This is a genomic window from Corynebacterium sp. HMSC05H05, from assembly GCF_001807265.1.
Lineage (GTDB): Bacteria > Actinomycetota > Actinomycetes > Mycobacteriales > Mycobacteriaceae > Corynebacterium.
In genome coordinates this window covers 57,097-113,795 of sequence record NZ_KV788407.1, presented here as the reverse complement: position 1 = coordinate 113,795, position 56,699 = coordinate 57,097, and the positions used below count along the sequence as shown (strand labels likewise).

The 56,699-nt window shown below is 66.6% G+C and carries 53 protein-coding genes (2 of these 53 only partly in view); 19 read left to right on the top strand and 34 right to left on the bottom strand.

The genetic code is table 11. The annotated features are described in order from the left end of the window. The 10 genes from smc to gdhA all read right to left on the bottom strand — a co-directional run. Positions 1-2,060, bottom strand: partial view of a chromosome segregation protein SMC gene (gene smc, locus HMPREF3151_RS09120; protein ID WP_070475215.1) — the 5' portion only. 1,399 nt of this gene lie to the left of the window's left edge; 2,060 of the gene's 3,459 nt are visible here — the first part of the coding sequence; it begins with the start codon at positions 2,058-2,060; its stop codon lies off the left edge, out of view. A gap of 24 nt (positions 2,061-2,084) precedes the next feature. Continuing rightward, complete coding sequence (locus tag HMPREF3151_RS09115; protein ID WP_070475214.1) at positions 2,085-2,570, bottom strand: CAP domain-containing protein; 486 nt, start codon at positions 2,568-2,570, stop codon at positions 2,085-2,087. Next, positions 2,567-2,851: an acylphosphatase gene (locus tag HMPREF3151_RS09110; RefSeq protein WP_070475213.1), complete on the bottom strand. Its 285-nt coding sequence runs from the start codon at positions 2,849-2,851 to the stop codon at positions 2,567-2,569. Before HMPREF3151_RS09110 ends, HMPREF3151_RS09115 begins: the two co-directional genes overlap by 4 nt. A 21-nt stretch (positions 2,852-2,872) precedes the next feature. Continuing rightward, positions 2,873-4,381: an alanine/glycine:cation symporter family protein gene (locus HMPREF3151_RS09105; RefSeq protein WP_070475212.1), complete on the bottom strand. Its 1,509-nt coding sequence runs from the start codon at positions 4,379-4,381 to the stop codon at positions 2,873-2,875. Between the two features lie 185 nt (positions 4,382-4,566). Then, positions 4,567-5,073, bottom strand: a complete 507-nt coding sequence (locus tag HMPREF3151_RS09100) for a flavin reductase family protein (RefSeq protein ID WP_070475211.1) — start codon at positions 5,071-5,073, stop codon at positions 4,567-4,569. A gap of 22 nt (positions 5,074-5,095) precedes the next feature. After that, entirely contained in the window at positions 5,096-5,917 is an 822-nt protein-coding gene (gene mutM / locus HMPREF3151_RS09095; RefSeq protein WP_070475210.1) for a bifunctional DNA-formamidopyrimidine glycosylase/DNA-(apurinic or apyrimidinic site) lyase, read from the bottom strand. Then, positions 5,910-6,677: a ribonuclease III gene (rnc, locus tag HMPREF3151_RS09090; protein ID WP_070475209.1), complete on the bottom strand. Its 768-nt coding sequence runs from the start codon at positions 6,675-6,677 to the stop codon at positions 5,910-5,912. Before rnc ends, mutM begins: the two co-directional genes overlap by 8 nt. Then, positions 6,674-7,210 (bottom strand): YceD family protein, encoded by a 537-nt coding sequence (locus HMPREF3151_RS09085; RefSeq protein ID WP_070475208.1) that lies wholly within the window; start codon positions 7,208-7,210, stop codon positions 6,674-6,676. Before HMPREF3151_RS09085 ends, rnc begins: the two co-directional genes overlap by 4 nt. Positions 7,211-7,229: 19 nt before the next feature. Further along, complete coding sequence (locus tag HMPREF3151_RS09080; RefSeq protein ID WP_070475207.1) at positions 7,230-7,952, bottom strand: DivIVA domain-containing protein; 723 nt, start codon at positions 7,950-7,952, stop codon at positions 7,230-7,232. A 26-nt stretch (positions 7,953-7,978) separates the two neighbouring features. Further along, the gene (gene gdhA / locus HMPREF3151_RS09075; RefSeq protein WP_070475206.1) at positions 7,979-9,325 is read right to left on the bottom strand and encodes an NADP-specific glutamate dehydrogenase; all 1,347 of its coding nucleotides are present in this window, start codon (positions 9,323-9,325) and stop codon (positions 7,979-7,981) included. Between the two features lie 100 nt (positions 9,326-9,425). On the opposite strand from gdhA, the gene HMPREF3151_RS09070 reads away from it, so the two are divergent. Further along, positions 9,426-10,565, top strand: coding sequence for a glycerate kinase family protein (locus HMPREF3151_RS09070; RefSeq protein WP_070475205.1), 1,140 nt, complete (start codon positions 9,426-9,428; stop codon positions 10,563-10,565). On the opposite strand, the gene HMPREF3151_RS09065 is transcribed toward HMPREF3151_RS09070, so the two are convergent. After that, positions 10,535-10,924 (bottom strand): hypothetical protein, encoded by a 390-nt coding sequence (locus tag HMPREF3151_RS09065; RefSeq protein ID WP_070475204.1) that lies wholly within the window; start codon positions 10,922-10,924, stop codon positions 10,535-10,537. The genes HMPREF3151_RS09070 and HMPREF3151_RS09065 overlap by 31 nt on opposite strands. Before the next feature lie 31 nt (positions 10,925-10,955). On the opposite strand from HMPREF3151_RS09065, the gene HMPREF3151_RS09060 reads away from it, so the two are divergent. Genes HMPREF3151_RS09060 through HMPREF3151_RS09050 form a run of 3 tightly spaced genes read left to right on the top strand, consistent with a single transcriptional unit; the run spans position 10,956 to position 15,980 of the window. Further along, positions 10,956-12,296 (top strand): DUF4921 family protein, encoded by a 1,341-nt coding sequence (locus tag HMPREF3151_RS09060; protein WP_246815247.1) that lies wholly within the window; start codon positions 10,956-10,958, stop codon positions 12,294-12,296. A gap of 3 nt (positions 12,297-12,299) precedes the next feature. Next, the gene (locus tag HMPREF3151_RS09055) at positions 12,300-13,553 is read left to right on the top strand and encodes an amidohydrolase (RefSeq protein WP_070475203.1); all 1,254 of its coding nucleotides are present in this window, start codon (positions 12,300-12,302) and stop codon (positions 13,551-13,553) included. Between the two features lie 42 nt (positions 13,554-13,595). Continuing rightward, positions 13,596-15,980: a glycogen/starch/alpha-glucan phosphorylase gene (locus HMPREF3151_RS09050; RefSeq protein WP_070475202.1), complete on the top strand. Its 2,385-nt coding sequence runs from the start codon at positions 13,596-13,598 to the stop codon at positions 15,978-15,980. Here HMPREF3151_RS09050 and HMPREF3151_RS12235 read toward each other — a convergent pair whose 3' ends face one another. Beyond that, the gene (locus HMPREF3151_RS12235; RefSeq protein ID WP_256365533.1) at positions 15,981-16,106 is read right to left on the bottom strand and encodes an N-acetyltransferase; all 126 of its coding nucleotides are present in this window, start codon (positions 16,104-16,106) and stop codon (positions 15,981-15,983) included. 268 nt (positions 16,107-16,374) lie between these two features. Here HMPREF3151_RS12235 and HMPREF3151_RS09045 point away from each other — a divergent pair, with 268 nt between their 5' ends. Genes HMPREF3151_RS09045 through HMPREF3151_RS09030 form a run of 4 tightly spaced genes read left to right on the top strand, consistent with a single transcriptional unit; the run spans position 16,375 to position 20,058 of the window. Further along, positions 16,375-18,216, top strand: a complete 1,842-nt coding sequence (locus HMPREF3151_RS09045) for a chorismate-binding protein (RefSeq protein ID WP_070475201.1) — start codon at positions 16,375-16,377, stop codon at positions 18,214-18,216. Further along, entirely contained in the window at positions 18,209-18,958 is a 750-nt protein-coding gene (locus HMPREF3151_RS09040; protein ID WP_070475200.1) for an aminotransferase class IV, read from the top strand. The genes HMPREF3151_RS09045 and HMPREF3151_RS09040 overlap by 8 nt, the downstream gene beginning before the upstream one ends. 47 nt (positions 18,959-19,005) lie before the next feature. After that, the gene (locus tag HMPREF3151_RS09035; RefSeq protein WP_083290274.1) at positions 19,006-19,644 is read left to right on the top strand and encodes a suppressor of fused domain protein; all 639 of its coding nucleotides are present in this window, start codon (positions 19,006-19,008) and stop codon (positions 19,642-19,644) included. Positions 19,645-19,677: 33 nt separating this feature from the next. Beyond that, a complete protein-coding gene (locus HMPREF3151_RS09030; RefSeq protein WP_070475198.1) occupies positions 19,678-20,058 on the top strand; it encodes a hypothetical protein in 381 nt (126 codons plus the stop codon). Positions 20,059-20,658: 600 nt separating this feature from the next. Here HMPREF3151_RS09030 and HMPREF3151_RS09025 read toward each other — a convergent pair. The 9 genes from HMPREF3151_RS09025 to HMPREF3151_RS08985 are packed head-to-tail and all read right to left on the bottom strand — an operon-like array spanning position 20,659 to position 29,987. After that, positions 20,659-23,070, bottom strand: a complete 2,412-nt coding sequence (locus HMPREF3151_RS09025; protein WP_070475197.1) for an excinuclease ABC subunit UvrA — start codon at positions 23,068-23,070, stop codon at positions 20,659-20,661. A gap of 18 nt (positions 23,071-23,088) precedes the next feature. Further along, positions 23,089-24,513, bottom strand: a complete 1,425-nt coding sequence (gene pyk / locus HMPREF3151_RS09020; RefSeq protein WP_070475196.1) for a pyruvate kinase — start codon at positions 24,511-24,513, stop codon at positions 23,089-23,091. After that, positions 24,506-25,477, bottom strand: coding sequence for a prolipoprotein diacylglyceryl transferase (lgt, locus tag HMPREF3151_RS09015; RefSeq protein WP_083290273.1), 972 nt, complete (start codon positions 25,475-25,477; stop codon positions 24,506-24,508). Before lgt ends, pyk begins: the two co-directional genes overlap by 8 nt. A gap of 17 nt (positions 25,478-25,494) precedes the next feature. Continuing rightward, entirely contained in the window at positions 25,495-26,313 is an 819-nt protein-coding gene (locus HMPREF3151_RS09010) for an indole-3-glycerol phosphate synthase TrpC (RefSeq protein ID WP_070475195.1), read from the bottom strand. Between the two features lie 44 nt (positions 26,314-26,357). Beyond that, positions 26,358-27,038 (bottom strand): TIGR02234 family membrane protein, encoded by a 681-nt coding sequence (locus HMPREF3151_RS09005; RefSeq protein ID WP_083290272.1) that lies wholly within the window; start codon positions 27,036-27,038, stop codon positions 26,358-26,360. A gap of 3 nt (positions 27,039-27,041) precedes the next feature. Beyond that, positions 27,042-27,845, bottom strand: coding sequence for an inositol monophosphatase family protein (locus HMPREF3151_RS09000; protein WP_070475194.1), 804 nt, complete (start codon positions 27,843-27,845; stop codon positions 27,042-27,044). A 5-nt stretch (positions 27,846-27,850) separates the two neighbouring features. After that, positions 27,851-28,480 carry a type 1 glutamine amidotransferase family protein gene (locus tag HMPREF3151_RS08995; RefSeq protein WP_070475193.1) on the bottom strand — a complete coding sequence of 210 codons (630 nt, stop codon included), beginning with the start codon at positions 28,478-28,480 and terminating at the stop codon, positions 27,851-27,853. Between the two features lie 27 nt (positions 28,481-28,507). Next, complete coding sequence (locus HMPREF3151_RS08990) at positions 28,508-29,806, bottom strand: MFS transporter (protein ID WP_070475192.1); 1,299 nt, start codon at positions 29,804-29,806, stop codon at positions 28,508-28,510. A 1-nt stretch (position 29,807) separates the two neighbouring features. Further along, positions 29,808-29,987 carry a hypothetical protein gene (locus HMPREF3151_RS08985; RefSeq protein ID WP_141741387.1) on the bottom strand — a complete coding sequence of 60 codons (180 nt, stop codon included), beginning with the start codon at positions 29,985-29,987 and terminating at the stop codon, positions 29,808-29,810. A gap of 101 nt (positions 29,988-30,088) precedes the next feature. Here HMPREF3151_RS08985 and HMPREF3151_RS08980 point away from each other — a divergent pair, with 101 nt between their 5' ends. Then, on the top strand, positions 30,089-31,135 hold the full coding sequence (locus tag HMPREF3151_RS08980) for a YbjN domain-containing protein (protein WP_070475190.1): 1,047 nt from the start codon (positions 30,089-30,091) through the stop codon (positions 31,133-31,135). On the opposite strand, the gene HMPREF3151_RS08975 is transcribed toward HMPREF3151_RS08980, so the two are convergent. Continuing rightward, complete coding sequence (locus tag HMPREF3151_RS08975; RefSeq protein ID WP_141741386.1) at positions 31,136-31,654, bottom strand: hypothetical protein; 519 nt, start codon at positions 31,652-31,654, stop codon at positions 31,136-31,138. Next, on the bottom strand, positions 31,645-32,343 hold the full coding sequence (locus HMPREF3151_RS08970; RefSeq protein WP_141741385.1) for a nuclear transport factor 2 family protein: 699 nt from the start codon (positions 32,341-32,343) through the stop codon (positions 31,645-31,647). The genes HMPREF3151_RS08975 and HMPREF3151_RS08970 overlap by 10 nt, the downstream gene beginning before the upstream one ends. Positions 32,344-32,614: 271 nt before the next feature. On the opposite strand from HMPREF3151_RS08970, the gene HMPREF3151_RS08965 reads away from it, so the two are divergent. The 6 genes from HMPREF3151_RS08965 to HMPREF3151_RS08940 are packed head-to-tail and all read left to right on the top strand — an operon-like array spanning position 32,615 to position 40,815. Next, entirely contained in the window at positions 32,615-33,163 is a 549-nt protein-coding gene (locus HMPREF3151_RS08965; protein ID WP_070475187.1) for a TetR family transcriptional regulator, read from the top strand. Between the two features lie 22 nt (positions 33,164-33,185). Next, positions 33,186-35,354, top strand: coding sequence for a glycogen debranching protein GlgX (gene glgX / locus HMPREF3151_RS08960; RefSeq protein ID WP_070475186.1), 2,169 nt, complete (start codon positions 33,186-33,188; stop codon positions 35,352-35,354). After that, entirely contained in the window at positions 35,354-36,742 is a 1,389-nt protein-coding gene (locus tag HMPREF3151_RS08955) for an exonuclease domain-containing protein (protein ID WP_070475185.1), read from the top strand. The genes glgX and HMPREF3151_RS08955 overlap by 1 nt, the downstream gene beginning before the upstream one ends. A gap of 53 nt (positions 36,743-36,795) precedes the next feature. Beyond that, positions 36,796-37,377: a hypothetical protein gene (locus tag HMPREF3151_RS08950; protein WP_141741384.1), complete on the top strand. Its 582-nt coding sequence runs from the start codon at positions 36,796-36,798 to the stop codon at positions 37,375-37,377. A 10-nt stretch (positions 37,378-37,387) separates the two neighbouring features. Beyond that, the gene (gene treY, locus HMPREF3151_RS08945; RefSeq protein ID WP_070475228.1) at positions 37,388-39,763 is read left to right on the top strand and encodes a malto-oligosyltrehalose synthase; all 2,376 of its coding nucleotides are present in this window, start codon (positions 37,388-37,390) and stop codon (positions 39,761-39,763) included. A gap of 14 nt (positions 39,764-39,777) precedes the next feature. Continuing rightward, positions 39,778-40,815: a GTP pyrophosphokinase gene (locus HMPREF3151_RS08940; RefSeq protein ID WP_070475183.1), complete on the top strand. Its 1,038-nt coding sequence runs from the start codon at positions 39,778-39,780 to the stop codon at positions 40,813-40,815. A gap of 1 nt (position 40,816) precedes the next feature. Here the strand turns inward: HMPREF3151_RS08940 and HMPREF3151_RS08935 are convergent, their stop codons facing one another. From HMPREF3151_RS08935 to ilvA, 4 genes are read right to left on the bottom strand one after another with little or no spacing between them, the layout of a single operon-like run. After that, positions 40,817-41,185 carry an RNA-binding S4 domain-containing protein gene (locus tag HMPREF3151_RS08935; protein ID WP_070475227.1) on the bottom strand — a complete coding sequence of 123 codons (369 nt, stop codon included), beginning with the start codon at positions 41,183-41,185 and terminating at the stop codon, positions 40,817-40,819. A 16-nt stretch (positions 41,186-41,201) separates the two neighbouring features. After that, positions 41,202-41,435 carry a hypothetical protein gene (locus HMPREF3151_RS08930; RefSeq protein WP_070475182.1) on the bottom strand — a complete coding sequence of 78 codons (234 nt, stop codon included), beginning with the start codon at positions 41,433-41,435 and terminating at the stop codon, positions 41,202-41,204. Between the two features lie 19 nt (positions 41,436-41,454). Continuing rightward, positions 41,455-42,096, bottom strand: a complete 642-nt coding sequence (locus HMPREF3151_RS08925; RefSeq protein ID WP_070475181.1) for a YigZ family protein — start codon at positions 42,094-42,096, stop codon at positions 41,455-41,457. A gap of 4 nt (positions 42,097-42,100) precedes the next feature. Further along, on the bottom strand, positions 42,101-43,402 hold the full coding sequence (gene ilvA / locus HMPREF3151_RS08920; RefSeq protein WP_070475180.1) for a threonine ammonia-lyase IlvA: 1,302 nt from the start codon (positions 43,400-43,402) through the stop codon (positions 42,101-42,103). A gap of 126 nt (positions 43,403-43,528) precedes the next feature. Here ilvA and HMPREF3151_RS08915 point away from each other — a divergent pair, with 126 nt between their 5' ends. From HMPREF3151_RS08915 to HMPREF3151_RS08905, 3 genes are all read left to right on the top strand, one after another. Next, positions 43,529-45,403: a choice-of-anchor I family protein gene (locus HMPREF3151_RS08915; RefSeq protein ID WP_210383730.1), complete on the top strand. Its 1,875-nt coding sequence runs from the start codon at positions 43,529-43,531 to the stop codon at positions 45,401-45,403. A 154-nt stretch (positions 45,404-45,557) separates the two neighbouring features. Then, a complete protein-coding gene (locus HMPREF3151_RS12120) occupies positions 45,558-46,094 on the top strand; it encodes a hypothetical protein (protein ID WP_070475179.1) in 537 nt (178 codons plus the stop codon). A gap of 36 nt (positions 46,095-46,130) precedes the next feature. Continuing rightward, complete coding sequence (locus tag HMPREF3151_RS08905) at positions 46,131-46,640, top strand: hypothetical protein (RefSeq protein WP_070475178.1); 510 nt, start codon at positions 46,131-46,133, stop codon at positions 46,638-46,640. Between the two features lie 73 nt (positions 46,641-46,713). Here the strand turns inward: HMPREF3151_RS08905 and dnaE are convergent, their stop codons facing one another. Genes dnaE through lspA form a run of 7 tightly spaced genes read right to left on the bottom strand, consistent with a single transcriptional unit; the run spans position 46,714 to position 56,020 of the window. Next, positions 46,714-50,274 carry a DNA polymerase III subunit alpha gene (gene dnaE, locus HMPREF3151_RS08900; protein ID WP_070475225.1) on the bottom strand — a complete coding sequence of 1,187 codons (3,561 nt, stop codon included), beginning with the start codon at positions 50,272-50,274 and terminating at the stop codon, positions 46,714-46,716. A gap of 57 nt (positions 50,275-50,331) precedes the next feature. Next, a complete protein-coding gene (locus tag HMPREF3151_RS08895) occupies positions 50,332-51,600 on the bottom strand; it encodes an ABC transporter permease (protein WP_070475177.1) in 1,269 nt (422 codons plus the stop codon). Then, positions 51,601-52,338 carry an ABC transporter ATP-binding protein gene (locus HMPREF3151_RS08890; RefSeq protein ID WP_371441213.1) on the bottom strand — a complete coding sequence of 246 codons (738 nt, stop codon included), beginning with the start codon at positions 52,336-52,338 and terminating at the stop codon, positions 51,601-51,603. It lies immediately after the preceding gene. Next, positions 52,339-54,045, bottom strand: a complete 1,707-nt coding sequence (locus tag HMPREF3151_RS08885) for an efflux RND transporter periplasmic adaptor subunit (protein ID WP_070475176.1) — start codon at positions 54,043-54,045, stop codon at positions 52,339-52,341. Between the two features lie 51 nt (positions 54,046-54,096). Next, positions 54,097-54,591, bottom strand: coding sequence for a hypothetical protein (locus HMPREF3151_RS08880; RefSeq protein WP_070475175.1), 495 nt, complete (start codon positions 54,589-54,591; stop codon positions 54,097-54,099). Then, a complete protein-coding gene (locus HMPREF3151_RS08875) occupies positions 54,592-55,521 on the bottom strand; it encodes an RluA family pseudouridine synthase (RefSeq protein ID WP_070475174.1) in 930 nt (309 codons plus the stop codon). It lies immediately after the preceding gene. Then, a complete protein-coding gene (gene lspA, locus HMPREF3151_RS08870; protein WP_070475173.1) occupies positions 55,511-56,020 on the bottom strand; it encodes a signal peptidase II in 510 nt (169 codons plus the stop codon). Before lspA ends, HMPREF3151_RS08875 begins: the two co-directional genes overlap by 11 nt. A 72-nt stretch (positions 56,021-56,092) precedes the next feature. Here lspA and HMPREF3151_RS08865 point away from each other — a divergent pair, with 72 nt between their 5' ends. Continuing rightward, positions 56,093-56,699: the 5' portion of a DUF6263 family protein gene (locus HMPREF3151_RS08865; RefSeq protein ID WP_070475172.1), read on the top strand. 332 nt of this gene lie beyond the right edge of the window; 607 of the gene's 939 nt are visible here — the first part of the coding sequence; its start codon is at positions 56,093-56,095; the stop codon falls past the right edge of the window.

Genomic DNA, 56,699 nt, shown 5'->3' with positions numbered 1-56,699 from the left:
CGCAACGCTGCTTTGGCGGAGGCGGCGCTCACGCGAGCCTCGTCGGCGGCGACGGTCGCGCCTTCGAGCGTGCCGGCAAGCTCCTCGAGCAACTGCTGTGCTTCGGCGAGCTCGGTCTTCGCCGCCTCGATGCGGGCGGAGACCTCCACCGTGGACGTCTGCCCCGTGCCGGCGGCGACCCACCCCTCTCCCACCAGCACGCCGGCAGGTGTGACAGCGCGCAGGCGCGGGTCCTGCTCCACCACGCCGCGGGCGGCGGCAAGGTCGTCCGCCACCACCACGTCCGCGAGCAGGCGCGTGACCGGGCCAACCACCGTTGGATCCAGCTCCACGTGGTCGAGCAGCCAGTCCACCTCGCCGTCGGTGTCCAAGCGCCAGGTCGACCCGCCGCGCGCATCCACCACCACCGTGCGGGCGGCGGACTCCAGCGCACCGACCGCGTCGTCGGAGACCTCGCCCGCCAGAGCCTCGGCGTGCTCGCCGAGCGCCGCCGCGAGCGCGCGGTCCAGCCCAGCCTCCACAGTGACCAGGCCAGCAAGCGCAGAAAAGCCTTCCAGCACGTCCTCCGCCGAACGCTTCGGCGCCTGCTCCGCCAGGGTGTCGATGCGCGACTGCAGGGTCGCCACGGCCCGTTCGTGTTCGCGCTGCTTCGCCCGCAGCTGGTCCAGGCGCTTGTCCGCGGCATCGGATTCTGTGTGGGCACGGGCGAATGCGTCGTCGAGAGGCGAGCGCTCCGTCGCAAAGCCAGAAATGCGCTCCTCGACGGACGCGACCTCCGCATCGGCCTCGCGGGCGCGCTGCTTGGTTTCCGCGAGCGTCTCCTCCAGGCGGCGGACCTCGTCCTCGGCCGCCTCGACCGCCGCTGCCTGGGACTCCTCCTGCGCGATCAGGCGCACCACGCCCTCGCGGCGGTCCGCGATCGCGCGCACCTGCGCCATGTGCTCGCGCTCAGCGGCGTCGAAGGCCTCCTGCCGCTCGGCAACTTCCTCGCGGATGGTCTCGAGCTTCTCGGCGGCCTCCTCGGCAGCTTCAAGGGCCTCGGCGTAGCGCTCGTCCGCAAGCGAAGCCCTCGCCTCCAGGTCCTCCGGATCCTGGCCGGCGTAGGGCGCGAACGAGTTGGAGCTGCGGGCGCGTTCCGACGCGATGCGCTGGGTGGCGCTCACCCGCTCGGCCAGCGTGGACAGCGCGAACCACAACTGCTGGGCCTCCTGGGCCTGTGGTTGCAACTCCTGCTGGCGAGCCTCAACGGCCTCCTGCTCCTCCACAGCGGTCTCCAGCGTCGCGGTGACGGTCTCCACCTGCTCCGCCAGCATCTCGGCGGCGCGTTCGGCGTCGGCGTACTTCGCGCGCAGGCGCACCACCTGGTCGCCGGCGAGCTTGAGCTTCGCGTCGCGCAGCTCCGCCTGCACCGCAGCGCCACGCTTGGCGGCCTCCGCCTGGCGGGCCAAGGGTTTGAGCTGCTTGCCCAGCTCATCGGTGAGGTCGGTCAGGCGGTCCAGGTTCGCCTGCATGCCCGTGAGCTTGCGCTGCGCCTTCTCCTTGCGACGGCGGTGCTTGAGCACACCCGCAGCTTCCTCGATGAACGCGCGGCGCTCCTCGGGGCGCGAATCCAGGATCTCGGAGAGCTTGCCCTGGCCGACAATGATGTGCATCTCGCGGCCGATGCCGGAATCGGACAACAGTTCCTGGATGTCCATCAGGCGCGCCTTGGAGCCGTTGATCTCGTACTCCGAGGCGCCGTCGCGGAACATGCGGCGGGTAATGGCCACATCGGTGTAGTCGATGGGCAGGCGCTTGTCGGTGTTGTCGAAGGTGAGCGTGACCTCCGCGCGCCCCAGCGGCTTGCGGCCGCCCGCGCCGGCAAAGATGACGTCTTCCATCTTCCCGCCGCGCAGATTCTTCGCGCCCTGCTCGCCCATCACCCACGCGAGCGCATCCACCACGTTGGACTTGCCGGAGCCGTTCGGCCCCACCACGGCGCAGATGCCGGGCTCGAATTTCATCGTCGTCGCCGACGCGAAGGACTTGAATCCTTTGAGCGTCAGCGATTTCAGGTGCATTTTGTGGATGTTACCGCGCGTGAGCTAGCGCGCCTGCATGACCACGATGTAGCCCCAGCCGTGCCCGGCCACGTAGCCGTGCGCCGCACCGATGCCCACCGCGTGCGCGCGAGAAAGCATGTTGCGGTTGTGCCCCGGCGAGGTTCGCCACTGCTCAAACGCCGCCTCCGGGCTGTGCGAGCTGAAGGCGATGTTCTCGTACACGTTCGCCCCCGAATGCCGGAAACTGTTGGTGCGGCTGAGCTCTTCGGCCCACGCCTGCGCTTGGGCATCCAACTGTCCAGTTCGCAACCACGGCAACCTGCCGTTTTGCATGCGGTAGAAGTTGATGTTGCGGTACGTCTTCGCGCGCGAAGCTTCCGCCACGTCCCACGGCAGCCCGGGGTCGTACTGCCGGGCGGGCAGGCTGCTCATGGACGCGAAGCTGGAAGACAAGTCCTGCGCCTGCGCGGGTGCCGGGACCAGCGTGATTGCGAGTGCGGCCGCTACCACCGCGGTGCGTTTCCTCATCGCTCCTCAAACCCTTCAGCGCCTTTCGGCTCCCCGAACTGCGCCTGGACGTGCTCCACATTCCCCGGGCGCTTCGCAGTCGAAGGCTGCTCTTCAAGAAGGGCCTTGAGCTTCTCGACGTCACCTTCGGCCCCCTCCGCAACCACCTCTACCCTGCCATCAGCAAGGTTCTTCGCGTAGCCAGCCAAGCCCAGCTCTAGCGCGCGGGAGCGGGTCCACCAGCGAAACCCCACCCCTTGGACGTTGCCGCGGACGTGGGCGGTCATGCGTGTCGTTGCCATGCCGCCCAAGCGTAGCGGGGACTAGCGCTCGCCGTTGCCCTCGCTGATGGTGATGCGGTCCTCTTCGCTGCGGCGGGTCACCGGGTCGGAGCCGTCCCAGTACTCCACGTTCTTCAGCTCCGGCAGCATCTCGCGGTGGAACACCGGGTCGATGCCCTTGCGGCGCTGGTCGTTGAAGTTCTTCAGCAGCTTCAGCGCCACGCCGCCGAGCGGGACGATGGCGACGATGTTGAAGATGGCCAGCAGGCCGGCCATGGTGTCGCCGAGTGCCCACACCAGCGGGACGGAACCGAATGCGCCGAAGATGACGAAGCCGATGACCACCAGGCGGAACACCGTCATGGCAGTCTTCGAGTCGGTGAGGTACTGCAGGTTCGCCTGTGCGAGGTAGTAGTTGCCGATCACGGAGGAGAACGCCAGGAAGAACAGGATGAACGTGATGGCGTGCGCGCCCCAAGCGCCGACGGAGTCAGCCAGCGCGGACTGGGTCAACGACGCGCCCTGGATGTCATCGCGGCCGTAGGTCACGGCAGGGCCGAGCAGCACCACGAACGCGGTGATGGAGCAGACCAGCAGGGTGTCAAAGTACACGCCGAGGGTCTGCACGAGGCCCTGCTTGACGGGGTGGGACACCGTGGCGGTGGCGGCGGCGTTCGGGGCGGAGCCCATACCGGCCTCGTTGGAGAACAGGCCGCGGCGCATGCCCTGCATGAACGCGGCACCGATGCCGGCGCCGACAACCTGTTGGAGGCCGAGTGCGTGGCCGACGATCATTTCGATCATGCCAGGGATCTCGCGCCAGTTGATCACCAGCACGGCCAGGCCGATGAGGATGTAGGCGCCAGCCATGAACGGCACGATGACCTGGGTCCAGGAGGCGATGCGGGTCACGCCGCCGAAGATGACCAGGGCAGTCAGGGTAGCGATCACTGCAGCGACGACGGCCTTGAGCACGACGGAGTCGGTGCCCAGCGAGCCGCCGACCGCCTCGACGATGGAGTTGGTCTGGATTGCGTTGTAGACAAAGCCGTAGGTGACGGCCAAAAACGCGGAGAAGATCACGGCCAGCGGCTTCCAGCCCAGGCCGCGGGTCATGTAGTAGGCCGGGCCGCCGTGGTAGTTGCCGTCGGCGTCCTTGGTCTTCCACAGCTGCGCCAGGGTGGATTCCACAAATGCGGTCGCGCCGCCGAGCAGCGCCAGCATCCACATCCAGAACACCGAGCCCGGCCCGCCGATGGAGATCGCCAGCGCCACGCCGGCGATGTTGCCGGTGCCCACGCGCGAGGCGGCGGAGATGGTGAAGGCCTTGAAAGCGGACAGGCCGCCGTACTCTTCATCGAGGTCGCGCCCCTCGCGGTCCTTGCCTTTCGGGGTCTCGGCGACCGCCTTGAGCATCTCCGGAAACAGGCGGATTTGAACGAACAGGGTGCGTACGCCGAAGTAGACGCCGGCGAGGATGAGGAACACCGGGACGACGTTCCAGATCGCGCCGTTGAGGGTGTCCTCGACAAATGAGGTAGCGGTTTCCATGGCGGGCAGTGTATCGCCAGGTTGCCCACATCACACAACGACGGGGCTTTGAGCTCCCCCTCCACCGCACCCGCTCTCACAAACCCAGAGGAAGCACCCCCTACTACGGCCCAAAATTGGGCAAACTCACCCTTTGCTCCTCAGGGTTTGCGCAGAAAAGGGGCGCAAACGGGACGCAAAAAGCCCTACCCCTCCACCGCCGGGGTGCACACCTCGCCGGGCTGAATCGCGCCGTGGGTGCCAAACTCGCGCTGCCAGTACAGCAGCGGGCAGTTGGTGTTCACGTCGGTTGCGGTGACGTCGACAAGCACGAGCACATGGTCGCCCGCCTCGATCATTTGCGAGACCTGCCCGGCCACCCACGTGTGGTTGCCGGTCAGCTGCGGCGCGCCGTCGGCCATCGCCCACTCCACCCCCGCGAAGCGGTCCACGCCCTTGCTAGCAAAGCGCCGCGCGAGCAGGTTCTGCTCGGTGGAGAGCACATTAATGCCTATCGACGCCCCTTCGGCCAACAACGCCAACAGCGACGACCTCTTGTCCAGCGACACCAGCACCATCGGCGGATCCAGCGACAGGGACATAAACGCGCTGACGGTGGTGCCGTGCGGGTCTGTCGCGGAACCGGTGGTCACGATCGCCACCGCGGCAGCCAGCTGGCTCATTGCGTCTTTGAATGCTGACTGATCAACCATGTCGCACCACCGTACTCGCGCGCTACAGCACCTGGCAGACCGGGCAGTAGTAGCTGGAGCGCCCGCCGACCGTCACGCGCTCGATCGGGGTGCCGCAGCGCGCGCAGGGTTTGTCCGCCTGCCCGTAGGCGTTGAGCGAGCGGGAGAAGTACCCGGACGCGCCGTTGACGTTGACGTACAGCGAGTCGAAGCTGGTGCCGCCCTGCTCCAGCGAACGGGCCATCACCTCGCGCGAGGCGTCCAGCACGGCCTCCGCGTCGCGCTGCCGCATGGTCTTGGCGCTGCGCCAAGGCTTCAGGCGCGCGGCCCACATCGCTTCGTCGGCGTAGATGGAGCCGATGCCGCTGACCACCTCCTGGTTTAGCAGCACGTTCTTCAGCGGTGACTTTCTGCGCCGCATCGCGCGGGCGGTCTCGCGCAGGTCGAAGTCGTCCTCGAACGGGTCGGGGGCGACGTGGAGCGCAGGCTGCGGGATACCGCCCTCAAGCTGCGTGTACTGCCAGAACCCGAAGGTGCGCTGGTCCACAAAATCCAGCTCCACCTCCCCCATGTCCGCACGGATGCGCAGGTGCGGCGAGGTGACGGTGCCATGCTTTGCGACGAGCATCTGCCCGCTCATGCGCAAATGCACGAGGAGTGCTGCGCCGTCGCTGAGCGTGAACCACATGTATTTGCCGCGGCGGCCGGTGCCGGTGATAGTCAGGCCGGGCAGGGTTTGCTCCAGGTCCACGGTGTTGCCGCGGGCGGCGCGGGGGTGCAGCACCTCCACGCGCTGGAAGGTGCGGCCGACCACGTGCTGGTCCAGCCCGCGGCGCACCACCTCAACTTCGGGCAGCTCAGGCATTGCCGCGAACGGCCTCCGCAGCGTGGTCGCGCAGGTACAGCACCGCCTGGTGGGCCGCCTCCTGCTCCGCCAGTTTCTTGTTCGGGCCGGTGCCGATGCCGCGGGAAACGCCGCCCACCAGCGCCTGCGCGGTGAACGTCTGGTTGTGCTCGGGGCCGGACGCTTCGGAGACGTACTCGGCCACCGGCAGCTTCAGCTCGGCCAGGCGCACCTGCAGGTCGGTCTTCCAGTCGTGGTGCTTCTTGTTCACGGTGGCGGTGCGGAGCTTCTCGTCGAAAAGCTTGAGAATCACGTCGCGCGCCGGCTCGAAGCCGTGCTGCAAGTAGATCGCACCGAAGATGGCCTCGGTGGTGTCCGCGAGGATCGACTCCTTCTCGCGGCCGCCGGTGAGCTCCTCACCCTTGCCGATGAGCACGTGGGCGCCCAGGTCGATCTCGCGGGCGATGTCCGCCAGACCGTAGCGAGAGACGATGGCCGCGCGCATCGGCGACAGGTCGGATTCCGGGCGCGACGGGTACAGCTCGAACAGCTTGGTTGCCACGGACAGGCCCAACACGGCGTCGCCGACGAACTCCAGGCGTTCGTTATTGGGCAGGTGCCCGTGCTCGTTGGCGAACGAGCGGTGGGTCAGCGCGAGCTTCAGGCTCTCGCGTTCGATCTCCACGCCGAGGTGCGCGATGAGCGGGGTGTGGTCGACGGCGTCAAACGCCTGCTCCCACAGCTCGTCCGCGTTGCCCTTGTTCTTCTTCGAGCGGCTCACAGGAACTTCTCCAGGCCGGCCCAGCGCGGGTCGACCAGGTTGTTCTCCTCGCCCTCGACCGCGTCGGGGGCCGGCACGTCGGTGTCGCCCTCGCACTCCGGCTCGCAGGTGGGGTTGAACGGCCAGTTCATGCCGGCCTCGTCCACGAACGCCTGCTCTAAGTCCACGGTGCCGTCGACAACCTTGCGGATCTCGTCGCCGGAGCCCTGGTCCTCGTCTTCCTCGCTGTCGCCGGTGATGAAGTCGTCGGAGGCGGAAAACACCTCCGAGATGCGCAGCGTCTCGGTCGGGGTGAGCTTCTTCAAGCAGCGCACGCACTGCCCCTCGAGCTGCGCGGTCGCGGTGGCATCCACCATCACGCCGGAGCCCAGCGGGATCAGGGTCGCCTCAACCTCAACCTCGCGCCCTTCAGGGATCGCGATCATTTGCGGGCCGATGCGCGACGGGGACGGGCCCGTCTGCGTCACTGTCTCTGGCGTGCCGTCGCTGCCAAGGACGTCGCTGACGTCGAATACGAAAGGGTTGGTAGACATAACGGCAACAGACTACCCGTTAATACTCGTCGCGGCGGCCGCGAGCCGCAGCGCCAGCGGCACCCGCGCCGCGGCGCAGCGCTGAGCGGTCGGAGGAGACGGTCTGCAGCACATTACGCAGCCCCTCCTCAAACTCGGCGAGCTTGGAGTCGACGTAGTCGTCGCACTCGGAGCGCAGACGGTTGGACTCGGCCGTCGCCTCGTCCACCAAGCGGTGCGCCTCCTCGTCGGCGCGGCGCATGACCTCGGACTCCGAGATGAGGCGCTCCTGCTCCGCCAGGCCCTTGTCCACGGTGCGCTGGTACTCGGCGTTGCCGGACTCGACGATGTTGTCGGCCTCGCGCTGGGCGTTGGTCACGGTCATCTCCGCCACGTTCTGCGCCTGGGTGACCATCATGTTGGATTCTTCCTCCGCGTCGGTGACCAGGTTGGTCGCGCGCGCCTGCGCGTCGGAGAGCATGGACTCGGATTCGGAGTGGGCGTCGGAGACAATGCGGCGGGCATCCTCCTCCGCGTCGCCGACGAGCATGTCGGCGCGGTCCTGCGCCCCGCGCAGGATCTCGTCCTGCTTGTCCAGCACGTCCTGCGCGTCGTCCAAGTCGACGGGCAGGGCGTTGCGGAGGTCGTCGAGAAGCCCAAGCATCTCGTTGCGGGGAACCATGCAATTGGAGGTCATGGGCACGCCATAGGCCTGCTCCAGGGTCTGAACTAGCTCATCCAGGGCTTCAAAAACGCGGTACATGGTGCCTAAGCGTACCCGCTAGAGCGCTAAATCACGCCCTGTGCAAGCATCGCGTCGGCAACCTTTTTAAAACCGGCGATATTCGCGCCGACGACGTAGTCGCCCGCGTGGTCGTATTCCTCGGCAGTGTCCTTGGCCACCTTGAAGATGTTGGACATGATCTGGTGCAGGCGGTCGTCCGTGTAATCGAAGGACCAGGAGTCACGCGAGGCGTTCTGCTGCATCTCCAGCGCGGAGGTGGCCACGCCGCCGGCGTTGGCGGCCTTACCTGGCCCGAAGCACACGCCGCGCTCGCGGAAGACCTCGACCGCCTCTGCAGTGGACGGCATGTTCGCGCCCTCCGCGACGTAGCGCACGCCATTGTCCACGAGCGTGCGGGCGTGGTCGCCGTTCAGCTCGTTCTGCGTCGCGCACGGCAGCGCCACGTCGGCCTTGAGGTCCCAGATGGAGCCGTCCTTGTGGAAGGTTGCGCCGGTGGCCTCCTCCACGTACTCGGACACGCGCCCGCGGCGGTTTTCCTTGATTTCGCGGACCAGCTCGATGTCCACACCGTTCGGGGTCTCCACCCAGCCGGAGGAATCGGAGAAGCCGACCACTGTCGCGCCGAGCTCCTGCGCCTTCTGCATGGCGTAGATGGCCACGTTGCCGGAGCCGGAGACGATGACCTTCGCGCCGTCGATGGAGTCTCCGTTGGCCTTCATCATCTCGTTGGTGAAGTACACGCTGCCGTAGCCGGTGGCCTCTTTGCGCACCAGGGAGCCGCCCCAGGTCAGGCCCTTGCCGGTGAGTACGCCGGACTCGTGCTGGTCCACCAGGCGGCGGTACTGGCCGAACAGGTAGCCGATCTCGCGGCCGCTGACGCCGATGTCGCCGGCGGGCACGTCGCGGTACTCGCCGATGTGGCGCCACAGCTCCGTCATAAACGACTGGCAAAAACGCATGATCTCCCCGTCGGAGCGGCCCTTCGGGTCGAAGTCGGAGCCGCCCTTGCCGCCGCCGATGGGCAGGCCGGTCAGGGAGTTTTTGAAGATCTGCTCGAAGCCGAGGAATTTGATGATGCCCAGGTTCACGCTCGGGTGGAAGCGCAGCCCGCCCTTGTAAGGACCGAGCGCGGAGTTGAACTGGACACGGAAGCCGCGGTTGACGCGCACGTTGTTGTCGTCGTCCAGCCAGGGCACGCGGAAGATGATCTGGCGCTCCGGCTCACAGAGGCGCTCGATCAGGCCGTAGTCCGCGTAGTGCGGGTCCTTGCCCAGCACGATCTTCAGCGAATCCAGCACCTCGGCCACCGCCTGGTGGAACTCCGGCTCGCCCGCGTTGCGCTCCAAAAGCTTCTGGTAGTAGCCGGCAACTTCCTGATCAATCGCGCTCATTGGGCGTGGCCTCCGATATCTATAGCTATGCAGAATTGTGTACCGGACAAACTTTACAACACCATTCGGCCGCGCGTGGGCGGCAGCTAGACTCTCCCCCATGGTTTCTCCCCTCGACGCAGTTCCGTCGCCCAAAATCGTTGTCGCGCCGGACTCCTTCAAGTCCACCGCCACCGCCGCCGAGGCAGCGGAATGGCTCGCCGAAGGCGTGCGCTCCGTCATCCGCGACGCGCAGATCGTGCTCACCCCCATGGCGGACGGCGGCGAAGGCACCTCGTCGCTGTTCGAGGGCGAGCGCATTTGCTTGCCGACGACTACCGCGGCCGGCCGCCTCACCGAAGCGGAGTACACCTTCCACGCCCCGAGCAAGACCGCCTACATCGACGTCGCCGCGGCCTCCGGCCTGCCCGCGGTGGACGAACCGGTGCCGCTGACGGGCGACACGTACGGCACCGGCGTGCTCATCGCGGACGCCGAGACGCGCGGCGCCGAGCGGATCGTGCTGGGGCTTGGCGGCACCGCAACTATCGACGGCGGCACCGGCATCCTCGTCGCCCTGGGCGTGAACCCCCTGGACCAGGCGGGCTACCAGCTGAAACCCGGCGGCGGGGCGCTGGAGCAGTTGGCAAACTTCGACACCGCGAAGGTCAACGTCCCCGCCGGCGCGGTGGAGTGGGTGCTGTTGACCGACACCACCGCGCCCGCCACCGGGCCCGAGGGCGCGGCGCACGTGTTCGGCCCGCAGAAGGGCGCGACGGAAGAAGACATCGAGGTGCTCGACCGAGGCCTGGCGCGTCTGTGCGAGGTCGCGGACGTGGACCCGGCCACCCCGGGCATGGGCGCCGCGGGCGGCGTGGGCATCGGCATCACCTGGCTGTCCACCATGCTCCACGGAGACGCCTCCCACGTGCACATCCTGCCCGGCGCGCGCGTGGTGGCGGATTCCAACGGGCTGGCGGAGCAGGTCGAGGGTGCGGCTCTTGTGATCACCGGCGAGGGCCGCTTCGACGGGCAGACAGGCACCGGCAAGGTCGCCTCCGTCGTCGGCGAGTTGGCGCGCGGGTCCGGAGCGGCGTTCGCGGTGGCCGCAGGAAGCTTCGACGAGCAGCCGGAGGAGGGCACCATCGCGGTCACGCTGCCGGAGATCGACCCGGAGACTGACAACGTACGCGAGCAGCTCACCCAGGCCGGCGCTGAGATCGCCGTGGCCTACCTCAACACTTCCACGGTCCAGGGGTAGATCGAGGGCGATTCGAACCGGTCCTGGTCTTCCAGCATCACCGGGTCGCGCGGCAGGTCCGCCTTCGGGGTGAGGATGCGCGACAGGCCCATGGCCAGGCGGTTGAGGCTGTCCGCCCCCTCGGGCGTGATGCTGTAGCGGAACACCTCCGCTTCCGCGGGGTCTTCACCCCGGTCCCGCTCGTAGGTTTCGGCCAGCTGCGTGCGCACGGAGTCGTCGATACGCACCTGCTCCATCTCCACCGTGCCCGCGGTGAGCATCTCCCGGTGCACGAGGATGTCGAGTGCGCGCTGGAAGACCTCTTTGACCTCGCCGGCGACGGTGGGTGGGACGAGGACGTCGAATTGGATCACAGACATGCGTGTAAGGCTAACCGGTATGGTTGCGGGCATGTCCAACCCCGCCGTGAACCCAGCGCACTCGTACCACGTTGCGCTTCGGACCATGGCGGACGGGACTTTAAAGCAGGTCAATCCGTTCTCCGGCACGGAGGTGTGGACGGTGCCGGGGCGCGGCAACAGGCCCCTGGCCGCAGCTGGCGCCCCGCCCGAGCCGCTTGCACCCGGCGCGCACACGGACACCTGCAATTTCTGCGAAGCGCGCAAGCTGCGCACCCCGCCGGAGAAATCGCGGCTCATCGCCGACGGCGACGGGTTTGCCATCCTGCGCGACGCCATGCCCGACGAGTTGGACAACACGGTCGCGCAGTTTCGGCGGGTGCCTAACCTGTTCGAGATTGTCTCCTACGACTACTGGCAGAAAAACTACGGCTACGAAATGCCGGCCGCGCGCCGCAGCCACATGGAGCGCTACCTGGCGGACCCCGCCGGGCGCGAGCATGTTTTGGAGATCGTGCGCACACGCCTGGCCGCGGCGGGACAGGACCCGGATCGGCCCGAGGAGGAGCTGCTTGAGCTTGCCCCGGCGTACTTCGGCGGCGGCCACGACGTGATCATCGGCCAGCGCCACTTCGTGGACGGGGCGGAGAACTCGGCGCAGCTCGCCGGCTCCGGGTCGCTGACCCCGGAGGAGCACTACCGCTTCATCGCGTTCACCGTTGATTCGCTGCGCGACTTGGTGGAGCAGCACACCTACGCCCGCTACGTGGTGGTGTTTCAAAACTGGCTCTCGCCCGCCGGCGCGTCGTTCGAGCACCTGCACAAGCAGCTGGTGGCCATCGACGAGCGCGGAGTCAACGCCGAGACCGAGACGGCGAAACTGCGCCAGAATTTGAACCTGTACAACGACTGGGGCGTCAACCACGCGTTCTACCAAAACCTGGTGATCGCGGAGAACGACCACGCCATCCTCACCGCCGGCGTGGGCCACCGCTACCCCACCATGACGGTGTACTCGAAGTCCCGCGCCAGCGAGCCGTGGGAGCACACGGACGAAGAGGTCCGCGCGGTGTCCGACCTGTTGCACGCGGCGCACGCCGCCACCGGCGGGCAGGTGGCCACCAACGAGGAATGGCACTACCGCCCCGTGGACCTGGACGTGCCCATGCCGTGGCGCATCAACCTGAAATGGCGCATCTCCACCCTCGCCGGCTTCGAGGGCGGCACGCAGATTTACGTGAACACGCTCTCGCCGTTTGACATGCGCGACCGCGCCACCGCGGCACTTCGCACATTGCGTAGCGACGGCCACGTGTCCGCGTCCTTGCGCATCGCCGAGGAATGCACCCCGGCGCCCAACCTATTGCGATATAACCCAAATTTGGAGAGATGAGTTTTGAGTAATATTTCCGAGATTTTGCGCTCCTACTCCGTGGACGAGGTGTGGCAGCGCCGCCTCTACGAGCTGCTGCACGCCAACCCGGAGCTGTCCTTGCAGGAGGAGGAGACCTACAGCCGCCTGATGATGGAGCTGTCACGCTTCGACTGCGAAGTCATCGCCCCGATCGGCAAGTTCGGCATCTGCGCCGTCTTCGAAAACGGCGAGGGCCCGACCGTGATGCACCGCGCGGACTTCGACGGCCTGCCGGTGACCGAGCAGACCGGCGCGCCGTACGCCTCCCACAAGGTGGCCAAGACCGCGGACGGGCAGACCGTGGGCACCATGCACGCCTGCGGCCACGACATCCACACCACCGCGCTTTTGAGCATGTGCGACTTTATGGACAACACCCGCGAGCACTGGTCCGGCACGTTCATCGCCCTGTTCCAGCCGGGCGAGGAGATCGGCGCCGGCGCCCAGGACATGGCCGACGGCGGCCTGACCGAGAAGGTGCCCGCACCGGACGTGGTCTTCGGTCAGCACGTCATGCCGGGCCGCGCCGGCGAGGTGATGTCCAAGCCGGGCCCCCAGTTCGCCGCCTGCGACTCCATCCGCATCAAGATCCCGGGCCGCGCCGCCCACGGCTCCATGCCGCACAACGCCATCGACCCCACCTACACCGCCGCGATGATCATCGCCCGCCTGCAGGCCATCGTGGGCCGCGAGGTGGACCCCGCGGACTTTGCCGTGGTCACCGTGGCCAGCATGCACGCCGGCACCACCAACAACATCATCCCGGGCGAGGCCGAGCTGGTGCTGAACTGCCGCTTCTACTCCGACCGGGTCAAGGCGAAGGTGTACTCCGCCATCAAGCGCGTGGTCCACGCCGAGGTGCTGGCGTCCGGCTCGTTGGACCAGGCCATGATCTCCTTTTTCGCCCACGGCGAGCTGCTGGACAACGACGAGGAAGTCTTCACCCGCGTGCGCGAGCAGTTCGACGGCGTCTTCGGCGACGCCTCCGTCACCGCCGACCCGAAGACCGTCTCGGAGGACTTCCCCGTCATCGGCCAGGCCTACGGCGCGCCGTATTTCTTCTGGCTTATCGGCTGCACGCCCCACGACGTGTGGGACAAGGCCGTGGAGGAAGACCGTGTCGGCGAGGACGTGCCGGTCAACCACATGTCCACCTTCCTGCCGGAGTACGAGCCCACCATCGACGCCTCCACCCGCGCGGGCCTGACCGCCGCGCTGACTTACCTGGCTAAGTAGCTCACCTGCACGTTCCCGATCGCGCCGGTACGCTCGGGACCCATGACTGCATCTCAGCCAGCATTCGAGCAGACCGTCGAGGGCCACGTCCGCAGCTTCTCCGGCCGCGCACCGCAAGATTCCACGGTGAAGAAGTTCTGGACTGGCCTGTCCGCCGCCACCGTCGAGCAGATCGCCGACGACTGGGATAAAACCCGCAACACCTACAAGAACACCCGCCGTGCGGCCTACTTCTCGGCAGAGTTCCTGGAGGGTCGGGCGTTGCTGAATAACCTGACTAACCTTGGGCTCGTCGATAAGGCGAAGGCTATCGCCGAAGAGAATGGCTTCGAGCTTTCGGACGTGCTGGAGGCCGAGCACGACGCCGCACTCGGCAACGGCGGCCTGGGGCGCCTCGCCGCGTGCTTCCTCGATTCCGCCGCCGAGCAGAATTTCCCGCTGACCGGCTACGGGCTGCTGTACCGCTACGGGCTGTTCCGCCAGGAGTTCGAGGACGGCTTCCAGCGCGAGCACCCCGACGCGTGGAAGGAGTCCTTCTACCCCTTCATCATCCGCCGCGGCTCCGAGCAGCGCATTGTGCGCTTCGACGACATGCACGTGCGCGCCATCCCCTACGACATGCCGATCACCGGCTACGGCACAGACAACGTGGGCACGCTGCGCCTGTGGGACGCCTCCCCGATCGCCGAGTTCGACTACGACGCGTTCAACTCCCAGCGCTTCGCCGACGCGATCCTGGAGCGCGAGGCCGTCCACGACATCACCCGCGTGCTCTACCCCAACGACTCCACCTACGCCGGCAAGCTTCTGCGCGTGCGCCAGCAGTACTTCTTCTGCTCCGCCTCACTGCAGGAGCTTATCGACGACTTCCGCACCGCCCACGGCGACGACCTGCGCGACTTCCACAAGTACAACTCCATCCAGCTCAACGACACCCACCCGGTGCTAGGCATCCCCGAGCTGATGCGCCTGCTCATGGACGAGCACGGCCTCGGCTGGGACGAGGCCTGGGAGGTGACCACCCACACGTTCGCCTACACCAACCACACGGTGCTGCAGGAGGCGCTGGAGACGTGGGAAGAGTCCATCTTCAAGCAGCTGTTCTGGCGCATCTGGGAGATCGTGGAAGAGATCGACCGCCGCTACCGCCTGGACATGGAGGCCCGCGGCGTGGACGCGGAGACGGCCCACCACTACTCCCCGGTGCACGACGGTCGCGTGCACATGGCGTGGATCGCCTGCTACGCCTCCTACTCCGTCAACGGCGTGGCGGCACTGCACACCGAGATCATCAAACGCGACACCCTCGGCTTCTGGCACGGCCTGTACCCGGAGCGCTTCAACAACAAGACCAACGGTGTCACCCCGCGCCGCTGGCTGCGCATGTGCAACCCGCGCCTGTCCGAACTCCTTGACCGTCTCTCCGGCTCCGACGCCTGGGTCACCGACCTAGACAAGCTCAAGGAGCTGCGCCCGCTTGTCGACGACCCAAAGGTCCTGAACGAACTCCGCGACATCAAGGCGGCGAACAAGCGCGACTTCGCCGAGTGGATCGCCGCGCGCCAGGGCGTGGAGATCGACCCGGACTCCATCTACGACACCCAGATCAAGCGCCTGCACGAGTACAAGCGCCAGCTGATGAACGCGCTGTACATCCTGGACCTGTACTTCCGTATCACGGTCGACGGGGAGCGCGACGTGCCGAAGCGCACCTTCATCTTCGGCGCGAAGGCCGCCCCCGGCTACGTCACCGCCAAGGGCATCATCAAGCTCATCAACACCATCGCGGAGCTGGTGAACAACGACCCGGATGCCTCGAAGTACATCCACGTGGTGTTTGTGGAGAACTACAACGTCTCCCCGGCCGAGCAGATCATCCCGGCCACGGACGTCTCCGAGCAGATCTCCACCGCCGGCAAGGAGGCCTCGGGCACGTCGAACATGAAGTTCATGATGAACGGCGCGCTCACCCTGGGCACCATGGACGGCGCGAACGTGGAAATCGTCGACGCGGTCGGCGAGGACAACGCCTACATCTTCGGCGCCCGCGAGGAGGCGCTGCCGGAGCTGAAGTCGCACTACAACCCGCGCCAGGTGGCCGAGCAGACCCCGGGCCTCATGCGCGCGCTCGACGCGCTCGTCGACGGCACCCTGGACGACCGCGGCACCGGCGCCTTCCACGATATCCGCGCCTCGCTGCTGGAGGACAACGGCTACGGCGAGCAGGACGTCTACTACGTGCTCGGCGATTTCGCTGCCTACCGCGAGGCCCGCGACCGCATGGCAGCCGACTACTACGCAGACCCGGACGAGTGGGCCCGCAAGTGCTGGATCAACATCTGCGAGTCTGGCCGCTTCTCCTCCGACCGCACGATTCGCGACTACGCCGAGGACGTGTGGAAGATCGAGCCCACCCCGATCAACTAGCTAGCCGCGCACCATGCGCTTCAAGGTGATGCCGTCGCCCGCGTGGTGCGTTTCCTCGCCGTCGAAGGCGAAGCCCTGCTTGGCGTAGAACACCTGGGCGCGCTCGTTGAACTCCGCGACCCACAAAACGCGGGCTCACCGGGCACCCCGTAAGCCATGCCCACCGCCTCGCCGTCCACTTCCGCGAGGTGGACGCGGCCGTCCGGCGCGTCGAAGTACTCGGCCCACTTGCGCTCGAGCGACGCATAGTCGTTTAGCACCTCGTCGGCGATATGCCCGCGGAACGCTTGGGCGCGGGAACGGTTGTGCACGGCGGCGACAGTGGCGGCGTCTTCGGCGCGAGCTGGCCGGATTGTGGCGTCCATGCAGCTAAACGCTATACGATCTCGGCACAATGATTCTGCTCGTTGACAATTACGACTCATATACATTCAACCTCGCCCACCTCATTACCGAGGCCGCCGGCCGCGAGCCCCTCGTGGTCCCCGCGGGCGAGGCCGGCGACCTTCCACCGCGGGTGCGCGCCGGCGAGTTCAGCCACGTGGTCATCTCCCCCGGCCCCGGCACCCCGGAGCGCGAGGAGGACTTCGGCCCTGCCCGGCGCGTCATCGAGGCAGCCGCGAATACCGGCATCCCGCTGCTCGGCGTGTGCCTCGGCCACCAGGGTTTGGCCATGCTCGCCGGGTCCAGCGTCACCCGCGCGCCCGAGCCGCGCCACGGGTTCGTCTCCACCGTCGCCCATTCCGGCGAGGGTATCTTCGCCGGCATCCCGCAGGACTTCGAGGTGGTGCGCTACCACTCGCTGCACATCGAGGAGGTTCCCGGCATCACCGTGCACGCCCGCAGCGAGGACGGCGTGATCCAGGCGCTCAAGGTCGACGGGCTGAACCACTGGGGCGTGCAATTCCACCCGGAATCCGTGCTCACCCAGCACGGCGTGGCGATCATGCGCAACTTCCTCGGCGGCTGGCGCGTCATCCACCACGAGGTGCCGGGCGCGCTCGACTGCCAGCGCGTCTTCAACGCGATCTCGCGAGACGGCAACGACGCGTTCTTCCTCGACTCCGCCGATGCGCGCGGGCGCTACTCCATCCTCGGCGACACCGCCGGCGTGCTCTCGCGCTCCATTCGCTATTCGCTTGGCGACGGCAACGTGCTCGACACCCTCGACACCGAGCTATCCACCCCGGTTTTCGACGCGCCCGACCTGCCATTTACCGGCGGCTGGATCGGCTACCTGGGCTACGAGTGCGCCGAGCTGACCATGCCGATCACGCTGCGCCACCGCTCGCCCTACCCGGACGCGTACTTCGTGCGCCCGCAGTCGTTCATCGTCTACGACCACGAGGCCGAAGCCGCGCACCTCTGCGCCCTGGCCGGCGACGGCGCCGACGGCTTGCTCGACCGGCTTGCACAGGCGCTTGAGGAGGCGGGCACGGCCGGAGGGGCGTCGATAGGCGAAGGCTCCTGGAGCAACCCGGACTACCTCGCCAGCATCAAAGAGGCACAGGAGCTGCTGCGCGCGGGCGAGAGTTACGAGGTGTGCCTGACCGACACTTTCACCACGCGCGCAACCGGCGATATCTATGCTGCGCTGCGCGAACACAACCCGGCGCCGTACGCCGCGCACCTGCTTTTCGACGGCGTCGAAGTCGCCAGCGCCTCACCCGAACGCTTCCTCACCGTGCGCGGCCGCGACGTGGAGGCGAAGCCGATCAAGGGCACCATCGCCGCCGATGAGGACCCCGCGCTGCTGAATGATGCGAAAACCCGCGCCGAGAACCTCATGATCGTGGATCTGCTCCGCAACGACCTCTCCCGCGTCTGCGAGCCCGGCACCGTACGCGTGCCTGGGCTGATGCAGGTGGAGAGCTACGCCACCGTCCACCAGCTGGTCTCCACCATCACTGGCCGCCTGCGCGAGGGCCACACCGCCGTCGACGCCGTGCGCGCGACGTTCCCGCCCGGCTCCATGACCGGCGCGCCGAAGCTGCGCACCTGCGAGATCATCGACCGGCTGGAGACTTCCCCGCGCGGCGTCTACTCCGGCGCTCTGGGCTACTTCGGCTTCGATGGTCAGGCCGATCTGTCGGTGGTGATCCGCACCGCCGTGCGCTCAGACGACACTGTGACCGTGGGCGCCGGCGGAGCGATCGTGCTCGCCTCCGACCCAGAGGCCGAGCTCGCCGAGCGCAACTTGAAGGCACAGTCCGTGCTGGGGGCGTGGGATGCGTAGGTACGCCTGGCACGGCTCGTTCGTCGAGCGCGATGTCCCCGACGTGCCCCTCGACGTCGCCGATTCCTGGCGCCACTCTTCCGGCCACACCAACGGCCTCGACCTGCACCTTCAGCGGTTTTCGCGCGCTGCTGGCCCGCTGCCTGCCGGGTTCGTCGATAAGCTCATGCCACTGCTGTCCGAGGGCGAACTGTTCCCCCGCATCGCCCTGTCGCAGGGGCTTTTGCTTCTCGACGTCCGCTCCGCCCCTCCCCCGCGCCCCATCACTGCACTGACATTTGCGCAGGCCCCCGACCCGCGCACACGTCCCGAGGTGAAGGGCCCCGACTTCGCCGCGTTTCGCGCGTACCGTTCGCGGTACCAGGTGGCGGGGACCGACGACACGGTGATCGTCGATAGGCACGGCGCAATGTTGGAGACCTCCACCGGCGCGCTGGTGATGTGGGACGGCGACACCCTGTGCGTCCCCGACGGCGTGTGGCTGCCGAGCGTGACGTTGCACCAGGTTGTTTCGCGGGCTGAGCGGCTGGGCATGCGTGTTGAGCGGCGCCGGCTGTACCCCGACGCCGCCGCCGAGCGCCCGCTGTGGTTCCTCAACTCCCTGCACGGCATCAGCCCGGTCAGCGAACTGCACGCCGGTGGCGCCGTGATCACTCCCCCGGTGCACCCCTCCTTTGTTGAGTGGTGCGACTGGTGGTGGGGCGGGTTCAGCCGGGAGCTTAAACACATCACAGGAAACTGACAACCCGCTATCAGTCACGAACGCGTGATTTGCGTACTTTAGGTCACATGACTAACCCGCAAATTCCACAAGACATTGTGCACTCCCGACTTGCCCCGCTGTTGGGCGAGGACTATTCGGTGTTTCACGAGCTCATCTCGGACGAGCTGCACATCGACGTCTATTGCTGGGCCCCCACCGAGCAGCGTCAATTCTGGACGCTGTGCACTTCGGGGATGAATGACTACCGGATGCAGATGCCACCCGGGAAGGAAGAATTCAACCGCACAGAGCTGGTGATGACGCTTCCGGACGATTGGCCACTTGCGGAGATTGGCTCGCAAAACGGCCCCGAAGGCGACGCGATCAGCTGGCCAATAACCCTGCTCAAGTCCACCGCACGCCTCCCCAAAGACATGGATACGTGGCTGTCTTACGGAACCTCGGGCCAGGCAGGGCTCGACCCGAGCGAGACTTATCCGGGCAGCGAATTCTCCGGCTTCATCATCGGCAGCGCATTCACGGTTGACGCCGACGGAGATTTTCTGCGCACGCCTGTGGGCGACGACACCGTCCACTTCTTCGGCGTCTACCCCATCTACACCGACGAACTGCGGGCGTACCTCGCCGGTGACGACATTTTGGGCAAGCTCTACGATCTTGGCGTTGCCGAAGGCGTATACCCCGGCCGCCCATCCGCGGTTTAGCCCAGGCAGGCAAGCAAAACCAAGGAGAGAACGGTGCTTTGCCACAAAATCGAGCACAAGATCGGCACGGCGGAGGCGGAAGCGCCGTCGCATAGCGACGAGCTTCTCGCCATGCACCACTGGGCCACCGCGATGCTGTTCCATGAAGCACCACTCGAAGATCCGAATAAGGCGCTCGCAGCTTGTCGCACCTTTTTGGAGATAAGCGACGGGCGCAATTGGACGCGGCCCGACGTCGAAATTGCCGGCATCGTGCTTGACGCCGCCGTGGAGAACCCGGACGGCCCGATCGGCCCTCTTGGTGCGGAAATCATGCAGCGGTGGGAAGAGCGCCTCACCCGCGCGATCGCGGCAGTCGACCCCGACTACGCCTACACCGAAAACCAGCTGCTTCGCATCTGGCAAGAACGGTAACCCGGAATCCAGCACGTGAAGTGATCCGATCCCCCTCGTTCGACTATGCAGCTGCATAGTGGATGACCGTGCCGAGACTATGCCGCTGCATAGCGGGACCGGTCAGCAAGACTATGCCGCTGCATAGCCAACGAGGCTGAACCAACCTCCCCCGAGGCGGACCAGGCATCGCGAAAAACTATGCAGCTGCATAGCAATCCCGGCCGACGAGACTATGCCGCTGCATAGTCAACGAAGCTGAGCCAATCTCCTCTGAGACGGACCGACTATCGCAGAAAACTATGCAGCTGCATAGTTGGTTCGGCTTGAAGAACTATGTCGTCGCATAGTGAAATCAGCCAACAAGACTATGCCGCTGCATAGTGATTCAAGCCCTTTGCCTGCTCGTGTTTTGTATGAATTTACATGCGGCAACACTTATAAGCGTCTGACCTGCACCGTTAAACCTGGACGGCCGTCCAAATTGTCAACTTTTGCACGTTTCGTTTAGGAGGGCATTCCAACGAACCACGCGAACGGAGGCTCCGCGACTATGCAGCTGCATAGCGAAGGACTACCCCCACAGCACTATGCAGCTGCATAGCCCCCACCGACAGCGACCTACGCCGACCGCTCGGCCAACACCTTCCCGGTTGCGGTGTCGCGCTCGACCAGCTCGGCGGGGGCTCCGGTGGCCACCACCTGACCACCCTCTGCACCGGCGCCGGGGCCCATCTCGATCACGCGGTCGGCTTGCGCGATGACGGACAGGTCGTGTTCGACCACGATCACGGTTTGGCCAGCGTCGACAAGGCTGTTGAGCTCCTTGACCAAAAGCGCCACGTCAGCCGGGTGGAGGCCGGTGGTCGGCTCGTCGAGCAGGTACACGGTGTGGCCGCGGCGCGAGTTGCGGGATCGCTGCAGCTCGGTGGCCAGCTTGATGCGCTGCGCCTCGCCGCCGGAAAGCTCCGGTGCGCCCTGGCCCAGGCGCAGGTAGCCCAGCCCCACGGCCTGCAGGGTTTCCACGGCGCGCAGGATCTTCGGTTCGTCGGCGAAGACGTCGGCGGCTTCGTCGACAGTCAGTTCCAGCACCTGCGCGATGGTGAGTCCCTCCCAGGTCACCTCGAGGGTTTCGTCGTTGTAGCGCGCGCCGCCGCAGTCCGGGCAGGTGGTGTACGAGCCGGGCAGGAACACCAGCTCGACCTCGATCTTGCCGGCGCCGCCGCAGGTCGGGCACTGCCCCTGCTTCACGTTGTAGGAAAAGCGCGACACGGTCCACTTGCGCCGCTTCGCTTCGTCGGTGCCGGCGAACAGTTTCCGCACGCCGTCGAACAGCCCAGTGTAGGTCGCCAGCGTCGAGCGCGGCGTGCGCCCGATGGGCTTCTGGGTAATCTGCACGACTCGGCTCACCGCGTCGAAGCCTTCTTGCCTATCGACGGTCCATCCGGCCTCCCCCGCCACCTCGTCCTCTTCCTCGACCACGGTGGACGCGGCGTCGCGGAGCACGCCCGCGAGAACCGTGCTGACCAACGTGGACTTGCCGGAGCCGGACACGCCGGCCACCGCGGTGAACTGGCCCATGCCGAAGGAGACCTCCAGCCCCTCAATCGAGCGGGCCGACACGCCGGAAAGGCGCAGTTTTCCGGTGGCGGGGCGTGGGTCGTCGTTAGGCGAAAGTGCCCGGTTCGCCAGCGCCTTCGCGGTGGGTGCGTCGCCGGTGTAGTCGCTGGTGGGGCCGGAGTAGACAACCTCACCGCCGCGCTCGCCGGCGAGCGGGCCGACGTCCACGAGCCAGTCGGTTTGGGCGACGAGTTCCATGTCGTGCTCGACCAGCAGGACTGAGTTGCCGGCGTCGATGAAGCGGCGGCAGATGTCCAGCACGGCTCCGCGTTCGGCGGGGTGCAGGCCGGCGGACGGCTCGTCTAGCACGTACGCCACGCCGAACAGGCCCGAGCGCAGCTGGGCGGACAGGCGGATGCGCTGCAGCTCGCCGGCGGACAGGGTCGGCGCGGGGCGGTCCAAGCTTAAGTGAGCAAGGCCCAGGTCGAGCGCGGACTGCAGCGCGGGCAGGATCTGCTTGAGCAGCAGGTCCTCGGCCGAACCCTCGGACGGATCCTGCGCTGCCAGCACCTCATAGACTTGGTCGAGCGGCAGGGCGCCGAGCTCGTCGATAGGCATTCCCGCGTAGGTGACTTTGAGGGCCTCCGGATTGAGGCGGCGGCCCTGGCAAGTCTCGCACACGCGCGACTCCATGTAGGACAGCACGCGTTTGCGCAGGGTGTCGGACTGGGTCTCGGCGAGCGTGTTGGTCAAATACGACGCCACGGAGCGCCACGTGCCCTTGTAGTTGCGCTGGATCTGATCCTCGCCGCGCAGGGGCTTGACGGTGACCACGGGGCGCTCCTCGGTGAACAGGATCCACTCGCGGTCTTCCTGCGGCAGCTCCTGCCAGGGCGAGTCCAGGTCGTAGCCCAGCGTGGCCAGGATGTCGTGGAAGTTCTTGCCGGCCCACGCGCCCGGCCAGGCCTGGATCGCACCGTCCTCGATGGACAGCGTCGGGTCCGGCACCATCGATGCTTCCGTGGGCTCGTGCACCACGCCGGTGCCCTGGCACGTCGGGCACATGCCCTCCGGCGTGTTCGGGGAGAACGAGTCGGAGTACAGCCCCGTCGGATTGTCGCCGGCGCGCGAGTACAGCAGGCGGATGCTGTTGGACAGCGCAGAGACAGTGCCCACCGTCGAGCGTGCGCCGCCGCCGGAGGTGGACTGCTCCAGCGCCACCGTCGGCGGCAGGCCCTCCACGGAGCCGACCTGCGGGTCCACAGCAGAACCGATCAGGCGGCGGGCAAAGGGTGCCACCGACTCGAGGTAGCGGCGCTGGCCCTCGCCGTGGATGGTGCCGAAGGCGAGCGAGGACTTGCCGGAGCCGGACACCCCGGTCACCGCTACGAGCGTGCCGCGCGGGATGTCCACATCCACGTTGCAGAGGTTGTGCAGGTGGGCGTCGCGAACTTCAATTCCGGTTTCAGGCATGCCCACCAGCGTAACCAGTTATTGCCGGCGCGTGTCCTCGCCGAGCTGGTGGACGTGGATGGTGTTCGTCGTGCCCGCAATTCCCGGCGGGGTGCCTGCGACAACAACCATGGTGTCGCCCTCGTTGTACTGCTCCATGGCCAGAAGCTGGCGGTCCACCACCTTGATCATGTCGTCGGTGCTGTGGACCTCCTCGCACAGGAACGTCTCCGCGCCCCACGTCATGGCCAGCTGCGAGCGCACCTGCTGCACCGGCGTGAACACCAGAAGCGGCAGGTCCGGGTGCAGGCGCGCCACGCGGCGGGCGGTATCGCCGGAGGTGGTGAAGGTGACAATCGCGCGCGCGTTGAGGCGATCGGCGATGTCGTTGGCTGAGTAGGACACCACGCCGCGCTTCGTGCGCGGGATGTGGTTCAGCGGCGGCACGGTACCCATGGTCTCCGCGGAGCGCACAATGCGGCTCATCGTGCGCACCACGTTATGCGGGTCCACGCCCACGGACGTCTCGCCGGAGAGCATCACGCCGTCCGCGCCGTCGAGCACCGCGTTGGCCACGTCGGAGGCCTCCGCGCGGGTCGGGCGCGAGTTCTCGATCATGGAGTCGAGCATCTGCGTAGCCACGATCACCGGCTTCGCATTTTCACGCGCAATCTGGATCACGCGCTTCTGCACCGCCGGCACCTGCTCGAGCGGGATCTCCACGCCCAGGTCGCCGCGGGCGACCATCACGGCGTCGAATGCGAGGATGATGGACTCCAGCGCGTCGACCGCCTCGGGCTTTTCAAGCTTTGCGACGACAGGCACACGCCGGCCGACCTCATCCATGATCTCGTGGACCAGCTCCACGTCCGCCGGGGAACGCACGAACGACAGGGCGATGATGTCCACGCCAAGCTCGAGTGCGAAGCGCAGGTCGGCTTTGTCCTTCTCGCTCAGCGCCGGCACGGAGATGTCCATGCCCGGAAGCGACACACCCTTGTTGTTGGACACCGGGCCGCCCTCGGTGACGCGGCAGACCACGTCGTTGCCGTCGACCTCGGTGCAGACCAGGCCGACCTTGCCGTCGTCCACGAGCAGGCGGTCGCCCGGCTTCGCGTCCTGGGCGAGCTGCTTATAGGTGGTGGACACGCGGTCGTGCGTGCCCTCGACGTCGTCCACGGTGATGCGGACGGTCTCGCCGGTTTCCCAGTAGGTTTTGCCGTCGCCCTCGAAGCGGCCGAGGCGGATCTTCGGTCCCTGCAGGTCAGCCAGGATGCCCACGGCGTGGCCGGTCTCGTCGGTGGCTTCGCGGACCCAGCGGTAGTTCTGCTCGTGGTCCGGGTAGTCGCCGTGCGAGAAGTTCAGGCGCGCCACGTCCATGCCGTCGCGCACCAGGCCCAAAATCGCATCCTTGCTGGCCACGGCCGGGCCGAGGGTGCAGACGATCTTTGTCCTTCTATCCACGTGTACCAACCTCGTTATCTTCGGTGTTGTCGTCGGTGTTATTCGTGTTCTTCAGCGCCCCACGGTACTCCCGATCCTGTGAGTCTGCCGTGGGCCTGCGGTTGTACTCCGGGTCAACCTCCTCCGGGGTCTCCCTCCCCTTTTGCAGCATGAAGAAGATCGCCACGGCGACGATGAACAAGATGGCGGAGACCCACGTGTTCACGCGCAGGCCGAGGATCAGGTTCGCCTCGTCGCGGCGCATGAACTCGATGAAGAAGCGGCCCAGCGTGTAGCCGGCCACGTAGAGCCAGAACACACGCCCATGGCCGAGGCGGAAGCGACGGTCCGCCCAGATAAGCACGAAAAACACCGCGACGTTCCAGATCAGCTCGTAGAGGAACGTCGGGTGCACGCTCGCGATCACCTCACCGGTGGAGCGGCCCGTCAGCGGCGCGTACTGGCCGGCTTCGTTGACGCGGTAGTAGATGTCCAGCGCCCATGGCACGTCCGTCTCGGCACCGTAGAGCTCCTGGTTGAAGTAGTTGCCCAGCCGGCCGATGCCCTGGGCGAGGATCACCGACGGCGCAATCGCGTCCGCAAGCGGGGCAATCGGCAGCCCCTTGCGCCGCATCATCACCCACACCGCGAGCGCGCCGAGCGCGACCGCGCCGATAATGCCCAAGCCCCCGGCGGTGATGTTGAACGCCTGCCAAGGGTTTTTGCCCTCGCCGAAGTACTTCTGGTGGTCCGTGATCACGTGGTACAGGCGCCCGCCGATGATGCCGGCGGGGATAATCACAATCGCCGCGTCCCACACCGTCTCCGGGTTGCCGCCGCGCGCTTTGTAGCGGCGCAGCGAGATCGCCATCGCGACGACGATGCCGGTGATGATGCACAGCGCGTAGGCGCGGATGGGTATGGGACCGAGGTGCCACACGCCCTGCGGCGGCGACGGAATGTTGGCCAAATTCAGCGTTTGCACGCCAAACAGTGTGCCATTTAGTTTCGCGACGGGCACGCGGGGTGCTGGCCCGCGGTAGCCAGCGAGCGCGTCGCGGAGAGCACGTCCCCGGCCGCCATGACGGCCTCCGCCGCGAGCACCGCGTCCGCGCCGCAGGAGGCGGCGTTAATCAGATCGCGCGGAGTGGCCACGCCACCAAGGCTGATCTTGATCACTTCGCTGGGAAGCCCGGGCGCGATTTCGGCGAACGCGTTGCGGTTCAGGTCGTTGGTGTCGAAGGTCCAGGAGTTCACCGCCACCACGGAGACGCCCGCGCGCAGCGCGCGGTCCGCCTCCTCCGGGGTGCGCACCTCCGCCACAGCAGCCATGCCGAGAGATTCGGCGCGGTCCAACAGCGCCTCGAAACGGGCCTGGTCCAAGATGCCCACCTGCAGCGGGATGGCGTCGGCGCCGTAGCAGCGCGCCTCGTGGATCTGGTACGGGTCCACGATCACGTCGCGGCACATCATCGGCAGCTCCACCGCCGCCCTGGCCTGGGCCATGTCCGCCAGCGAGCCGTCGAAACGCAAGCGCTCCGTCTGGCACGCGATGAGGTGGGCGCCGCCCGCTTCGATGTTCTGGGCCAGCGCCTCGATGCTGGCAAGCCCGGCGCCGGTGGGGCCGAAGACCGGGGAGTTGCGCTTGATCTCCACAATCACGCTGCAGCCATGACGCAAAAGCGCCGCCCGGGCATCCCGGGTCGGCGCCATATCGCGCGAGCGCGCTTTGATCTCTTTGAAGGAAACGGCGGCCTCACGCTTAGCAACATCGCGAAGCACACCAGCGACGACGTCGTCGAGTGTGCTCGGTGCCGGCATGGCTACCTCCCAGTTGCAAGGGGCCTGGCCTGTCACGCATAAGGCTAGCGGGTGGGCTTGGAGGATCGGAAATCCGGATCCGTCGGATCGATGTCTGCGCTGATCGCGTCCCACAGCACGCGGCCCGACTGCGGATCCTCCTCCAAGTCCTCGCGCACTTTCTCCCGGCGCACGGTTTCCTTCTCGTACTTGTGCTGCCGCGGCGAATCCTCACCCGGCCGCGCGACCAGCAGCACCCCGCCGGCCAGGCCGAGCACCGCGGCCGCGAGCGCCAGCCCGGGGCCGGCCACCTCCGTGGTGGCGGAGGTGATCTCAGCCCACTGCGCGATCGCCGGCGCGGAATTGCCCTGCTGCGCCTCGTCCGCGCCAGCGGTCAGCAGCGCGTGCACCCGCTCCGGGTCTGCCCCGCCGGTGAGCAGACGCACAGTCGGCACCGCCAGCCCCACGGACGCCGCCGCGCAGATGACGCCGATGACGCGGCGGCCGAGGCGCCGCAAAGCAAATGCTGCGACCATGCCGGCAAGCAGCAGCACCGCAATCGCGCCGGTCTCCGTGGACCAGTCCGCGCCGTTGACGCTGGCCTCGCCGCCGCCGGAGATGTCGTCGACGAACTCGGCGCGCACCCAGTCCATCCGCGAGCTTATCCAAGTCAGCGCGCCCGCGACACCGAGCGTGATCGCCCCTTCACGGGCAGCCTTCTTGTCTGGTTTTGCAGCCGTAGTCATGCGTTAATCCTCCTCGCCCGCATCAACCCGTACCCTCCGAATCGCCTCCATCACCGCGGCGTGGGCTTTGGCCGTGCCCACCACCGCCCCGACTTTGCCGGGCTCCCACGGTGTGCCGTCGCCAGCGGTGGCCACCGCACCTGCGCTGCGCGCCAGCAAGATACCGGCTGAGTTGTCCCACACGTGCGGGGAGAAGCTCACCGCAGCCTGGTAGATACCCTGCGCGGCGAACGCCAAGTCGATGCCCACCGAGCCGCTAATCCGCGGACGCAGGTGCGCCCGGGTCAGCTCGCCCGCCAGATCCAGGCGCTGGTTCGACGGCATGCGCCTGCGGTCGCGGGAAAACAGGGAGCCGACGCCGACGTGCGGCGCCGACGACGCCTCACTCACCGGCGGCAGCGCGGCCCCGTTGAGGTGGGCCGGCTCGCCGTCCACGGCTGTCATGCGCATATCCAGCAGCGGCGCGTCCACCACCGCCACCACCGGCTGCCGCTCCACCAGCAGGGAGACCAGGATCGCGCAGTTGGGGTTGCCGGTGGAATAGTTCGACGTCCCGTCGATGGGGTCCACCACCCAGCACGCGTGTGCGTCCAGCTCGCCGCCCTGCTCCTCGCCGTACACGCCGATGCCGGTGGCACCGGTGAGCTTGTCGCGCAGCAGCTCTTCGACCGCCAGGTCCGCGGCGGTGGCGAAGTCTCCCGAGCCCTTGTGCAGGGCGGGCGCGGCGCCGAGTTCGTTGACGAAGATCTCGCGGGCAGCATCAACCGCCGCCTCCGCGGCCTCGAGGTTCCCCGTCACATCCGTCATCGTGCTTACCCCAGCTGCGCGATCCAGTTGCGAAGCACACCGGTACCAGCCTCGCCGGAGGCCTCGGGGTGGAAACGCGTCGCCCACAGCGGGCCGTTTTCCACCGCGGCCAGCACCTCGCCCGCCCAGCTCAGCTTCGGGTAGGCGATGAACTCGTCCTCTTTCAGCTCGAAATCGCGGGCGCCGGTGGCGGCGTTGAACTCGAACTCGTGGGCACCGTCGAGCATCTGCGAACCGTCCGCGGCAGCAACCTCCGCCCGCTCGACGGGGGCATCAAGCTTCTCGACGCCTCCCGGCCACTCCCCGAACCCAGCCGCACCGTCCGCGCCGTGCTCGAACAGCGCGTCCATGGCGGCGCCGACCACAAGCACCGGGCGCGATCCGGCGAGACGCTGCCCCACAACGCGATCAGCCTGAGCGGTGCGCAGTGCCCGCAGCGCTTCGGCGGCGTCACCGGAGGCGGCCACGACCAGTCCGTCCGCGGCGACGGCACTCGCCGGGTCCGAGGTGACCTCCGCGTTTACCCCCTCAGCCCGCAATGCGTCGCGCAACGCCTCCACTGCCGGGTCTGTCCCCGAAAACGTGTCGAACACTGCCACAGCGGGGGCCGTCGGGCTGGGGGTTGTCTCGCTCATAGGTGCGTAGTGTAGCTTCCGCGCAGACTACTGGCGCTTGCGCGGGTAGGGCCGCGGGACCTGCACGGACTTCAGGCGCGCGGACAGGTTGTTCACTTCCACCACGCGGTGGCGGCCCAGCTGGCGGTCCAGAAGCGTGATGGCAAGGCCGATGGTGATCACCGCAGAGGCGATGCCGAACACCGGGGCAAACGCCATCTGCGCCACCAGCATCCCGTAGAACGTGGAGCCTAAGCCGGTACCGCCGTCGAAGCCGATGTTCCAGATCGCCGAGGCCTCCGAGGTCTTGTGGCGCGGCAGGCGGTAGAACAGCATCGTCAGCGCCTCGTTCTGCACCCCGCCGAAACCTGCGCCGTAGAACAGCGCGGCGATAAGCATGGTCCACGCTGGCAGCTCCATGGACAGGATCATCGCCATCAGCGCCACACCGAGGGCGGCGATGATCTGGCACGGGATGATGACGCTGCCCGGGTAGCCGCGGCGGTCCATGATCCGCCCGGCGACGTAGCGCGCCACCATCGCGGCGAAGTTGAGCACCGCCAGCATCACACCCGCCAGCGCTGCGCCGGAGACGGGGTCGAGCTCACGCATGGACACCGGGAGGAAGTTCGTGATCGCGCCGTAGGCGGTGGTGACAAACATCAAGGCGAGCGCCGGCACGAGCGCGAGGTGCCACATGGGCACGCGCACGCTCTGCTGCGTCTCCGCGTCCGGGTCCGCCGGCGGAATGGGCGGGATGGCCAGGCAGGCCACCAGCGAGATTGCGCCGATGGAGGCGGCGATCATGTACACGGCGTCGTAGCCGATCTTGTCCACCAGCGCCAGGCCTGACGGCAGCGCCACCATCTGTGCGAGGCCGACGACCATGCCGAAGATGCCGGTGGCACTGCCCAACAGTCGCAGCGGCACAAGCTCGGCGATGATGGCGGCTTCCGCCACGGACAGTGCGCCGAAGCCGATACCGCGGATGGCGCTGACGGTCAGCAGCGGTGCGGCGTCCATGCCGAGCATGTAGCCGAACGCCGGGATGCCCAGCAGCAGCGAGGAGATGGCCAGCACCCAGCCGAAGCCGAACGTCTTCAGCGCTTTCGGGGTGAATATCTGCGTGATCACGGTGGCGAACATGAACACGCCGGTGGACAGCCCTGCCAGGGAGGCTGGCTGGCCCGCGTCGATCACCGCGGTGGGCACCACCGGCAGCAGCAGCGCCCACGCCGCGAACGCCGAAGCCACCGCAACGAGCACGGGGATCAACCCGCGGGCGCGCCACACGTTGGTCAACGATTCAACTTCCCCGCGGGTCAGCGGCTGTTTGGACCATGCCATCTCACATCACCTCCAGAAGCATCAGCGCCGCGAAGAGCAGGGCCATGACAGCCAAAAGCGCGAGCACGGCGGTGACCGCACGCGGAGCGCCGCGTTGGTAGCTGGACCACACTCCGCCGACGAGAAGCCCCGCCACAAGGCTGAGCACCACCACCAAAATCGGATTCCCGACAGCGGACACCGCAATGACCTCCTTCGCAACCAAGTCGATTCCGCCGACATTGTAGACGTTGCGGCGGAATCCAAGGGCGCTGGCTTCGCATCGGGCGTTATGCTCGCTGTATGGGAAAGCACGCTGCACCGGTGGGCCGACAGCGCCCCGGCGAGGTCACTCTCGAGCGCGTCGCTGCCGTATTGGAGGGCCTCGGCTTCGAGCCGATGGTGCGTCCGGACCGCCTGGTCATCGGGGCTCACGCTTTTACTGTGGCGATTTGGGTGGACTACTCCCGCCCGATGGCGCTGGTCATCGACACCGCAGAGCGCATCCCCACAGACTTCGAGCACTCAGGCGCTCTCGCCCGCTTCATCAACACGTGGAACCACGACCGGGTCGGGCCATGGGCGAGCTTCCGCCTGCTGGAATCCGGGGATTTGTGCGCGCGGATGCGCCGCGGGGTGCACATCAAGCATGGGCTTAGCGACGATCAACTGGCCGCCGAATTGGTCGACACCCTCGAGCACGCCGCCGCGTTCTACCGGAAGCTGCGCGAGCGTTTCGTAGACGCGGGCCTGGACCAGCCGCTACCGCCGCAGCTCCTGCGCACCCAGGACACCGACGTGTTGCTGGGCAGGCACCCTTCGCTGCGGCACTTGCCGCGCGGCGGCAGGCAGGAGGTGTCCACGGCACCGGAGCTCTACCGCGAAGTGGGCGGCCCGGCAGGTGACATCGCGCCGGTGGGCATCGACGATCTCACCGACGCCTTGGAGCAACTGGATTTCCGTTACGGCGTGGGCGACGACGACGTGATTGCCACCGGCGTCAACGGCGTGGCCTTTGCCCTGACTATCGACGGCGAACCGGGCACGCGCTATGCCCGAGTGACAGGTATGTGGGACACCGGCCGCGACGCCTTGGATGCGTTCTTGCCGCTATGGCTGGTGTGCAACGATGTCAACGAGCGCACCTGCGCTACCTCCGCCTACCTGCACGAGTTCGACGGTGCCGCGCACATGCACGCCGAGTCCACCATGCTCGTCTCCGAGGGCGCCGCACCTGAGCAGGTCGGCGAATTTGTCATCTCGGCCATGGCGGCGTGTCTGGCGGCCATCGACCACGTGAGCCAGCAGACGGCCGGCCACTCGGTGGTGGATTGGCCCGGTAGGCGCTGACTACTCGTCTTGCCCGGTGCAGGCCAGCAGGTTGGCGGTCCAGTAGACCAGCACCGCCGCGAACGGGCCCGCCGCCCACGCGGCACCGGGTCGCACGGGCGGGACCATCGTCAACGTGTCCCCGTCCGCAAGCTCGTCCGGCGACGGGAGGGGGTGCACAACCCCCACGAACCAGCCGCCGAAAATGTACAGCGCTACCGCAGCTACCGCGCTGACGGTGCCAGCCCAGAGCAGCCACGCCACCGAACCGCGGACCCTTCCGCGGTTCGCAGAGATCAGGGCGACCACGGCCACCACGACACCGGCCAAGACGGTAAGCAGGGCAAACGATCCGAAGCCCGCAAACTCGGCGTTGACGGGACTTTCCGCCTGATCCACCCGCAGGCCGCCGCCTTCAACCACGCCTATGTATGCAGGCCTCACCAGCGCCCACACCCCGCCGCCGAGGATGCCCAAAACGCAACCGAGCGCCAGGAGCCCAGCTCCGGCGCTCAGTGTGGACTTGCGGATTAGTTGCACAGCTTCCAGCGGCCGTCTTCCTTCTGGAAGATCATGGTCGAGGTTTCTTCGCCCTGGTCGCTCTTCGCGGTCAAGCTTGCGGACGCGCGGTCGCCGTCGATGCGCACATCGGTCAGGCTGACCTCCGTCTCTGGAAGTTCGATGCCCTGGCCCTGTTCCTCAGCCAGACGGCTGGCCTCCTGGACCTGTTCCAGGCTCATGCCCTGGCGCTCAAGCTCCTCAAGCATCGGCTCGGTCACCGCCTTGCAGGAGTTCTCCAGGATGGTCGGGGTCCAGTCCGCGAACGAGCCCGGGTTCAACACGGCGCGGGCGGTATCTTCCATCTCCCGGCGGTCGTCCTCGCTGCCTTCCTTACCGTTGGCCAGCGGCTCGTTGGTGTTTTCCGGCATGCCGTTTTCAAACGGGTTCACCAGTGTCGGCGGCTGCTCCTCGCCGCCCTGCGCCTGGTTGGACTTCTGCTTGCCGTCCTTGTTCTCTTCCTTCTTCTCCTTCTCGGAGGTCTTCGAAGTCTTTTCCGTCTTCTCCTCAGACTTTCCAGACTTCTCAGCAGAGGCCTCCGTGGAAGAGTTCGCGGCGGATGCTTCAGGAGCCTCAGCGGCGGTAGACAGACCGCCGGAGGTGCCTTCGTCGTCGGATCCGCACGCGGTGAGCGGTAGCACGAGGGCGAGTGCCGCCGTCGTGACTGCCAAGCTCTGCTTCGTTTGCAACTTCACGGTATACCTGTACCTCTCGTTGTCGGACCCGCCCGGAAATACGGCGCGGGCTGGCACCAGCGACTGTTTCTTCCGTGTCTTTTCGGTATCAGTAAATGCAGTCGCGGTGAAGACCTGTCAGAAATAGTACCAACTACTCACTGTTTCCCCCGTTGGACATCTATACAAGCATTCTGGAGGGTTTCTGTGAGGTCGCGTAAAGGTATTTTCCGCGCCGACGGCCCACGCGCGCGTCTATGTTGGAGGAATGCAGTTAACCCGTGAGCGCATCACCGAAGCGGCGCTGGCAATCCTCGCCGAGTACGGTCTCGCGGACGTGTCCATGCGCCGGGTGGCCAACTCGCTGTCCGTCGCGCCCGGCGCGTTGTACTGGCACATCGCCAACAAGCAGGAACTCATCGCCTCCATGGCGGAGGAGATTGTGCAGGAGCTTTTCGACGGCCCACTGTCTGATCCCGCACGCTTAAGCGGCGAGCTGCGCGAGGCGCTGCTGGCCACCCGCGACGGCGCAGAGGTCGTAGTCGCGGCGGTGAGCCAGCCGGGCTCGCAGGTGCAAAAAGAGTTGGAGACCAGGTTCGCGGCCTCGGTGAGGGCGTGGCTGGGCGAAGCTGCGTCGATAAGCAATGTGCGCATCGCGGCCCTCGGTTTGCTGCGGCTGACCTTAGGCGATGCGGCGGTGCAGCAATCCGCCGCGCAGCTGGCGCAGGCCACCGGCGCGGACGAGGAGACGGACGGCGCGGACGAGCACGCAGCGGCAGTGGCCTTCCTGCTCGACGGCCTGAAGCGAAGTGTCTGAGGGGGCACTAGGCTGTGGCCCCATGAGTGAGACCATTGTCTGGCCCGGTTCCTCCTACCCCCTGGGCTCCACGTTCGACGGCGCAGGCACGAACTTTGCGCTGTTCTCCGGTGTCGCGGAGAAAGTGGAGCTGTGCCTCATCGACGACGGCGGGGCGGAGACCCGCATCCCGCTGGAGGAAGTGGACAACCACGTCTGGCACGCCTACCTGCCCGGCGTGAGCCCCGGCCAGCGTTACGGCTACCGCGTGCACGGACCGTGGGACCCGCACAACGGCAAACGCTGCGACCCGAACAAGCTGCTGGTGGACCCGTACGCGCGCGCCTTCGACGGCGAATTCGACCAACACTCCTCCCTGTTTTCCTACGACGTGCACGCCGACGAGCCGGGCACGGGCCGCAACGAAGAGGACTCGCTTGGCCACACGATGCTGTCCGTGGTGATCAACCCGTTCTTCGACTGGGGCGACGACCGCGCGCCGAAGATTCCTGAGGGCGAATCCGTCATCTACGAGTGCCACGTCAAAGGCATGACGCAGACGCACCCCGGCATCCCGGAGGACCTGCGCGGCACGTACGCCGGCATGGCGCATCCGGTGATGGTGGACTACCTCAAGGATCTGGGCGTGACCGCGATTGAGCTGTTGCCGGTGCACCAGTTCCTGCAAGACGACCGCTTGCGGGATCTGGGCCTGCGCAACTACTGGGGCTACAACACGTTCGGATTTTTCGCCCCGGAGAACAACTACGCCTCATCCACCGCCCCGGGCGACGCGGTGGCCGAGTTCAAACAGATGGTGCGCACGTACCACGAGGCGGGCATCGAGGTCATCCTGGACGTGGTGTACAACCACACCGCCGAGGGCAACCACATGGGTCCCACCATCGCGTTCCGAGGCATCGACAACGAGGCGTATTACCGGCTGGTGGACGACGACAAGTTCCATTACATGGACTACACCGGCACCGGAAATTCCTTCAACGTGCGCTACCCGCACTCGCTGCAGCTGATCATGGATTCGCTGCGCTACTGGGTCACGGACATGCACGTGGACGGCTTCCGCTTCGACCTCGCCTCCACCTTGGCCCGCGAGTTTTCGGACGTGGACCGCCTAGCCACCTTCTTCGACCTGGTGCAGCAGGACCCGGTGGTCAGCCAGGTCAAGCTCATTGCCGAGCCGTGGGACGTGGGCGAAGGCGGCTACCAGGTGGGCAACTTCCCTGCTCTGTGGAGCGAGTGGAACGGCAAGTACCGCGACACCATGCGCGATTTCTGGCGCGGCGAGGATTCCACCCTCGGCGAGTTCGCCTCGCGGCTGACCGGCTCGTCTGATCTGTACCAGCACAATGGCCGCCGGCCTACCGCGTCGATCAACTTCATCACCGCCCACGACGGGTTTACCCTCAACGACCTGGTCAGCTACAACGACAAGCACAACGAGGCCAACGGCGAGGACAACCGGGACGGCGAGAGCCACAACCGTTCCTGGAACTGCGGCGTCGAGGGTGAATCGGACGACCCGGAGGTGCTGGACCTGCGGGCGCGCCAGCGCCGCAACTTCCTCACCACCTTGTTGCTTTCCCAGGGCACCCCGATGCTTGCCCACGGCGACGAGGTCGCGCGCACCCAGGGCGGCAACAACAACGTCTACTGCCAGGACAACGAGATCGCCTGGATGGACTGGTCCAAGCTGGAGGAGGCAGCCGACCTGCACGACTTCACCCGGCGGCTGATCGAGCTGCGTCGCGACCACCCGGTGTTCCGCCGCCGCCGCTTCCTCGCGGGCGGCGCGTTGGGCGATGAAGAGCACGACCGCGAGATCGCGTGGCTCACCCCCGAGTGCACGCTGATGACGCAGGACGATTGGAATACCCCGTTCGGTCGTGCTCTGATGGTGTTCTTGGACGGCGAAGCCATCGCCGAACCGGATGCGCGCGGACAGCGCATGGTGGACGATTCCTTCCTGCTGATGTTCAACGCCCACTACGAGGACATCGATTTCACGGTGCCGGACGCTGAGTTCGGCGACGAGTGGGAGGTTGTCGTGGACACCACCGAGGCGCTCGGCGTACGCGAGGACGCGGAGCCGGTCCAGCCCGGCGCGGCTGTGACCGTGGGCCAACGTTCCACCGTGGTGCTGCGCCGCACCCAACCACCCGCAGGCGAAGGAAAGTCGGAGGCCAGCCAGTAATGATCACCGCGCACGGCGCAACGTTGACCGTGACCAACGAGGCACTCACCCTCACCCCCACCGCGCTCGCGGCGTCGCTGCGCGGCGGCAGCGAGTCCCGCGAGGTGGCCATCGCCGACATCGCCGGCGCCACCTCCGTTATGGGTGACGCGTGGACCCGCTCGCGCGTGGACATCGACACCGGCGGCGACACCTTAGCCATCTGGTTCGCCCCCGGCGACGAGAAGGGCCCCGCTGAGCTTTGCAAGCTTCTCGACGACGCACGGCACGGCAACGCCCCCGCCACCGGCACCGTGGCCGGCGGCGCCGGCATCCCGGGCTTTTCCTTCGTCGGTTTCGACGTGGAGACCGCGAACCGCCGCTGGGGTTCCATCTGCCAGATCGGGCTGGTGAAGATCGTCGACGGCGAAGAGGTGGACCGTGCGTCCTGGCTGTGCAAGCCGCCGGCGTCGCTGTCCCAGTTCGAAGAGGGCAACGTGGCCATCCACGGCATCACTGAACAGGACGTCGCCGACGCACCGGACGTGTGCGACTGCATCCCGAAGATGGCCGGGTTCGTCGGCGACCTGCCGCTAGTGGCGCACAACGCCCAGTTCGACGCGTCCGCGTTGCGCGACGCATGCCAGGCCTCCGAGGTGGAGGTGCCCCAGATGCTGTTCGCCTGCACGCTCGCCCAAGCCCGCGCCACCAAGCTGGATGTGGCCAACCACCGCCTGCCCACCCTGGCGGAGCACTTCGGCATCACGCTGGACAACCACCACGACGCCTGCGAGGACGCCGCGGCCTGCGCCGGCGTGATGGTGGGCCTGGCGCGCCAGGCCGGCCACACCGGCAGCCTGATGAGCTTCGTGCACGACTCCGGGTTCACGCTCGGCTCCATCGACGCCGCGCGCGTGACCCCGGTGTTGCGCGACCGCTCCGGGGCGGGCCGCGCGGTGCAGGCGGAGAAGGCAGCCCAGGGCGGAGTGTCCGCGGCGGTCGCGGCCTCTGCGGCGCCGCAGGGGTCGAATCAGGCGGGCCCGGCGAAGCCGTCGCAAAGCAAAGGCCCCCAGCGGCCCTGGCAGTCCGTGGCCACCCCGGACACCGTGCCGGAGCCGAACGCCGACGCGGACCCGAACTCCCCGCTTTACGGCGAGAACGTCACGCTGACCGGCGAGTTCGAACCGCACGACAAGGGCGAGCTCTGGCAAAAGATTGCCGAGCAGGGCGCGCAGGTGGGCAAGAACGTGACCAAGAAGACCACCGTGCTGGTGGTGGGCGAATGGGCGACGGTGACCTCGAAGGAAAAGCGCGCCCGCGAGCTGCAGGACAAGGGCCAGGACATCCAGATCTGGCAGGCCGACCAGCTGCTTGAGGCGCTGGGGCTTAACGAACAGCCGCCGTTTTAAAAAAGTTTCGGGTTCCAGGGAACCGGGGCGGGTGAGGCTGCGTCTAAGTAGCCATGCAGCTTCTCCAACCAGCACCCGTATCCGCCCCGGCGATCACGTTGCGGCTCGCGCGTATGGATAGCGCGGAAACCCGCGCTTGCATCGCCGCAGGCTTCGGCGCCTCCACCGCGTTTATCAGCCTGTCGCCCGGCCTGGTGTGCGTGTTCGACTCGCCCACCGCCACCGGGCTGACGCACCAGGAGGTCGGCGCCGTGGGTGTGAGCGCCCACCAGCTGTGGAACGCCGCGGCCGAGCAGCTGGTCGCCCGCGCGCAGCGCGAGAGCGGCGTGGAGTTTCTAGTGCGCGGCCCCAGCGCCGCGCTGGACGTTGAGGCGCTGCCGCGCGGCTTCGAGGTGGACGGCCACGGGTGCCCCGCCGCCTGGTGGCTTGCCCACCCGCAGCCGTTCACCCTGCTGCACCGCCACTTCAAGGCCGTGCTGCGCCCGGAGACCGGGCTTGTCTACGCCACCCGTGACGGGCGCGAACTGTTCGTCTTCGACGCTCACGCCGACGAGGTGGCACGGTGCCTGCCCGGCGCGGACGTGCTGACCTACTCCGTGGGCTTTCCCCTGCTGTACGACGACCAATCCCGCTAGGGTGTGGGGCGTGAAGCGCCCGATCACCTCCACGTACCGCCTGCAGCTGCGCGGCCCGCACGCCGATCCGCACGGCCGCGAGTTCGGCTTCGCCCAGGCCGCCGAGCTCGTGCCCTACCTGGCCGAACTCGGGGTCTCGCACCTCTACCTCTCCCCGATCTTCGCCTCCGCGCCGGAGTCCAACCACAACTACGACGTGATCGACCCGACCGTGGTCAACCCGGAGCTCGGCGGCATTGACGGGCTGCGCCTGCTCGCCCGCGCGGCGCATTCGGCCGGGCTGGGTCTGGTGGTGGACATCGTGCCCAACCACCTCGGCGTGGAGGTGCCGCGGCGCAACCGCTGGTGGTGGGACGTGCTGAAGCACGGCCAGGAATCGGACTTCGCGCACTTCTTCGACATCGACTGGGCCACCGACAACGGCGCGGGCGGCAAGATCGCGCTGCCGGTCCTCGGCGCACCAGGCGGCACCGACGCGCTGAAGCTGGAACACATCGACGGCGAGGACGTGCTCACCTATTACGACCACGTCTTCCCGCTCGCCCCCGGCAGCTACGCGGCGCTTTCCGACGACCCGGCCGCTGTACACGAGCGCCAGCACTACCGGCTGATGTTCTGGCGCGACGGCATCATCACCTACCGCCGCTTCTTCTCCATCAACGGTCTGGCCGGCGTGCGCCAGGAGGACGAGGACGTCTTCAACGCCACCCACGCCTGCCTTAAGGAACTTGTGGGCGAGGGGCTTATCGACGGCGTCCGCGTCGACCACCCCGACGGTTTAACCGACCCGTTCGGCTACCTCACCCGGCTGCGCGAGCTCATCGGCCAGGACACCTGGCTGATCGTGGAGAAGATCCTCGCCGCGGACGAGCCTTTGGATCCACGCCTGAACGTCGACGGAACCACCGGCTACGATGCCTTGCGCGAATTCGACGGCGCGTTTGTCAACACCGACGCCGCCACCGCGCTGGGTGCGGTGGCGTTGCGCTTCAGCGGCACCACTTGGGACGCGCACGCTGTGGAAAAGGCCGAGTGGATGCTCAAAGCGCGCGTTGCGGAAGACGAGCTCGTTGCGGAGATCCGCAGGCTCGCCCGCGCGGTGCGCCACGACAGCCTCTCTTCCGCAGGCTCCCAGGTCAGCGACACGGCGCTCACCGAGGTGCTTGTGGAACTGGTTGCCGGCATGCCCGTCTACCGCGCTGACTACCGTTCGCTATCGAGAGTGACCGCGACGCTGATTGCGGAATTGGCCCAGAGCCCAATCGGGTTTGACGCGGCGGCGCTCGACCTTGTTGCGGCTGCCTTGGCCGCGCACGGCGAGGCGGCCCACCGCTTCGCCCAGGTCTGCGGAGCGGTGATGGCCAAAGGGGTGGAGGACACCCTGTTCTACCGAGCGTGCCGTCTGGTAGCACTGCAGGAAGTCGGCGGCGCACCCGGGCGATTCGGCGTCAGCCAGGCTGAATTCCACCTCCTGCAGGACGAGCGCAGCAGGTTATGGCCGCGCACCATGACAACGCTGACCACGCACGACACGAAACGCAGCGAAGACACCCGCGCCCGCATGATCGAGATCTCTGAGGTGCCGGGCGAATTCAGCCAGCTCGTCGACAACGTGTTCGCGCTCACCCCGCCGCCTGACACCGCCACTGGCCTGTTTCTGTTGCACAACGTGCTGGGCGCGTGGCCGCGTGACGGCCGCGCGGACGAAGCATTCACCCAGCGCCTGCAGTCGTACGCGGTCAAAGCTGTGCGTGAGGCGGACACGCTGACGAGCTGGTACGACAACGACCATGACTACGAGGCACAAGTGACCGAGTGGATTGCGCACCTCACGCATGGCCCCGCCACAGGCCTTCTCGCCGACTTCGCCCTTGATATCGACCGCGGTGGCGTGACCGTCTCCCTCGGCCGCAAACTGCTGCAGCTGGTCGGCCCCGGCATCCCGGACACCTACCAGGGCACCGAATTCCTCGACTTCTCGCTGGTGGACCCGGACAACCGCCGCTTCGTCGATTACCAGGCGCTGGGTGCTGGTGAGGGGGCACCGGAGGACGTCGATAAGCAGCGCATTGTGCGCGCCGCCTTGCACCTGCGCCGCGAACGCCCGCAGCTCTTCCTCGAAGGCGGCTACCGCGCGATCTTCGCCGCCGGCCCCGCACGCGAGCATGCGGTGGCCATGGTGCGCACACTTGACGACGCACCACAGGTCATCGCCGTAGCCACCCGCACCCCGCTCGCCTTAGAGCGCGCCGGCGGTTGGCGCGGCACCACCCTCACCCTGCCCGAAGGCACCTGGACCGACCGGCTGACCGGGCGGGAGTTCTCCGGCACTGTGGAGATGGCGCAGCTGTGCGCCGAACTGCCCGCGGTGCTGTTGACCATGTAAGCTAACCCGCCGTTATGAGCACAGCAAAGCCCGCAAAGCCCCGGAACAAGGCGATGGACGACACCATCGCCCGTCTCGGGTCGACCTACTTTGCCTGGATGCGCGGACACGAGGACGCCGCGACGACGTTCAGGCACGCGCTGCACGAACTCATGCGCGACGCTGGCATCAACTTCGACCGCGTGGACGCGCGCGTGAAGTCCTGGACTTCGCTGAAGGAAAAGGCGCGCAAGACGCGCGACGACGGCGAGATGGTCTACCCCGACCCCTGGCACGACATCAAGGACATCATCGGCGCGCGCGTCACGGTGCTGCACTCCACCGAAATCCCGGCGGTGCAGCGATTGTTGGCGGACCAGTTCGAGGTGCTGCGCAGCGTGGACAAGGCCGAAGAAACGCGCGTGGCCGGCGGCTTCGGCTACGGCTCGCACCACATGATCGTGCGGGTGCAGGAGCAGTCCGAGGGGCTGGAGGACTACGTCGGCCAGGTCTTCGAGGTGCAGATCCGCACCGTGCTGCAGCACGCCTGGGCGGAGTTCGAGCACGACATCCGCTACAAACGAGCCACCGAAAACGTCGACCCGCAGGTGGATCGCGCCTTCACGCTGGCGGCTGGGTTGATTGAGCTGGCGGACCAGCAGTTCGACCAGATCGCCGCGTTGGCGAACCCGGAAGATCCAGCAGACAAGGTCAACACGGAGGTGGACGCGGAGATCTCGCCGGAGACCCTGCCGGGCATTCTCACGGTACTGCTGGGCAACCAGTTCCCGCTTTCGCGCGCAGGCGACTACCGCTTCTGCACCGAGCTGTTGCGAGCCCACGGCATAGAGCACGTCTCCGACGTTGCAGAGCTGACCAACCCGGCCGATATTGAGGCGATCTCCAACTCGCTGTCCTACCCCTTCGTGCCGGGCCAGGTGCGCATCGTGGACGACCTGCTGCTCAACCGCTACGGCACCGAGCACATCGAGCGCACCTGGGACGCCGGCAACCGCCCGCAGGTGCGCCGCAAGCGGCTGACCAACCGCTTGGGCCTGCTGCGCGGCGAGTAGGTTACTTGCGCCGGCCCATCAGCCGGTCGATCTCGCGGCGCTCCTTCTTCGTCGGCCTGCCCGTGCCGCGGTCGCGCACCGGCGGGGCCGCAAACAGCTCGCGCGGCGGGGGCGGCGGCGAGTGGTCGATGTAGCAGGAGCGGGCAATCGGCGCGCCGACGCGCTTGCTCACAGTCGCGGCCACCTCAAGGATGTACTCGCGGTGGTCCTTCCACACGCGCACCGTCTCCCCCGGCACGACCTGCTGGGCCGGTTTAACGGCTTTGCCGTCGATTTTGACGTGCCCGGCGCGCACGGCGTCCGCGGCTTGGCTGCGGGTTTTGAAGATGCGCACGGCCCACAGCCAGGCGTCGATGCGCACCGCCGCCATGGTTGGCTGGGTCAAACTAGTACTGGTCCTTGTGGTTGACGATTCGCTGGACCTTGTTCCAGTTGGTGAACCCGCCTGCAACGGCGACTACGAGTCCGAGGAACAGGAAGGTCCAGGAACCGAAAATCAGGCCGAACGCGATGCCTCCGGCTACGCCGCCGCCGGCCCACAGGACGGCGTTGCGGGAGTACTGGCGCACGGCGGCCTTGCGCTGTGCGATCGGGTCATTGGGGCGCGGCTGCATCGTCATGGGGTCTAAGTGTAGCGCCTTACGCGCCGCGTTCGACCCAGCGGTAGCCAGCCTCTTTCATCTCGGCGCCGCCGTGGGTGGCGGCGGCCAACAGCGCGTCCACACGCTCGCGCTCCCCCGGCTCGAACGCCAGGGTGTAGGTGGCGGCGCGCCCGTATTCCACGTCCACGACGTCGATGCCCGCAGCGCGCAGCTCGGACTCGATGCGACCGGCCTCCGCGTGGGGGAAATCCACGGTGCCGAGCTCGCGGACCTCGCGCGTGACGCGGGTGACGTGCTCGAGCGTGTCAGCCACGGATTCGGTGTAGGCGCTGACCAGCCCGCCGGTGCCGAGCTTGATGCCGCCGAAGTAGCGGATCGCAACCGCCACCACGTCTTGCATGCCGGAGCCTTTGAGCACCTCCAGCATGGGTTTGCCGGCGGTGCCGGACGGCTCACCGTCGTCCGAGGAGCGCTCGATGGGCTGCGCGGCGTCTTGGTGCACGATGAACGCGGAGCAGTGGTGGCGCGCATCCGGGTACTCCTCGCGCGCGGCGTTGATCACTTCGCGCGCTTCCTCCTCGGTGGTCGCGCGGGCAATCCAGCCGATGAAGCGGGAGCGCTTGACCTCGAACTCGTGGGTGACAAGTTCATCCGCGGGGCGGGCGTATGACTGCTCCATCGGCTTAGCCCGCAACGATGTAGTCGTACTCCGGCGTACCGGGTTCGAGGCGGCGGCACCCAATCGGCGAGGCGTCCATGCGCTCCAGCAGCCGGGTGAGGTCCTCCGAGTGGGCGAGTTCGATGCCTACGAGGGCGGCGCCGGTTTCCCGGTTGTTCTTTTTCAGGTACTCGAACAGGACGATGTCGTCTTCCTCCCCGAGGATGTCGTTGAGGAAGTGGCGCAGCTGGCCGGCCTCCTGCGGGAAGTTGACCAAGAAGTAGTGGCGCAGACCCCGGTGCACCATGGAGCGTTCCATGACTTCGGCGTAGCGCAGCACGTCGTTGTTGCCGCCCGAGATGATGCACACCACAGTCGAGCCGGGCGCCAGCTGCGCCAGCCCGAGGCCCGCCACGGAAAGCGCGCCGGCCGGCTCGGCGATGATTCCTTCGTTCTGGTAGAGCCCGAGCATCTCGGTGCACACCGCGCCTTCGTCCACAGCGAACAGTCCGGTGGCATCTCGGTGAGCGTTGAACACCTGCCAGGGGATGTCGCCGATGCGTTTGACCGCGGCACCGTCCACAAAGGGATCAATGTCTTCAAGGGTGACAGGTTCGCCCGCATCACGTGCCGCGCCTAGCGACGCCGCACCTTTCGGCTCCACCCCAACCACCTTTGTCGCCGGGGACATGTCGGCGAGGTAGGACATCACGCCGGAGATGAGCCCGCCGCCGCCCACCGGCACCAGCACGGAGTCCAGCTCCTTGCCCATGCTGGCTAGCTGCGCCACGATTTCGGCGGCGACGGTGCCTTGGCCGATCACCGTGTCGCGGGAGTCGAACGGCTCAATCACCGTCGCTCCGCGCGCCGCGGCGTCCTCGCGGGCGGCCTGCGCGGCCTCATCAAAAGTGTTGCCGGTAATCACAAGTTCAATGGCGTCGCCGCCGTGGACGCGGATACGGTCGCGCTTCTGCTTTGGGGTGGGCTTGGGCACGAAGATCTTGCCCTGGATGCCCATCGCGCGGCAGGCGTAGGCCACGCCTTGGGCATGGTTGCCGGCAGACGCCGCCACGACCCCGGCAGCGCGGGCGTCTTCACTCAACCGGGAGATGCCGTAGTAGGCGCCGCGGATCTTGTAGGAACGCACGTCCTGCAGGTCCTCGCGCTTGAGGTATACCTCCACCCCGTGCTGCTCCGACAGGCGCGGGCAATACTGCAGCGGGGTCGGCGAAATCACCGATGAGATCCGGCCCTGCGCAAACCGGATGTCGGCTGCGTGGACTTCCTGGAAGGCGGAGTCGGACGTGTTCGGTGTGGCTGTGCGCATGGTTAGCGAGTCTACAACTGCCCCACTCGTTCACTCCCCCTTCACCTCACCGTAACTTCGCGCCCACCTTCAGGCTGTACACATGCTCACGTATTAGTTTTTGCAGCCTCCCCGAAAGGTTCCCCCATGAACGGACACCCTCTTTCTCGCACCGGCCTTTCCCGCACCGGCATCGCCGCCGCGTGCGCTACCGCTCTCACCCTCGGCTTTGTCTCCCCGGCAACCGCCGCCGTTGTTGCGGAACCGGTGAAGGATGTTGCCGACGGTGCCACCGCCGACATCTCGGTGCTGGGCTCCTACGGCGCTGGCGCGTTTGAGAAGTCCGCCGCCGAAATCGTCGCTTTCCACGCCGCTTCGAAGCGCATCCTCACCGTCAACGCACTGTCCGGCAAGATCGACGTCCTCGACGCGGCCGACCCCGCCAAGCCCACGAAGGTCGGCGAGGTCTCCGGCGGCGAGAACACCACCATTAACTCCGTCGCCGTGCGTAACGACGGCCTCGCGGTGGCCACCGTCGAACCGGAGAACAAAACCGATGCTGGCGAGCTGATCTTCTTCGACGCCGGCGCCGACAATCTGGGCGCCGTGCTCGGCCGCGTCGGCGTCGGCGCCCTGCCGGACATGGTCACCATCACCCCGGAGGGCGACTACGCGCTGGTGGCGAACGAGGGCGAGCCTGCTGAGGATTACTCGGTTGATCCGGAGGGCAGCGTAGCCGTCGTCACGCTGCCTGCTGCTGTTGAGGCCGCAACGCAGGCCGACGTGCGCACCGCCGACTTCCGCGCCTTCGAGGGCACCCTGGCAGACAAGGGCGTGCACATCTACGGCCAGGTGGGCGCCTCCACGACCGAGGCGCAGAACCTCGAGCCGGAGTACATCGCAGTCGCAGGCGACAAGGCGTACGTCACGCTGCAGGAAAACAATGCCGTGGCTGTGGTGGACATCGCCTCTGCCACCGTCGAGGACGTGTGGCCGCTGGGCTACACCGACCGCCGCGAGGTGCCCATGGACATCTCCGACAAGGACGACAAGATCAACATCCGCACCGCGCCGGTCAAGAGCATCCTGCAGCCGGACTCGATTGCCGCCTACGAGGTTGACGGCACCACCTACTTGGTCACCGCCAACGAGGGCGACGCCCGCGACTGGGAGGCCTACTCCGAGGAAGAGCGCATCAAGAAGCTGGGCGGCAAGAAGGTGGCCCCGATCTGCGAGGGCTACGCCGGGATGACCGCAGCCGAGATCGAGGAGTTCCAGCAGGACGAGAACGCGGGCCGGTTGAAGATCACCACCGCATTCGGCCTGAACGAGGAGAAGAACTGCTACGAGGACCTCTACACCTACGGAGGCCGCAGCTTCTCCATCTTCACTGCCGACGGCAAGCGCGTGTTCGACTCCGGCGCCGAGTTCGAGGAGATCACCGCGAAGCTTCTGCCGGAGTACTTCAACACCAACCACACGGAAAATGAGTTCGAGTCCCGCTCCGACGACAAGGGCCCGGAGCCGGAGGGCGTCACGGTCGGCGAGATCAACGGCCGGACCTACGCGTTCATCGGCTTTGAGCGCCTCGGCGGCGTGATGGTCTACGACATCACTGACCCGGCGACGCCGGCCTACACCGCATACATCAACAACCGCGACTTCTCCATCAATATGGAGGAGCTCGCCGAGGAAGGCGACGACGCCGTGAAGGCCGGCTTGGACAAGGTCGGCGACTTGGGCGCCGAGGGCCTGACCTTTGTGCCGGCGAAGGACTCCCCGAACGGCGAGAACCTCCTGATCGTTGGTAACGAGGTTTCAGGCACCACCACCGTGTTCCAGGTGGACTCGCTCGTCGAGGCACCGGCTGAGCCAGCCGAGCCCGCTCAACCCGGCGCCGACGGTGCCGGCAGCTCCCTTTCCAAGGGCGGTGTGATCGCAATCGCACTTTCCGCTGTCGCGCTGGTTATCGGTGCGCTTGGCGCGCTCGGAAACGTTATGAGCTCGGTGTTTGCCAGGTAAACCCGCGCAGACGGGCAACGTTTGTCCATGAAATAAAGACCGTTGCTTCACTACATTTTTAACCCTAAACCTGCTAGGTTCATCGGGGTGTCATGTCGGGCACAGCGTCCGCATCGACTGTTTTGGATCTTCTACGAGGAGAATAAGAGAACATATGAAGCGCATTTCCACTGCAGCCGTGGCTGCCGCAACCGCTTTGTCCCTGGCCACCGTCCCGGCGATGGCTCAGGAGAACACTGCAGCTACGACCACCGAAACCGCTACGGTGACCACCACCCCGTCTGAGCCGGCCAGCGAGACCACCCCCCCGTCTGAGCCGGCCAGCGAGACCACCACCCCGTCTGAGCCGACCGACGAGCCGACTCAGCCGACCGAGTCGACTCAGCCGACCACCCCGACTGAGCCGACCGAGCCGACTCAGCCGACCACCCCGACCGAGCCGACTCAGCCGACCACCCCGGCTCCGAAGCCGGAGCAGAAGAGCTCCGGCTCCTCCCAGGGCACCATCGTCGGCATCTTCTCCGGCACCCTGGGTGCTGTGCTGACCACCACCCTGATCGTGTTCTCCGACCCGCGCGGTGCGAACAAGATCATCGACATGGTCAACGCTCAGTTCGGCCTGGGTCTGCCGCACCTGCACACCCCGAAGGTTCAGCTGCCCAACTTCCAGCTTCCGAACCTCCCCTTCTAATCCACCAACTCTCTTTCGCCTGAGGAAGGTCAATCAATGAAGTCCCGTTTCGTAGCCGTGTCCTTCGCGGCCACCGCTATCGCAGCCGGCTCCCTCGCGGGGGCCGCAGCCGCCGCCGAAGCTGATACTTCGACGACGACCACGTCCAATACCGCAGAGCCGACTACCTCGGCCACTAAGGAATCTGAGACGACCGCCACCTCTACGACGACGCCTACCAGTGCTGACGAGCCGGCCCCCACCAAGGAGGGCCCGTCGGTGGTTGAGCCGACCGGCACCACCACCCCGGCTACCACCACCCCGGCAACTACCGAAAAGGAGAAGCCGACCGGCACGAACGTCGTAACCAACACCCCGACGGCGACCTACACCCCACCGGCATGGCTGCAGCCGTCCTCCTACGAGGATCAGGCGCTCGAAGTGATCGGCAAGATCTCGCTGTGGGTCACCGCACTCGCAGCGGCGATCAGCTCCATCATGGTGGTCGTGGGCGCAGTCCCAGGCCTGAAGGAGAGCCTCAAGAAGATGGCAGGCTCGAATAAGTAGAGCTGCTTTCTCGCAAGCCGAGCGCCCGTCCGGTCCCCACCGGACGGGCTTTCCGCTTCTCTAGGGCCAGACGCTAGCCCAAGATCCCGGCACCCAGGGTCGCCTTCAAATCGCCCATCAAGCTGGCGGATCGGTTCACACGCAGGTGGTCGCCCAGGATCATCAGCTGACTGTGGTCGCCGTTGACCAGGTTCAGGTACACGTCGGAATCGCCGGCGTTGTTCACCAGCACGCCCTTGAGTTTCGCGATGTTTTCTGCCGTGCACTGGTCGGTGCGCATGGTCAGACGCAGCGGCAGGCCCGCACCGTTGCCGGGGCCGAGCTCAGGCACCTTCACGTCGTCGCCGAACAGGCTCATGCGGTCGTCCCGGATGGACACGTGCGCCTTGACCAGGATGATGTTGTCCTCCACGATCTGCGGAGCGACCAGCGCGTACACCTTATTAAACAGCAGTACGTCCACCTGGGCGCCGTGGTGGTCCTCAATGGTGACAATCGCCCACGGCGAGCCGTCCTTCTTGGAGAAGCGGCGGTCCACGGAAGAGATCAGCCCGCCGATGGTCACCTCTGCCCCGTTGCGCATCTCGCCGGACAGGATTGTGGTCAGCTGCGTGTCCGTCTGCGCGTCGATGGCCTCCTCGAAGCCGTCGAGCGGGTGGCCGGAGACGTACAGGCCGAGCATCTCGCGCTCCAGTGCGAGCTTGTGTTTTCGGTCCCATTCGTCGTCAGGTACCTCGATGGTGAACGCGGAGTTGTCGGCACCTTCTTCCCCACCGAAGCCGGCGAAGAGGTCGAACTGTCCCTTGTCCGCCGCCTTCTTTGTGGCAAGGACAGAGTCAACCGCATCTTCCTGAATGAGCATGAGCCCCTTACGCGGGTGCTCCAGCGAGTCGAACGCGCCGGCCTTGATCAGTGATTCAGTAATTCGCTTGTTGCAGGCCGCAAGCTCGATCTTGTCCAGGTAGTCGGAGAAGCTGGTGAAGGCTCCCTTTTCCTTCCTGGTCTTCTTGATGGACTCCACCACTTCCACGCCGACGTTGCGCACGGCTGCAAGCCCGTAACGGATGTCCTCGCCGACAGCCATGAAGTTTTCTTCGGACTCGTTGATGTCCGGCTGTAGCACGCTAATGCCTAGGTGGCGGCAGTCCGATAGGTAGATCGCAGACTTGTCCTTCTTGTCGCCCACAGAGGTCAGCAGTGCAGCCATGTACTCGGCGGCGTAGTTCGCCTTCATGTAGGCGGTCCAGTAGGACACCAGCGCGTAGCCCGCGGCGTGAGACTTGTTGAACGCATAGGACGCGAACGGCTCGATGGTGCCCCACAGCGCATCCACGGCTTCCTTGGAGTAGCCGTTCGAGAACATGCCGGCAGAAAATGTCTCGTACTCCTTCGCCAGCACCTCCGGCTTCTTCTTACCCATCGCCTTGCGGAAGCCGTCTGCTTGACCAGCGGTGTAGTTCGCCACCTTTTGCGAGATGTTCATGATCTGCTCTTGGTAGACGATCAGGCCGTAGGTCTCGTCCAGGATCTCCTTGAGCGGCTCTTCCAGCTCCGGGTGGATCGGTGTGATCGGCTTGCGTCCGTTCTTGCGGTCCGCGTAATCCCAGTGGGCGTTCACACCCATCGGGCCCGGGCGGTACAGCGCTAGCGAGGCGACAATATCGTTAAAGCCGGTCGGCTTCATGCGCTTGAGCAGCTCCTGCATGCCGCCGGAGTCCAGCTGGAACACGCCCAGGGTGTCGCCGCGCGAGAGGAGTTCGTAGACCGCCTGGTTGTCGGTGTCCAGTGCTTCTAGGTCGATGGTTTCGCCCCGGTTTTTCTTCACGTTCTCCAACGCGTCGCCGAGCACCGTCAAGTTACGCAGGCCCAGGAAGTCCATCTTCAGCAGGCCGATGGCCTCGCACGCCGGGTAGTCCCAGCCGGTGATGATCGCGCCGTCCGCCGGGCGCTTCCACATCGGGATGTGCTCCATCAGCGGCACCGACGCCATAATCACGGCACACGCGTGCACGCCCGCCTGGCGCACCACTCCCTCGAGGCCGCGGGCCGTCTCATAGATCTTGGCCACGTCCGGATCCGTCTCAATCAGCGAGCGGACCTCCGCAGCCTCGGCGTAGCGCTCGTGCTCCGGATCGGTGATGCCGGACAGCGGAATGTCCTTCGCCATGATCGCCGGCGGCAGCGCGCCGTTGATGCGGTCTGCCATCTGGAAGCCCGGCTGACCGAAGTTCACCTTCGCCGAGTCCTTAATCGCCTGCTTGGTCTTCACCGTGCCGAAGGTGATCACCTGAGCGATCTTGTCTTCGCCCCAGCGCTCGGCGGCGTAGGTGATCATCTCGCCGCGGCGGCGGTCGTCGAAGTCGATATCGATATCCGGCGCGGACGGACGCTCCGGGTTCAAGAATCGCTCGAAGAGCAGACCGTGCTCCATCGGGTCGATGTTGGTAATCGTCAACGCGTACGCGACCAGGGAACCTGCCGCGGAACCACGGCCCGGACCGACGCGGATGCCAATCTCGCGGGCGTGCTTGATCAGCTCCGCCACGATGAGGAAGTACGACGGGTAGCCCTTCATGTCGATGACGTCGATCTCGTAGCTCGCGCGCGTCAGGTACTCCTCCGGGACCTCTCCTCCGTCGAAGCGCTCCTTCAACCCGCGCAGGACTTCCTCGCGCAGCCACGACGTCGGTGTGTGGCCCTCCGGCACGTCCGCGATCGGCATGCGGTCGTGCGGGTGCTCTTCCCACAGCTCTCCGTAGTCGCCGACTCGCTCCGCGATCCACAAGGTGTTGTCGCAGCCGTCCGGCACCGTGGAATCCCACAGTTCGCGCATCTGCTCGGCGGACTTGATGTAGTAGCCGGTGCCGTCGAACTTGAAGCGGTCCGGGTCAAGCAAGGTCTTGCCGGTCTGCACGCACAGCATCGCCTCGTGCGACGGCGCCTGGGACTCGAGCACGTAGTGGCAGTCGTTGGTCACCAGCGGCGGCAGATCCAGCGCCTGGCCGATACGCAGCAGGTCCTCGCGCACGCGCCGCTCGATGTGCAGGCCGTGGTCCATCAGCTCCAGGAAGTAGTTGTCTTTGCCGTAGATGTCCTGCCACATCGCCGCGGCCTCCAGTGCCGCGTCGTACTGGCCCAGGCGCAGGCGAGTCTGCACATCGCCCGACGGGCAACCCGTGGTGGCGATGATGCCGTCAGCGTGCTCGGCAATCAGCTCCGCGTCCATGCGCGGCCACTTGCCCAACTGCCCCTCGTAGGAGGCCAACGACGACAGCTTGAACAGGTTGCGCAGGCCCGTGGCGTTTTCCGCCAGCATCGTCTGGTGCAGGTACGCGCCGGACGCGGAAACGTCGTCGCGCTTCTGATCCGGGGTGCCCCACAGCACGCGCTTTTTGTTGAAACGGGACTCCGGTGCCATATAGGCCTCGATGCCGATGATCGGCTTGACCCCTGCATCCACCATGCGGCGGTAGAACGCGTTCGAGCCGAACATGTTGCCGTGGTCGGTCATGCCCACCGCGGGCATGCCCTGACGGACCACTTCGTCGGCGAGCATGTCCACCTTCGCCATGCCGTCCAACATGGAAAATTCGGTGTGGTTATGCAGGTGCACGAAGGAGGATTTTTTGGCCATGCGGCTCATCTTAGACGGCACGCCGACACGCGCGAATCCCCTCGAAAACCAGTGCGGTTATTCGTACCGGAGGGCGTCGATAGGCTGCATCTTTGCCGCCTTCGAGGCGGGGTACGCGCCGAAGAACACACCTGTCGCAAGCGAGAACAACAGCGCGAAGATCACTGCGCTCAGCGGCGGCCACGTCATGTCCAGCACCGCGGAGCTGGCGATCATGCCGACCGCGCCGCCGAGGATCACGCCGATAATGCCGCCGATGAGGCAGACCAGCATCGCCTCGACGATGAACTGCACGCGGATGTCGTTTTGCGTCGCGCCCAGGGCCTTGCGCACACCGATCTCGCGGGTGCGCTCCGTGACGGTGATGAGCATGATGTTCATCACGCCAATGCCGCCGACAAGCAGGGAGATGCCGCCGATGGCGGACAACACCGTGGACAGGGTGCGGAAGATCGTGGTCAGGCCCTCAAGGCTCGCGGAAATATCGAAGACCTCGGCCTCATAGTTTTCGTTGCCCGCATACTTGCGGTCGAGGTAGGACTGCAAATCGTTGCGGAAGACCTCCGGGTCCTCCTCGGGTGAGGAGCGCACGCTAAACGACGGTGTCCAGCTGGCGTCCAGCCCAACCCGGTCCGCCGACGTGGCCGGGATGAAGATCTCGGCGGCCGCGGACTGCCCGAACACGGGGTCCTTCTCTGCCCGCTCCAGCACACCGACGATGGTGAACACGCTGGTGGTGCCGTCCACGTCCACGTCGAAGCGGGAACCGAGGGCGGCGGCAGAATCGCCGTTAAAAAGCGACTCCACAAGCTCCGGTGACACCACCGCGACGGGGCGGCGGCCGTCGAGCATGTCCTGCGTGATCCCGCGACCGTACTGCACCTTCAGGCTGCGCAGATCCAGCGAGCCGGTGAGCGCGGGGTTGATACCGACGGAGACCGAGTTGTCGCTGGTGCTGGCCTCGCCCTGGCCGGAGACGTCGATGTCTACGCCGCGGACCCGGTCGCCGAAGGTGGCGGACAGGTCGTTGAGGTCGTCCAGGCTCATGCCGTCGCGCTCATCCGACGGCGGGGCCATGCCGAATCCCGCGAACGGGTCGTCGCTGCCCTCGCCCTCTTCGGGGCGCTCGTGCACCATGACCGGATAGGTGGTGGTGCCGGCGTCTTCGAGCCCGCCCATGACGTCGTTTTCCAGGGCGCGGCCGAGCGTCATAATGATGATCACGGCCATGATGCCGATGATGATGCCCAACAATGTCAGCAGCGAGCGCAGCTTGTTGGTGTTCAGGCTGGACACGGCCAGCCGCATCGATTCACGGATGTTCATCTAGCTCGCCCCTCCCGGTTGACGCACGCCGGCAATGCGGCCGTCCATCATTTCCACCACGCGCCCGGTCTCTTCAGCGAGCTCAGGGTTGTGGGTAATAAACACGATGGCCTTGCCCAAGTCTTGGTTCAGCTCGTGGAACAGATCCATCACCATACGGCCGGTCTTGGAGTCCAGCGCGCCGGTGGGCTCGTCCGCGAGCAGCAAGTCCGGGTCGTTGGCCAGGCTGCGCGCGATAGCCACACGCTGCTTCTGGCCGCCAGACAGTTCATTCGGGTTGTGGTGCAGGCGATCGCCCATGCCCATCCGGTCCAGCAGCTCGGCGGCACGTTCCTCGCGCTCTTTGCGCTCCACGCCGGCGTACATCATGGGCATGGCCACGTTCTGCAGCGCATCCATGCGCCCGATCAAGTTGAAGTTCTGGAAGATGAAGCCGATGTTCTTGCTGCGGTAGGACGCGAGCTCTTTGTCTTCTTTGGCGTAGACCGGCTCGCCGTTGAAGGCGTAGGCGCCCTCGGTGGGCCTATCCAGCATGCCGATCAGGTTCATCAACGTGGACTTGCCGCAGCCGGACGGACCGACGATGGAGACGAACTCGCCCTGGTCGGCGTAGAAGTCCACCCCGTGCAGCACCGTCAGCTCGCTGGGTTCACCCTCGTTGTAGGTTTTGACCACATTGCGCATGTCGATGAGCAGGCCGGAATCGGCCATGCCGCCGTGCTTGGAAGCCTCCGTCATCTACTGCTGCCCCTCGGCCGCACGACGGGTGCTGGTGACCGTCACCGTGGCCGTGGTGCGCTCTTTCTTCTCCCGCGCCTGGCGCACCTGGTCCGCGTTGAAGTTCGGGTCCGTGATCTCCACGGTCTCGCCAAGGCGGCCCTGGTACTCGTCCGGCCAGTTGATCACGATGTCGCCCGGCTTCAGCTCGCCGCCGGTGACTGCGACGTCCACGTCGTTGGAGGCGCCGGTTTTCACCTTGCGCTCCTCGACGGTGCCGGATATCGCGTCGTCGCCGTCCGTGGCCAGCACGAGCACCTTCTGGTCGTTGTCCTCGCCGTAGACGGCGTCCAGCGGCACGTTCAGCGCGTCCTTCGCCTCGGCGGTGATGATCTCCGCGCGGGCGGAGCCGCCGAGCAGCAGGCCTTCCTTGTCGCCGGTGACCTCGATCTCCACTGGGAAGGTCACCTCGTTGGACTTGTTGTTGCCCTGCTGCTGCATGCCTTGCATCGGGTTCTCGTTGCCGCTGGCGACGGAATCGGACGCCGGCGCGATGCGGGTGACGCGGCCCTTAAACGTCTTCTTGCCGGTCGCGGTGGTGGTGAACTCCACCCGGTCGCCTTCCTTGATGTTGGGCACATCCGATTCGCGCACGTCGGTACGGATAACCAAACGGGAATCATCCGCGATGGTCAAAAGCTTGCCCTGCGGGATGTCGCCCTCGCGCACGTCCACGCTGGTGACCAGGCCCGCCATCGGCGCGTAAATGGTGGACTCGCGCACCTGGTATTCCAGGGTGCCGTCACCGTCGCCGAGCTGTGCAGTCTCTGCCTGGCGCGTGGCGGAATCCAGCTGCGCCTGCAGCTGGTTGCCTTCCTGCGCCGCTGCCGAACGCGCAGCGGCCAGACCCGCCTTCGCGTCCTCCAGCGCTGCGCTGGCTTCTTCGACGCTCAAATTCGCGCCCACGGCAGCGCCGCCACCGCCGCCAGCGTTCTCCCCCGTCAGCTGCGCCAGCTGCTCGGGGCTCAGCCCACCCGGCTGGCCCGGCGCACCCGGCGCGGGAGCCTGATCGGGCACTGCCGGTGCCGCCGGGGGCTGCGGCGCCGCCGGAGGCGCCGTCTTGATGCCCAGGTTCGAGGAAATATCGCCGGCGGCCCGCTCGACGGCCGCAATACCGCGGTTGACAATCCGGGCACCGCCGTTAGCGGCCACAGCGGCGTCGTACGCCGCCTGCGCCTGGTTGACTTGCGCCTGGGCTGCGCGGATGGCCTCGTTGGTGCCGTTGTTCACGCTCTCCTGATGAGCATTCAGGGCCGCGCGCGCCTGATCCACCTGCGCCTGGGCATCCGCCTGCGCGTTGGCCTGCTGCTTCTGCTGCACCTCCAGCTGGCGCTCCAGCTGCTCCGAGTTCATGCTGGCCAGGAACTGCTGCGGCTGCACGCGGTCGCCAGCCTTAACTGCCACTTTTTCCACCTCGGACTGCACCGCGGTGGAAATGTTCACAGAGCGGATCGGCTCAACCGTGCCGTTGACCACAACGCTGTCTGACACACCCTCGTTGGTGGCCACGGTGTAGTCGCCGGGGTTCAGCCCTGCCCCCTCAGCACTGTCGTCGCCGCCTCCGCCGAAACCGCAGGCGCCGAGGAAGAGTGCGGAGGTTGTCACCAGCGCAAGCCCTGCTCGGGTGAGACGCTTGTGTCCGGTCGAGTTTTCGGTAGAGGAAGTCAAGAGCTCTCCTTGCCTAACGGTGCAAAACGGGCCTGCGTACAACTCCGCAAACTATACACCCCCACGTGTCGCGGAAGTAGTGATGGAAAATGCTCCCCACACCGCGTCCGCTGGCAGCATTTCCACAGCGAAGACAGTGTCCGTGGCGTTCATCTGCTCGAGTTGTGTGCGCGGGGCAAACACTACTGCTCCGGCAATGGGGGAGGTGGTGGCGGACCGGAGGACGTCGATACGCATTGTGCCTATCGACGCCTCCGGGACCACCACCGGAGCCTCCCCCGGCACCACGAGTGCACTCACGCGGGGTGCCGGGGCAAGCGCTGCGGCAGCCTCGTCGGGGCCTAGCGGGCGGGCGAAGGTGACCAGCGCGAAGGACGCCTCCTCGTGATCGAGAGTGCCGGCTGCGCGCTGGGCGTACTGCTGTATCGTCTCCCCGTCCTCCGGGCCTAACCTGTCGCCCTGCAGCACGGGCGGGGCGGGCGGGTTGGCCGCGCCGACCAGCCAGAACCCGGCCACCAGCGCGAGCGCCACGGCGAGTGCGCGCATCTAGCCGTTCCGCACTTTATCCAGCGCGGTGCGCAGATCCTCCGGGTACTCGGAGGCGACCTCCATGTACTCGCCGGTGCGCGGGTGGGTAAAACCCAGCTTGGTGGCGTGCAGCCACTGGCGCTTCAGGCCCAGCTCCTTGGCCAGGTTCGGGTCCGAGCCGTACATCGGGTCGCCCACGCAGGGGTGCCCCACCGAGGACATGTGCACGCGAATCTGGTGGGTGCGCCCGGTTTCCAGGTGGATGTCCAGAAGGCTCGCGCGGCGAAAGGCCTCGATGACGCTGTAGTGGGTCACGCTCGGGCGGCCGTCCTGGGTGACGGCGAACTTCCAGCCTGCCGACGGGTGGCGCGCAATCGGTGCATCGATGGTGCCCTCAATCGGGTCCGGCAGCCCCTGGACCAGCGCGTGGTAGGTTTTGTCCACCGTGCGCTCCTTGAAGGCGCGCTTGAGCACGGAGTAGGCGGGCACGCTCGCCGCCACGATCATCACGCCGGAGGTGCCGACGTCGAGGCGCTGCACGATGCCTTGACGCTCCGGGGGCCCGGCGTCCGGCAAGGTGAAACCCATCGCCTGCAGCCCGCCGACGACATCCGGGCCTTCCCAGCCCAGCGTCGGGTGCGCAGCTACGCCCACCGGTTTGTCCACGGCGATCACATCCGCGTCCCTGTAGAGAATCTCCAGGCCTTCCACCAGCTCAGCCACCGGCTGCGGCGCGCGCTTCGGCTCAGGGAGGGTGACTTCCAGCATCGCGCCTGAGGTGACGCGGTCGGATTTCTGGGCGGCAGCTCCGTCGACAAGCACATCGCCCTCCGCCGTCATCTCGGCTGCGACGGAGCGGGAGACGCCGAAGAGTTTGGCGATCGCCGCGTCCACCCGCATCCCCTCGAGCCCCTCAGGCACGGGCAGGGCCCTGAACTCACCGCCCATCGCTGCCTCCCTTCATCTCCGCCGCGATCGTGCCCAGGATGAACACCACCACGCCGACCGTGATCGCGGCGTCCGCCAAGTTGAACACCGCAAAGCTTCCCACAGAGATGTAGTCCACCACGTGCCCGAACCAGAATCCAGGATCCCGGAACAACCGGTCGATCAGGTTGCCCAGCGCGCCGCCGGCCACAAGTGCCAGGCCCAGCGCCTCGCACTTCGAGGTCATTTTCGGCCCAAACCACAGCGCACCCAGCACGAACGCCAGCTGGATCGCGGTGAACACCCACGTGAGGTTTTCCCCCATGGAAAACGCCGCGCCGGAGTTGAACAGCAGGTAGAAGCGGAACCAGTCCCCGATCACCGGCTGCGCCACCCCGGGCTCCAGCCAGTTCAGCATCAGCTGCTTGACGCCCTGGTCCACCGCGGCGACCGCGAGCATGACCGCCACCACCAAGGCGAGGTAGCGGGGGGTGCGTTGTGCTGTCGTGTCCTGCTTCATCGCCGACCCACTTTAGCCGGTCGCGGACGGCCTGCCTGTATTCCGCTGCGCGCGACAGGTAGCTTTTGAAGAATGTTCCGCCCCCTCCGCAGTATCACCGCCGCCGCTACCCTCACCCTCGCGCTCACCGCATGCTCCTCCGCCGAGGACGATCCGGTTGCGGGGGTGCCAGCATTTCCTATCGACGCCCCTTCGGTCACCCTGGTCAACCCCGGCGAAAACCCGGAGGAGGTGCGCTACTCCCCGGACGCGGAGTGGGACACCGCCGTTGCCGTCTCTTCCGGCGTGGACCAGCACGTGGCCGCCCCGGGTGAAGCCGAGGTTGCGGACGTCCCCGCCGGCGGGGACGTGAACAAAACCACCCTGCCGCTGACGGTCACAGCCGGCGATGCCCCCGATCCGGGCGACGGCGAGGAAGTCGCGGACTCCCGCATCGACTTCGTCGTCGGCTCCGGCAAGCACTCCGACCTGGACATCGGCCAGGACGTCGCCGCCTCCGAGGGGTTCCGCATGAGCTGGCGCACCGAGGACACCGGCCGCATCTCCACTCTCAAACTGCTCGCACCCGCCGACGCGCCGCAGCGCGGCCTCCAGCTTGTCGAGCCCACCCTCATCTCCTTAATCAACAACTCCGTCGTCTTCCCCGACGAGCCGATCGGCCCCGGTGCGACCTGGACCG

Bases quoted from the DNA above. Each gene is read 5' to 3' on its own strand.
- HMPREF3151_RS09115 (WP_070475214.1), bottom strand. From the start codon at position 2,570: ATGAGGAAACGCACCGCGGTGGTAGCGGCCGCACTCGCAATCACGCTG.
- HMPREF3151_RS09110 (WP_070475213.1), bottom strand. From the start codon at position 2,851: ATGGCAACGACACGCATGACCGCCCACGTCCGCGGCAACGTCCAAGGG.
- HMPREF3151_RS09105 (WP_070475212.1), bottom strand. From the start codon at position 4,381: ATGGAAACCGCTACCTCATTTGTCGAGGACACCCTCAACGGCGCGATC.
- HMPREF3151_RS09100 (WP_070475211.1), bottom strand. From the start codon at position 5,073: ATGGTTGATCAGTCAGCATTCAAAGACGCAATGAGCCAGCTGGCTGCC.
- mutM (WP_070475210.1), bottom strand. From the start codon at position 5,917: ATGCCTGAGCTGCCCGAAGTTGAGGTGGTGCGCCGCGGGCTGGACCAG.
- HMPREF3151_RS09085 (WP_070475208.1), bottom strand. From the start codon at position 7,210: ATGTCTACCAACCCTTTCGTATTCGACGTCAGCGACGTCCTTGGCAGC.
- HMPREF3151_RS09080 (WP_070475207.1), bottom strand. From the start codon at position 7,952: ATGTACCGCGTTTTTGAAGCCCTGGATGAGCTAGTTCAGACCCTGGAG.
- gdhA (WP_070475206.1), bottom strand. From the start codon at position 9,325: ATGAGCGCGATTGATCAGGAAGTTGCCGGCTACTACCAGAAGCTTTTG.
- HMPREF3151_RS09070 (WP_070475205.1), top strand. From the start codon at position 9,426: ATGGTTTCTCCCCTCGACGCAGTTCCGTCGCCCAAAATCGTTGTCGCG.
- HMPREF3151_RS09065 (WP_070475204.1), bottom strand. From the start codon at position 10,924: ATGTCTGTGATCCAATTCGACGTCCTCGTCCCACCCACCGTCGCCGGC.
- HMPREF3151_RS09060 (WP_246815247.1), top strand. From the start codon at position 10,956: ATGTCCAACCCCGCCGTGAACCCAGCGCACTCGTACCACGTTGCGCTT.
- HMPREF3151_RS09050 (WP_070475202.1), top strand. From the start codon at position 13,596: ATGACTGCATCTCAGCCAGCATTCGAGCAGACCGTCGAGGGCCACGTC.
- HMPREF3151_RS09045 (WP_070475201.1), top strand. From the start codon at position 16,375: ATGATTCTGCTCGTTGACAATTACGACTCATATACATTCAACCTCGCC.
- HMPREF3151_RS09040 (WP_070475200.1), top strand. From the start codon at position 18,209: ATGCGTAGGTACGCCTGGCACGGCTCGTTCGTCGAGCGCGATGTCCCC.
- HMPREF3151_RS09035 (WP_083290274.1), top strand. From the start codon at position 19,006: ATGACTAACCCGCAAATTCCACAAGACATTGTGCACTCCCGACTTGCC.
- HMPREF3151_RS09025 (WP_070475197.1), bottom strand. From the start codon at position 23,070: ATGCCTGAAACCGGAATTGAAGTTCGCGACGCCCACCTGCACAACCTC.
- HMPREF3151_RS09010 (WP_070475195.1), bottom strand. From the start codon at position 26,313: ATGCCGGCACCGAGCACACTCGACGACGTCGTCGCTGGTGTGCTTCGC.
- HMPREF3151_RS09005 (WP_083290272.1), bottom strand. From the start codon at position 27,038: ATGACTACGGCTGCAAAACCAGACAAGAAGGCTGCCCGTGAAGGGGCG.
- HMPREF3151_RS09000 (WP_070475194.1), bottom strand. From the start codon at position 27,845: ATGACGGATGTGACGGGGAACCTCGAGGCCGCGGAGGCGGCGGTTGAT.
- HMPREF3151_RS08995 (WP_070475193.1), bottom strand. From the start codon at position 28,480: ATGAGCGAGACAACCCCCAGCCCGACGGCCCCCGCTGTGGCAGTGTTC.
- HMPREF3151_RS08990 (WP_070475192.1), bottom strand. From the start codon at position 29,806: ATGGCATGGTCCAAACAGCCGCTGACCCGCGGGGAAGTTGAATCGTTG.
- HMPREF3151_RS08980 (WP_070475190.1), top strand. From the start codon at position 30,089: ATGGGAAAGCACGCTGCACCGGTGGGCCGACAGCGCCCCGGCGAGGTC.
- HMPREF3151_RS08965 (WP_070475187.1), top strand. From the start codon at position 32,615: ATGCAGTTAACCCGTGAGCGCATCACCGAAGCGGCGCTGGCAATCCTC.
- glgX (WP_070475186.1), top strand. From the start codon at position 33,186: ATGAGTGAGACCATTGTCTGGCCCGGTTCCTCCTACCCCCTGGGCTCC.
- HMPREF3151_RS08955 (WP_070475185.1), top strand. From the start codon at position 35,354: ATGATCACCGCGCACGGCGCAACGTTGACCGTGACCAACGAGGCACTC.
- HMPREF3151_RS08950 (WP_141741384.1), top strand. From the start codon at position 36,796: ATGCAGCTTCTCCAACCAGCACCCGTATCCGCCCCGGCGATCACGTTG.
- HMPREF3151_RS08940 (WP_070475183.1), top strand. From the start codon at position 39,778: ATGAGCACAGCAAAGCCCGCAAAGCCCCGGAACAAGGCGATGGACGAC.
- HMPREF3151_RS08935 (WP_070475227.1), bottom strand. From the start codon at position 41,185: ATGGCGGCGGTGCGCATCGACGCCTGGCTGTGGGCCGTGCGCATCTTC.
- HMPREF3151_RS08930 (WP_070475182.1), bottom strand. From the start codon at position 41,435: ATGACGATGCAGCCGCGCCCCAATGACCCGATCGCACAGCGCAAGGCC.
- HMPREF3151_RS08925 (WP_070475181.1), bottom strand. From the start codon at position 42,096: ATGGAGCAGTCATACGCCCGCCCCGCGGATGAACTTGTCACCCACGAG.
- ilvA (WP_070475180.1), bottom strand. From the start codon at position 43,402: ATGCGCACAGCCACACCGAACACGTCCGACTCCGCCTTCCAGGAAGTC.
- HMPREF3151_RS08915 (WP_210383730.1), top strand. From the start codon at position 43,529: ATGAACGGACACCCTCTTTCTCGCACCGGCCTTTCCCGCACCGGCATC.
- HMPREF3151_RS12120 (WP_070475179.1), top strand. From the start codon at position 45,558: ATGAAGCGCATTTCCACTGCAGCCGTGGCTGCCGCAACCGCTTTGTCC.
- HMPREF3151_RS08905 (WP_070475178.1), top strand. From the start codon at position 46,131: ATGAAGTCCCGTTTCGTAGCCGTGTCCTTCGCGGCCACCGCTATCGCA.
- dnaE (WP_070475225.1), bottom strand. From the start codon at position 50,274: ATGGCCAAAAAATCCTCCTTCGTGCACCTGCATAACCACACCGAATTT.
- HMPREF3151_RS08895 (WP_070475177.1), bottom strand. From the start codon at position 51,600: ATGAACATCCGTGAATCGATGCGGCTGGCCGTGTCCAGCCTGAACACC.
- HMPREF3151_RS08890 (WP_371441213.1), bottom strand. From the start codon at position 52,338: ATGACGGAGGCTTCCAAGCACGGCGGCATGGCCGATTCCGGCCTGCTC.
- HMPREF3151_RS08880 (WP_070475175.1), bottom strand. From the start codon at position 54,591: ATGCGCGCACTCGCCGTGGCGCTCGCGCTGGTGGCCGGGTTCTGGCTG.
- HMPREF3151_RS08875 (WP_070475174.1), bottom strand. From the start codon at position 55,521: ATGGGCGGTGAGTTCAGGGCCCTGCCCGTGCCTGAGGGGCTCGAGGGG.
- lspA (WP_070475173.1), bottom strand. From the start codon at position 56,020: ATGAAGCAGGACACGACAGCACAACGCACCCCCCGCTACCTCGCCTTG.